Genomic DNA, 57,671 nt, shown 5'->3' on the forward strand with positions numbered 1-57,671 from the left:
TTGAGCGCGCGGACGCTCACCAGCGGCTCGCCGGCCGCCTGGCGCGCAGCACCGGCGCCTCGGCGCGGCAGCGCGTCGACCAATTGCCGAGTGTAGGCCTCGCGCGGCGCCGACAGGATCTGCGACGCGCTGCCGGTTTCCACCATCCTGCCCTGCCGCAATACCACGGCACGCTGCGCATAGCGCGACACCAGACCGAGATTATGGGTGATCAGCATCACCGATGTGCCGTGATCGCGCGCCAGTGCGACCATCAGGTCCAGCACCTCGCGTTGCGTCAGCGTGTCGAGGGCCGTGGTCGGTTCGTCCGCGATCAGGAGTTTCGGTCTCAGCAGCATCACCGACGCCAGCATGATGCGCTGACGCATGCCGCCGGAGAATTCGTGCGGAAAGGCATTAAAGGTAGTCTCGGGATCGCGGATCTGCACACGCGCGAGCATATCGAGACAACGACGGTGGATTTCGCTCCTTGAAATCCGCTCGTGCAGCGCGAGGCCTTCCGCCATCTGCGCGCCGATGCTGATCGCCGGATTGAGCGATACCATGGGCTCCTGGAACACCATGCCGATCGATGGCCCGCGCACGGCGCGCATCCGCTTCGGCGATGCAGTGGTCAAGTCCTCCCCGTCGAGCGCGATCTGCCCGCCGGTCCTGACAAGCCCGGTTGGAAGCAGGCCGAGCACCGCCCGCGCCGCCGCGGTCTTGCCGCTGCCGGATTCGCCGACCACGGCCAGAAACTCGCCGCGCTCGATCGCGAAGGAGACGCCGTCGACCACCTTCGCACCGGTCCGAGCGGCCTCGATGCGCAGATTTTCGACCGTAAGCAGCGAAACCGTCATCCGTGCGCCATCCTGGGGTCGAGGCGATCACGCAAGGAGTCGCCGAGCAGGTTGATGCCAAGCAGCGTCAGCGCGATGCACAAGCCGGGCGCCATGCCGAGCCAGACCGCGCTTTCCATGTAGGGCCGGCTCGCCGCCAGCATGTTGCCCCAGGTCGGCGCCGGCGGCGGCACGCCGAGGCCGAGGAAGCTCAGCGCGCTCTCCGCCAGCAGCACCCAGCCGAACATGCTGGTCGCCAGCACGGCGACCGGTGCCACGGCATTGGGCAGGACGTGGCGCAGCATGGAATAGACTTCGGAATTGCCGATCACGCGCGAGGCTTCGATGTACTCTTTCTCGCGGATCGACAGCACCGTCCCGCGCACCACGCGCGCAACCGACGGGATGTAGGCAAGCCCGAGCGCCAGCACGAGGCCGAACTTGTTGGCGCCGACCACGATCATGACCGCCAGCGCCAGCAGGATGCCGGGAAAGGCGAGCAGCGCGTCGTTGACCGCCATGATGACGCGATCGGTCCAGCCGCGCAGATAGCCGGTGACAACACCCACCATCACGCCGACCGCGATCGCGAGTGCGACGGTGAGAAGGGCGACCACGACGCTGGTCGCGGCCCCCGCCATCACACGGCTCAGTACGTCGCGGCCGAACTCGTCGGTGCCGAGCCAATACAGCGAGGATGGCGGCTGCAACCGCGCCCGCAGATTGACCCGCAGCGGATCGAACGGTGTCCAGAATGCAGCGGTCACGGCGGCGCCGAGCACGAGTGCCATCAGGGAGCCGCCGATCGCGGTATTGGCACGCACCTTCATGCCAGAGTGACCCTTGGATCGAACAATGGATAGCAGAGGTCGACAATGAGATTGACGACGACATAGATGACCGCGGTGAACAGGAGGCAGCCCTGCACCACCGGATAGTCGCGGGCGAAGATCGAATCCACCAGCAGCCGCCCGAGGCCCGGCAGCGTGAACACGGTCTCGATGACGGCGATGCCGCCGAGCAGATGCCCGAGCACGAGCCCGATCAGCGTCCAGGTCGGCGCAAAGGCGTTCGGCAGCACGTGCCGGCCGAGCACCAGCCATTCCGGCACGCCCTTGGCGCGCGCATGCGTGACATATTCGAGCCGCAACACCTCGATCGAGGCGGCGCGCGCCATGCGCGTGAGCACGCCGATCTCGATCATGGTCAGCGTTGCGATCGGCAGCACCATGAACACCATCGCCTGCCAGAAATTTTCCGAGAACGGCACATAGCCGATCACCGGCAGCCATTTCAGCTTCAGGCCGAACAGCAGCAACAACAGCAAGCCGAGCCAGAAACTCGGGATCGAGAGCAACAGCGTGGCGCTGCCGACTACCGCGAGGTCGAGCGCGCTGTTCTGCCGCCACGCCGCGACCAGGCCGGCCGGCACCGCGACGCAGGCCGCAAGCCCGACCGCGACGAGCACGATGATTGCGCTGACCTGAAAACGCTCCAGGATCAACGGCAACACGGCCAGATTGTCGGTAATGGAATGACCGAAATCGCCGGTCAAAAGCTTGGCGAGCCAGTGCACGAATTGCAGCGGGATCGGCTGATCGAGCCCGAGTTGCGCGCGCATCTGCGCGACCTGCGCCGGCTCCGCGGCATCGCCCAGCATCACCTGCACGGGATCGCCGGGGATCAGCCGCACCAGCGTGAACACCGCGATCGCCACCAGAAGCAGCGTCGGAACCGTCATCGCCAGCCGTCTTGCAAGGTAACCCAACATCGCCGTGGTCCGTGTCTACTGAACGCTCACGCCCCAGAAGCGCGGCTGCGGATAGAGCCAGCCGGCATATCCCTTGATATTCTTGCGCAGCGCCGCGAGTTCGGCGCCGTTGAACAGCACGATCATCGGCACGTCCTTGATGAAGCGGCGGTGCATCTCGTCGAACAGCGCCTGCCGTTTGGCGGTGTCGTCGGTCATCATCGACTGACGCAGCATCTCCTGCACTTCCGGATTGTCCCAGACCTTGCGCGGCTGTGTCGCTTTCGGTCCTGTCAGCATCTCGAAGCTCAGCGATGGATCGAGCCGCGCCGAATAAACGAAGGCCATCGCCTGGTAATCGCCGCGATTGTAGCGGTCGAGCTGGGTGGCCCAGTCCAGCACCTCGATCTCGATATTGATGCCGAGGGCTTGCGCCATCGCCTGCACCAGAACGGCGGAATCGAAGACGAACCCGTAGCGCTTGTTGGCGATCATCTTGATCGGCTGGCCGCGATAGCCGGCCTCGACCAAGAGCTTCTTCGCTTCCGCGATGTTCTGCGTGTAACCGTGCGCCTGCACTTCACCGTAGAATGGACTGCCGATCGGCAGCGCCGAATTGTTGGCGCGCGCGGTGCCCTGCATCACGACATCGGCGATCTGCGCGGTATCGAGGCAGAGCGCGATGGCGCGGCGGATGCGGACGTCCTTGAGCAGCGGATCCCTGGTCTGGAACAGGATGCCGGTCAGCCCGAGTGCCGGCGTAACGCTGATCTGCACCTCCGGCCGCGACTTGAGGTCTTCCAGATCAGGGACTCCCAGCGCGCTGATCGCATCCAGCGAGCCGCTGAGCAGGCCGGCCTTGGCGGCGGAACTGTCGGGAATGACGTTGAAGCGCACCCGATCAACTTCAGCGGTCTTGGCGCCGGCGTAACCGCTGCGCGGCCCGTTGCGTGACGCATAATTATCGAAGCGGGCCACATCGATATACTGGCCGCGCTTCCATTCGCCGAGCTTGAACGGCCCGGTGCCGACCGGCGCGATCCATTTGCCGTCCGGCCCGACGGAGTCACGATGGATGATTGCGGTTTGCCCGCAATCCGGCCGCGCCAGCGTGGGCAGGAACAGAGCGGTCGGCTGGTCGAGCGTTACGGCAACCGTTTGCGGATCGGGCGCCTCGATTCTCTCGATCCGGGCGATGCCGCTTGGTCCAAATTCAGAAAGACAGCGCCATTGCGTTGCGGGATCGAGCCAGCGCTTGAGCGACCAGACGACGTCCTCCGCCGTCATGGTCGCGCCATTGTGGAATTTGACGCCCTTGCGCAGATGGAAAGTGTAGGTCTTGCCGTCGTTCGAGACATTCCAGCTTTCAGCCAGCATCGGGCCGATCGAGGTGTCTTCACGGAAGGCAACTAAGCCCTCGACCATGTGCGCCACCACCCCGTCGGTATTGGCATCGCGGTTGGTGCCGGGATCGGTCGAGCGGATGTCGGCGTTGAGGCGTGTGCGCAGCACCGTCTCCGCGGTGGCGCACGTCGGCATCACAGCAAGACAGGCCAGAGTCAGGCCGACCACCACTGCACCGGATGGCCGACGCATCAGCATCAGGACGCCCTCGCAACGGTCGGCGGATCTGCCTGTGTTCGCCCTGGCGACACGTCGAGCCGATAGGTAGTGAACTGCCGGTTCAGCGCCGGCAACGGCGCGGCTTCCATCACCCCGCTCGCCGGCTCCATCAGGATCATCGCGACGGTGGCGCTGAGATTGTTGCTGAGATTTTGGCGCGGCGGGCGGCACACCGACCACGGATGCGCAAAATCATCGAACAGCGCCGCCTTGACGGTGTCAAAGGTGATGGCGCCGATATGCGGCTGCAGCAGCTCGCGGACGCGGATGTCGCGGTAGAGGCTATCGGGAGTATTGAAGATGCCGGTATCCCGGAGCTTGCCGAGCGCGACCGGACTGACAAAGTGGTTGGCGTGGACCAGCAACCCGCGCTCCGGATGCACCTGGAAGGTCTCGTCGGGCGCGCATTCGAAGTCGATCGCAACGCCGTCGCGATGGCTGACAATCATGTTGTTGGCCGCGGACTTTTTGCTGCAATAAACGGTGCGCATCGCGAGTGCCACATGCTCGTTCTCCAGCACCTTGCGGCGGATCAGGGCCAGCGGCACGCCGACATCCCGGTAGTCGCGATCGGATTCCAGGTAGTTCGCCGTGATGGCGATGCCGACCGCATTGAAGCCGCAGCGCCCGAGCGCGCCGGCCTCGGTGAACGTCATGAGGTCGGGCCCATCGTCGCGGCGCACCTTCAACACGACGGCGGTCTCGGCGCATTCACGCTTCCAGTCCCAGTTCTGGGCATGAATGAGACGGCCGGAGCCGGCTGCCTGCGGCAGCACGACGACGCCGGTGCAGCCATCGGGCTCGTCCGGCGTCTTCAGCCGCGCGCGCACCTCGGGTTTGGCGAGCTTGAGAATCTCGGTGCGGGCGTTGAGCAGCGCCACGTCCTCGAACGGCACGCGCGCGCCTTCGGCAATGCCGCGCATCTCCTCGATATAGGCCGGCTCGAATGCCTCGATGACCGGCAGATAGTCGCGCACCAGCGCGGACACGCCGGCCGCATCGAGCGACAGATCCTTGAGCTGCGCATGATAATGCGACACGCCCTTGCGGATCCGGTCGGCGGCCTTGGCGCCATATTGCCGGCCGCGCTCCTGCGGCGGGCCGGAAATCTCGATCAGCGGAAACGGTTCGACCATCGACACAGGCTCAACTTCCCTTTGCAATTGATCGAAGCCTAATGTATTTTGTAATGACATGAAACAAAAATCTTCAACCCGCGAAAAACCGGCCCCGAGCCGCCTGCAGCGCGAGCTGTCGGCGGGGATTCTGGACTTCATCCGGGCGGAAAAACTCGTGCCCGGAACGCGACTTGCGGAAGTGGCGCTGGCGGAACGGCTGCAGGTTTCACGCACGCCCGTGCGCGCGGCGCTGAAACTTTTGGCGCGGCGCCGGCTGGTGCGACCGGGCGCACGGCGCGGCTATTTCGTCGCCGATGCGGTTCCGCCAGACCACAAGGTGCCCGCCCCTCCTGCTCCTGACGACACCGGCCGCCTGTTCCTCGCCATCGCGCGCGATTGCCGCGCCGGCCGATTGCCGGTCGACGTCTCCGAGCGCGACCTGATGCAGCGATACGACGCGACGCGCCCGATCGTGCAGCGCGTGCTGACGAAGCTTGCGGAGGTGGCGGCCGTGCAGCGCAAGCCTGGACATGGCTGGCGCTTCCAGCCGATCATTGCCGACGCACAGGCCCGCGACGAGAGCTATCGCTACCGGTTGCTGATCGAGCCTGCCGGACTACTGGAGCCGGGCTTCCGGCTCGATCCGCACTGGGCCGCCGAAATGCGCCGCCGCCACCAGGAGATGATGGCAATGCCGTGGAACGAGACCGCCAGCATCGCGCTCTACGAAATGAACGCCGCGTTCCATGAAGGCCTGGCTGCGGCCTCCGGCAACCGCTTCCTGCTGGTTGGGGTGCAGCAGCAAAACCGGCTCCGGCGCTTCGCCAATTACGATTGGACGTTCGGCTACCAGCGCGTGGTGACGAACTGCCGCGAACATCTCGCCATCCTCGACCGGCTCGAAGCCGGCGAGCAGGTGGAGGCCGCCGCCTTGTTGCGCCGGCATCTGGAAGACGCGGCAAAGCTCAAGCGCAACACAGACGCCGCCGTGCCGGCAACCGGCTAGCGCATTCGAAAATTTCAGGAGCCATCCATGCCTGTATCGCAAGCCGCGTCTTCCAATACTCCCCTCACCCGCGAGGCCATGGAGGCGTTCTGGCTGCCGATGACGCCCAACCGGCAGTTCAAGTCGAAGCCGCGCCTGTTCGTCGGCGCCGAAGGCATGCACTACGTCGCGCAGGACGGGCAGCGCATTCTCGATGGCATGGCGGGACTGTGGTGCGTGAATGCCGGACACGGCCAACGGCGCATTGTCGATGCGATCCAGACCCAGGCCGCCAAGCTCGACTTCGTCTCCTCATTCCAGATGAGCCATCCGGCCGCGTTCGAGCTGGCCGGCCGCATCGCCCAGATCGCGCCGTCCGGGCTCGACCATGTCTTTTTCACCAACTCCGGCTCGGAATCCGTCGATACCGCGCTGAAGATTGCGCGCGGCTACCACCGCGCCCGCGGCGAAGCCAGCCGCATCCGCTTCATCTCCCGCGCCAAGGCCTATCACGGCATGGGCTGGGGTGGACTGTCCGTGAGCGGCATCGTTCGCCATCGCCGGGATTTCGGCCCGCTGTTGCCCGAGGTCGACCATCTCTCGCACACGCACAATCCCGAGCAAATGGCATTCTCGCGAGGACAACCAAGTTGGGGCGCGCATCTCGCCGATGAGCTCGAAAAACTGCTCGCGATTCACGATCCCTCGACAGTCGCCGCCGTGATCGTCGAACCCGTGACCGGCTCCGGCGGCGTCTTCCCCCCGCCCGTCGGCTATCTGGAGCGCTTGCGCGAAATCTGTGACCGGAATGGCATCCTCTTGATCTTCGACGAAGTGATCACGGGATTCGGGCGCGTCGGCGCGGCCTTTGCCGCGAATGCCTTCGGCGTCACGCCCGACCTCATCACCTGCGCCAAGGGCATGACCAATGCCGCCGTGCCGATGGGCGGCGTCATCGTCAGCGGCAAGGTCTACGATGCGCTGATGGCGGGACCGGAAAACACCATCGAGCTGTTTCACGGCTACACCTATTCAGCCCATCCACTCGCCTGCGCCGCGGCGCTCGCCGCGCTCGACGTCTACCAGGACCTGGCTCTGTTCGAGCAGGCGCGACGCATCGCGCCGCTCTGGGAAGCCGCCGCGCATGCGCTGAAGGACGCGCCGCACATCATCGACATCCGCAACATCGGCCTGCTGGCGGCCATCGACCTCAGGCCCCGCGACGGCGCCCCAGGCGCACGAGGGGCCGAATGCGCCAGCCGCTGCTATGACGACGGCTTCCTGATCCGCGCCAGCGGCGATACGCTGCTGCTGTCGCCGCCGCTGATCATCGAGGAGGAACAGATCGCGGCCCTCTTCGCCGCTATCCGCCGCGCCCTCGCCGCCGTGGGATGACGCGCGAATAGGCCGGGAAAGTTCCTGACGGGACCGCCTCGCCATGCCTCCCCACGGCCGGTCCAAGATACTATGTTAAGGCCATGAGGAATCACGGCCAGCCCCAAGCCATTGGTTCAATAGCCACGCCGGAGCCCTTCCCGCGGCAAAGCTTCGACGACGCACGGGAGGCGGTCGCGGCCTTGCGATCGCTTTATGCGAGAAATACCTCGTTCCTGCGTGACTCCTTCGCGGCGCTCGCGGCTGGCGGCGACAGCAACCGGCGCTACCGGGCCTTCTATCCGGAAGTCAGCGTCACCACGAACTCCTATACGCAGATCGATTCCCGCCAGGCCTATGGCCATATGCCGACGCCCGGGCACTTCTCGACCACGATCACCCAGCCCGACCTGTTCGAAACCTACCTCGTCGAGCAGCTTGATCTGATCATGCACAATCATGGCGTTCCGGTCGTCGTATCGGAATCGGATACGCCGATCCCGCTGCATTTTGCTTTTCTCGAAGGCACCTATGTTGACGGCAGCGCCGCCAAGCACATCAAGCGTCCGCTCCGGGACCTGTTCGACGTTCCCGACCTTGATGGAACTGACGATCAGATCGCCAACGGCACATATGAGGCGCCGGTCGGCCGGCCGCGGCCGCTGGCGCAATTCACCGCGCAGCGCGTCGACTATTCGCTGCATCGCCTGACGCACTACACCGCCACCAACCCGCTGCACTTCCAGAATTTCGTACTTTTCACCAACTACCAATTCTACATCGACGAATTCTGCGCGCGCGCCAGGGAGCTGATGGCGAAAGGCGGCGGTGGCTATACCGAATTCGTCGAGCCGGGCAACGTCATCACCTACCCCGGCGAACAGCGGCTTGACGCCGGCGCACCGGCACAACGTCTGCCGCAGATGCCGGCGTATCATTTGAAGAAGCCGAACTATGGCGGCATCAGCATGGTCAACATCGGCGTCGGGCCGGCGAACGCCAAGACGATCACCGACCATATCGCCGTGCTCAGACCGCATGCTTGGTTGATGCTCGGGCACTGCGCCGGATTGCGTGACACCCAGGCGCTGGGCGACTACGTGCTGGCCCACGCTTACGTGCGCGAAGACCATGTTCTCGACGACGATCTCCCGTTGTGGGTGCCGATTCCCGCGCTCGCCGAAATCCAGGTGGCGCTCGAGGAAGCCGTGGCGGAAGTGACGGGACTTTCCGGATACGACCTGAAGCGCATCATGCGCACCGGCACCGTCGCCTCCATCGACAATCGCAACTGGGAACTGCGCGACCGGCGCGGTCCGGTGCAGCGGCTATCGCAGTCGCGGGCGATCGCGCTGGACATGGAATCGGCGACCATCGCAGCCAACGGGTTTCGCTTTCGCGTGCCCTACGGCACCTTGCTATGCGTATCTGACAAGCCATTGCACGGAGAGCTGAAGCTGCCCGGCATGGCCACCGAGTTCTATAAGCGCCAGGTGAGCCAGCATTTGACGATCGGCATCAGGGCGCTGGAAAAGCTGGCGGAGATGCCATTGGAGCGATTGCACTCGCGCAAGCTCCGAAACTTCTCGGAAACGGCTTTCCAGTAAAGCGCAACCTGGCAGCTATCGCGTCCCGTAAGCGCGATCCCCGGCATCGCCGAGGCCGGGCAGGATAAAGGCGTTCGCATCCAGCCCCTCGTCGATCCCGGCCGTCCACACCCGCACGTCGGGATGCAGGCCCCGGAAACGCTCCACACCTTCCGGCGCAGCGAGAAGGCATACCAACCGGATATCCTTCGCGCCGCGCTCCTTCAGCCTGTCCACCGCCGCTACCGCCGTGTTCGCGGTCGCAAGAACCGGCGACACCACGATTGCCAACCGCTCGTGAAGATCGGACGGCGATTTGAAAAAATATTCGACCGCCACGAATGTCTGCGGTTCGCGGTAGAGCCCGATATGCGCGACGCGGGCGGTCGGAACGAGATCCAGCATTCCGTCGACAAACGTCACCCCTGCCCGCAATACCGGCACGAAAACCAGTTTCTTTCCCGCGATCTTGGCGGAGTGCATGCGTGCAAGCGGCGTCTCGACCTCCACATCGGTCAACGGCAGATCGCGCGTTACCTCGTAACACAGCAGCATGCCGATCTCCTTGAGGAGCTCGCGAAACGACTTGGTCGAAATCGTCTTGTCCCGGATCAGCGTAAGCTTGTGCTGGACCAGCGGGTGATCCACGATCGTAACGCCTTCCATGCTCTTGCCCTCTTGCGAATAGTCGCTCAAAAAACTGTGCCGTCACTGACGACCTTGACGGGCGGAGAGCCGTCGGGCCGGCGTTCGAACGCCATCGCCCTGCCCGCCGCCCAGGTGCCACCTTCCAGAATTTTCGCCAGTGGAAGCGAGACGGCATCAAGACCCACGCACTGCCGCAGCAGATCCGCCAGCCTGTCCAGCAGCGCAACGGTCAGCGCTCTCCACTCGACCACGAGTGCAGACGCGACATCGTGCTCGCGTTGCGCGTCCGCGGGATCGCGGAACTCCAGCACCCCGGCGTCGACAAACAATCCGCCATTGCGGTATTCCGCAAGGCCCGTGAGGCCGTCGATATCGGTCACCTGCAGCCCCGCCCGCTGCATCGGCTCGATCAGCGAATATGACAGCCACTGCGACAGCTTGTGCAGCGGCACCAGCTCGCTGGTCGCATCTTCGGTCTTGAGCGCCGGATGACGCCAGCAATCCCCCAACGGAATGCCGCCCAGCGTGATGCGTGAGGGCCAGATCGGCCCCAACTGGCGCAAAAGCTCTGACAGAATCGTCGGGGCCTCGATCAACCCCTGCTCGGCCGCCCCCGCGAGATGATCGAACAATCCTCCGGGCCGCGCTGTGTCCTCGCGGGCGAAAACCTGCGGCGCCGCTGATACCTGTTCGCCCAGCCGACGAAGAAGACCGACACGTCCCTCGAGGCCAACCAGCGGATTGTCGTCGGCGATCTGAAAGCCAGTCCGCAGATCGGCAACGGTCAATCGCCCAAGCGCAGTGGCATCGGCTCGCAGCGGTTCGTCAGCCTTCGCTGAGAACACGCCGCGCGCAAACATGTCCAGACTGGCGAGCGCCAGGCCTTCCGAACGGCCGATCCTTGCGCCCGTCGAGGGATCGCGATAGCGCCACGACGGACCTGCGCCGGCGTCGAGAAGCACGCTGACGATGGCGAGGTCGAATTCGGCACGGGCGCGCTCTTTGCCGCCGCGCCATTCCTTCACATCGGCAAGCGCCGCCCAGCGATCGACGCCACCAACGACGAAATGGCGCCAGCGCGAATGAAAAGGCACGTCGAATGCCGGATAGGCCCTGCGCGTTGTCGCAAGCACGAGATCAACCGCCGCGTCGAGCCGGCCAAGGTTTACCCGGAAATGTCGAAGCTGGCCGTTCAAGCCGATTTCCAGCAGCCGGTGGGCACGAGTGCGCACCGCTTTCGCAGTCAAAAGAGAAAGGGCATCTGCGCTCGTGTCTGCGGTCACGATCAATGGTCCGGCCCGCCCTAATATTTTTCGAGCGGCCGACCGGAGGCGATCAGGTCTTCGGGCTTCTGGCCGGGCGAAAAATATCCCGCGGCTTTCTTGGCGGCGATCTCCACATGGGCGTCGGCCGGAATCATGTCGTCGGGAATGGCGACGCGCTCGACAATCTCGATACCCTGCCCCGTTAGCGCATCGTACTTCATGTCGCTCATCGAGATGAAGCGGTCGATCCGCTTCAATCCCAGCCAGTGAATGACGTCAGGCATCAATTGCTGGAAGCGTGCATCCTGAACCCCGGCAACGCATTCCGTTCGCTCGAAATAGGCGGCCGCATCGTCGCCTGCTTCCTGACGCTTGCGCGCATTGTAGACCAGAAACTTCGTGACCTCGCCGAGCGCCCGGCCTTCCTTGCGGTTGTAGACGATGACGCCCAGACCGCCGGCTTGTCCGGCGCGCGCGCATTCCTCGATGCCATGGATGAGATAAGGACGGCAGGTGCAGATATCCGAGCCGAAGACGTCGGAGCCGTTGCACTCGTCATGGACGCGGCAGGTGATCTTGGTCCGATGATCCGGAAGCTTCGTGACATCGCCGAACAGATAGACGGTCGTCCCGCCGATCGGCGGAAGAAAGACTTGCAGATCGGGGCGCGTGACAAGCTCGGGAAACATGCCGGCCGTCTGCTCGAACAGTGCACGCCGTAGGTTGGTCACGCTGGTGCCGAAGCGCTGTGCGATGCCGGGCAGATACCAAACCGGATCGATCGCGATCTTGACGACGGAGACGGAGCCGCTGGCATGAACGAACTCGCCATCGGCCTCCAGCCGCTTGGCCGCCAGGGCCGCCTGAATTTCCGGAAGATCGAGACGGGCGCGCGTGATCGCGATGCTCGGCCTGATATCGATACCCTCGGCGATTTCGGCGCGAAAATTCTCCGCGACGAGATGTCCCCATGGATCGAGCGCAACAATCCGCTCCGGATCCATCCATTGCGCAAACGGTCCAACGGTCGCGGCCGGGTGCGTGTTGGTGAGATCGGGGCGACGGATCGGGTCCAGTGCGCCCGAAGATACGGCAAGCGCGCGGTAGACCGCATAGGAGCCGCCGTGAGTGCCAATCACGTTACGATCCTGTGGACGTGATACCGTTCCGATGATCGGACCACGTTCGCGCGCGGTCGGCGCACCCCAGCGGATCGGGAATTCATGCGTCGCACCGGGCACCGGATGCGATGTCAGGCGGATATGATCGGTACGATTGGACTGGCTCATCTTTCGGTAGTCCCAAAACGGCAACGGCCCGCCTGAATGACGGGCCTGACCGGAAAACCAATTGAATTTGCGCGGGTCACCGACCCATACAGCATTATATAGGGAAGTTGCGCGAATACACAACAATCAAGAGAGGTATTCCCACGCCGGACGAGGTCCGTCGGCTGACCGGAATCCATGGCCCAACGGCGCCCCCAATGGTAAATCACCGGTATCACGTTTGATCACTTTTTAGGGTAACCAAACGACGCCGGCGAAGCGCGTGCCCAAGCCGGTGCGCTACAAGGTCAGGCTCGGCAGATCCAACCCATTGGCGCGGGCACATGCCACAGCACTTTCATAGCCCGCATCGGCATGGCGCATGACGCCTGTCGCCGGGTCGTTCCACAGCACACGTTCGAGACGGCGCGCAGCCTCCGGAGTCCCATCGGCAACGATGACCATCCCGGCGTGCTGCGAATAACCGATCCCCACGCCTCCGCCATGGTGCAGCGAAACCCAGGTGGCACCGCTGGCACAATTGAGCAGCGCGTTGAGCAGCGGCCAGTCGGACACGGCATCCGAACCGTCGCGCATCGCTTCGGTTTCGCGGTTCGGACTCGCAACCGAGCCGCTATCGAGATGATCGCGGCCGATGACGATCGGCGCCTTCAACTCGCCCTTCGCCACCATTTCATTGAAAGCCATGCCGAGCCGGTGACGATCGCCAAGACCGACCCAGCAAATCCGCGCCGGCAGTCCCTGGAACTTGATCCGCGCTTTGGCCATGTCGAGCCAGTTGTGAAGATGCTTGTCGTCAGGCATCAGCTCCTTCACCTTGGCGTCGGTGCGGAAGATGTCCTCGGGATCACCTGATAGCGCCGCCCAGCGGAACGGGCCAACACCGCGGCAGAACAGGGGACGGATGTAAGCCGGAACGAAACCGGGAAAGTCGAACGCGTTGTTCAGTCCCATGTCCTTGGCCATCTGGCGAATGTTGTTGCCGTAGTCAAGCGTGGGAATGCCCTGCGCGTGGAAATCCAGCATGGCCTGGACGTGGCCGACCATGGAGGTCTTGGCCGCCGCTTCAACCGCTTTCGGATCGGCCTCGCGTTTCGACTCCCACTCGGCGAGCGTCCATCCTTTCGGCAAATAGCCGTTGATTGGATCGTGCGCGCTGGTCTGATCGGTGACGATGTCGGGCCTGACGCCGCGGCGCACCAGCTCGGGAAAGATATCGGCAGCATTGCCGAGCAGGCCGACCGAAATTGCCTTCTTGCTCTGAGCCGCCTCCACCATGATCGCGAGGGCCTCGTCAAGCGAGCCTGCCTGCCGGTCGAGGTAACCCGTGCGCAACCGCATCTCGATGCGGCTCGGCTGGCATTCGATCGCGAGCATCGACGCCCCGGCCATGGTGGCGGCAAGCGGCTGCGCGCCGCCCATCCCGCCAAGACCTGCCGTCAAGATCCACTTGCCCGCGAGGTTGCCGCCGTAGTGACGCCGTCCGACCTCGACAAAGGTTTCATACGTCCCCTGCACGATGCCCTGGCTGCCGATGTAAATCCACGAGCCGGCGGTCATCTGACCGAACATCATCAACCCAGCCTTGTCGAGCTCATTGAAATGATCGAGCGTCGCCCAATGCGGCACCAGATTCGAGTTCGCGATCAGGACGCGCGGCGCATCGGCATGGGTGCGGAAAATTCCGACCGGCTTGCCCGACTGCACCACCAGCGTCTGGTCGCCTTCGAGCTTGCGCAGCGAGGCCACGATGCGGTCGAAACTTTCCCAGTCGCGGGCGGCACGGCCTATTCCGCCGTAGACGACGAGCTCGCTCGGTCGTTCGGCAACATCGGGATCTAGATTGTTCATCAGCATTCGGAGCGGCGCTTCCGTCAGCCAGCTCCTGGCGCTGATCTCAGAGCCGTGGGGCGCCCGGATCGTGCGGTCGTTGTCCCGTCGGCGGTTCATGACGAATGACCTCTCTCGGCAAGGATTGGAAACGGGTTCTGTTCGAGCACCGACATCGCGGCGGCCGGCAATACGCCGGCTTCGACCAGCGCCGCGGCCTTCTTCAGATCGTCCGCCATATATCGATCGTGACCGAGCGCCGGCACCTGCTCACGCAACACGGCAATGACCGCGGCAAGCGCAGCGCTGGTCGTATGCGGAGCACGCAGGCCTATGCCTTGCGCCGCAACCAGGAGCTCGATGCCCAATATGGTGGCGAGATTGTCCGCCATATCAGACAATCGGCGCGCCGCATGCGCGGCCATCGACACGTGATCTTCCTGGTTGGCGCTGGTCGGCGTCGAATCGATCGAACAGGCCGCGGCACGCTGCTTGTTTTCGGCGAAAAGCGCGGCTGCCGTCACTTCGGCGATCATGAAGCCGGAGTTGACGCCGGGATCGGGGGTCAGGAACGGCGGCAGGCCGAAGTTCAGCGCGGGATCGACCAGCGTGGCGATGCGCCGCTCGCTGATCGCGCCGATCTCGGACAAGGCCAGCGCAATCTGATCGGCGACAAAGGCGACCGGCTCCGCGTGAAAATTTCCACCCGAGACGATCTCTCTGGTCTCAACCAGCACCAGCGGGTTGTCGGTGACGGCGTTGGCCTCGATCGTCAACGTGCGGGCGGCCTGGGTCAAAATGTCGAGCGCGGCCCCGGCTACCTGCGGCTGGCAGCGCAGGCAATAGGGATCCTGCACGCGCTCGTCGCCTTCGAGATGCGACATGCGGATATCGCTGCCCTCGAGCAATGCCATCAGGGCGGCGGCTGCCGCGATTTGTCCAGCATGCCCCCGTAGCTGCTGAATCTGCGGGCGAAACGGGGCCGTCGACGCCATGGCCGCATCGACCGACAGCGCACCCGTCACCAGCGCTGCACAGGCCAGATCATGCGCGCGCAGCAATCCGGAAATGGCATAGGCCGTCGAAAACTGCGTGCCATTGATCAGGGCAAGGCCTTCCTTCGGCCCAAGCTTAATCGGCGCGAGATCGGCGGCGGCCAGCGCATCGCGACCCGGCACAATGTTACCGCCGACGAACGCCTGCCCCTCACCGATCATGACGGCGGTCATATGCGCCAGCGGCGCCAGGTCGCCTGATGCTCCGACCGATCCCTGCTGCGGCACCAGCGGACAAATGCCCCGCGCCAGCATGGCCTGAAGTTGCTCGATGATTTCGCGGCGCACGCCAGACGCGCCTCGTCCCAGCGAGACGACCTTGAGCGCCATCATCAGGCGGACGATCGGTTCGGGCGTGGGCTGCCCTACTCCGCAGCAATGCGACACGATGAGATTGCGTTGCAGCAGCGCCGTCTGATCCGGCGGAATACGCTTCGACGCCAGTTTTCCGAAGCCCGTGTTGATGCCGTAAGCGGGAACGTCCGAGCGCGCGGCTTCCGCAACAATGGCCGATGCCGCCTCGACGCGCGGCCAGAATGACGGATCGAGCACCACCGACGCGCCTGCAAGCACTTGCTGCAGATCGCCGAGGCTGACCCTTCCGGGTAAAACGACAATGGAAGCGTTCCGCTCGCTCATTGTCCCCTCCACACCCGGCGGTGCAGCGGATTGAAGCCGATCCGGTAAACGAGCTCCGCCGGCCGGTCGATCTCCCAGATCGCGAGATCGCAATACTTGCCGGCCTCGAGCGTACCGGTCTCACCGAGAATGCCGAGCGCACGTGCCCCTTCCCGCGTGACGCCGGCAAGGCATTCGGCAACGGTCATCCGGAACAGCGTTGCGCCCATATTCATGGCCAGCAGGAGCGACGTCAGCGGCGAACTGCCGGGGTTGCAGTCGGTGGCAAGCGCCATGTTCACACCATGCGTGCGGAACAGTTCGACCGGCGGCTTCGTGGTCTCACGAATGAAATAGAATGCGCCCGGCAGCAGCACGGCCACCGTCCCTGCCCGCGCCATCGCCGCGGCGCCGGCCTCATCCGTGTGCTCCAGATGATCGGCCGACAACGCCGAGAATTCCGCGGCAAGCGCGGCACCGCCGAGGTTCGACAATTGATCCGCATGCAGCTTGACCGGCAATCCGAGCGCCCTGGCTGCGCGGAATACCCGCGCCGTTTGCTCTCCCAAGAACGCAATGCCTTCCATGAAGCCGTCGACGGCGTCGGCCAGTCCCGCCTGCGCCACTGCCGGCAACATCTCGCGGCAGACAAGATCGATATATCGGTCTTTGTCGCCGTCTGCTTCCGGCGGTAGCGCGTGCGCGCCAAGAAACGAGGTCTTGATCGCGACCGGCCGCTTGCCCTCCAGCGCACGCGCCGCCGATAGCTGGCGCATCTCGGTTTCGGTATTGAGCCCGTAGCCGGATTTGATCTCCAGCGTCGTCACGCCCTCGCCGATCAGGGCGTCGAGCCTTGGCAGCGCGCCGGCCACAAGCTCGGCCTCGCTGGACGCCCGCGTTGCCGCGACCGTCGAGACAATACCGCCGCCGGCGCGCGCGATCTCTTCGTAGCTTGCGCCCTGCAGCCGCAGCTCGAACTCATGCGCGCGGTTTCCGCCGAACACCAGATGGGTATGACAATCCACCAATCCCGGCGTGATCCAGCGCCCGGCGCAATCGATACGCTCGGCCGCGTCGGCATCCGATGGAAACTCGGCACGGCTGCCGGCGAAGGCGATGCGGCCGTCGCGCGCGGCGACCAGGCCGTCCTCGATCACGCCGAGCCCGGGCATATCCTCCCGGACCGTGGCGAGCCGGGCGTTGAGCCAGATTCGATCGAAGCGCTCGGCCATGCAGTTCTCCTCCGCGGCAGGAGCTTGACGTATCGATATGTCTATACATAAAATCGTCCGGGTGTTCTGTCCAGCCGGTTTTGAACCATGTCGACACTGCATTTCGCATCAGCGCTGCTCCCCTCGGGGTGGGCCGACGACGTGCAAATGGAGGTGACGGATCAGACCATCACCAAGGTTACGGCCGGCGTTCCGCCGGGCCCGCACGACGAACGCCACAAGCTCGCCATTCCCGGGATCGCGAGCCTGCACAGCCACGCGTTCCAGCGCGGAATGGCGGGGCTCGCCGAAACGCGCGGCGATTCCGCGGATACGTTCTGGACATGGCGCGAGACCATGTATCGCTTCGCGCTCGAAATGACGCCGGAAGACGCCGAAGCCGTCGCGACGTTGCTCTATGTCGAAATGCTCGAGCAAGGCTTTACCCGCGTCGGCGAGTTCCATTACCTGCATCACGACCACGACGGCGCGCCATACGCCAACCTCGCCGAGATGGCGACGCGAATTGCGCGGGCCGCCGAAATCGCCGGTATCGGGCTGACACTGCTGCCGAGTTTCTACGCACACGGCTCGTTTGGTGGCGCGGCCCCGCATGCCGGCCAGCGCCGGTTCATCTGCTCGGTCGACCAGTTCGCCAAGCTGATCGACGCGACACGGTCAGCCGTTCGCGCATTGCCCGGCGCCAATGTCGGCATCGCGCCGCACAGCCTGCGCGCCGTGATGCCGGACGAATTCGCGGCCCTCGCGCCACTGGCCGAAGGCGGACCGGTGCATATCCATGCCGCTGAACAGACAAAAGAAGTCGAGGACTGCATCGCCTGGTCGGGCCGACGGCCGGTTGAGTGGTTGCTCGAACATGCGCCCGTCGATCAGCGTTGGTGCCTCATCCATGCGACCCATATGACAGAGGCGGAAACCACCGCGCTTGCAGGAAGCGGCGCGGTCGCCGGACTCTGCCCGGTCACCGAAGCGAGCCTTGGCGACGGTATCTTTCCTGCCCGCGAGTTCCTTGGCGCCGGCGGACGGTTCGGCATCGGTACCGACTCCAATGTGCTGGTCGGCGTCACCGACGAACTGCGTCAGCTCGAATATGGCCAGCGCTTGAAACACCGCGAGCGCAATGTGCTGTCTGGCGGTCCCGGCCTGTCGACCGGTCGCGCGCTGTTCGAAACTGCGCTCACCGGCGGCGTCCAGGCGCTCGCACTGCCAACCGCCGGACTCCAGGCAGGCGCGCGCGCCGACATCGTGACGCTCGACACCGCCCATCCCTCACTCGCCGGACGCCGCGGCGACGCCGTCCTCGACGGTTGGATTTTTGCGACGAGCGCGGGCGCCGTCGACACCGTCTGGGCAGGCGGCGCCAAGGTCGTCGAGAATGGACGGCATGTACTGCGTCAGAAGGCGCGCTTCGCATTCAACGCAGCAGTGCGGAGGCTTGTGGCATGAGCCTCGCCACCGATCGCGGCAAGCCCCAGTCGGCCGACAAGCCGACGCTGTACAAGCAGATCCGGATCGATATCGAGCGCCGCATCCTGACTGGAGAATGGCCGCCCGGTCATCGCATCCCATACGAGCACGAGCTGATGTCGCTCTACGGCTGCTCGCGCATGACGGTGAGCAAGGCGCTGTCGGAGCTCGCGCAAGCCGATCTTATCGAGCGGCGGCGCAAGGCCGGCAGCTTCGTCCGCCGTCCCACATTTCTGTCGGCGGTGCTCAAGATCGCCGACATCCGCGCGGAGATCGGCGCGCTCGGCCGCAGTTACGGCTATGAGTTGCTCCAGTGCTCGCGGCGCACCGCAAACGCCGCCGACCGCGACCGCCTTGGCGCACGCAAAACCGGCAAGGTGATCGCGATTGCGTGCCGTCACAGCGCCGACGACGTGCCGTTCGCCATCGAGGACAGACTGATCGATCTCGACGCCGTGCCCGAAGCGGCCACGGCGGATTTTGCGACCGAGCCGCCCGGCACGTGGCTGCTTCACCATGTGCCATGGACGGAAGCCGAGCATTCGATCAGTGCCATCGTGGCTGACGAGCAGGCAGCGGCGGCGCTCGACATCGCGATTGGCGCGCCCTGCCTCGTGATCGACCGGCACACCTGGCGCAGCGCCCGGCCGCTGACCGCCGTGCGCCTGCTCTATCCGGGCGATTCCCATAAACTGGTTGCCCGCTTCAAAGGCGGCTGAGGGGGACAATGATGCACGCAAGATCTGGCACAGACCATGCAGCATTTCTGTACATCAGTTCGATGAAACGTGAACAGACCAAGACACAGTCCATGAACCAGCAAAAGGGATATAGCCATGCGTAGTTTTGGATTTTTCGCGGCAGCCGCCGCTCTCTTAGTAGCCGCACCGGCCGCCGCTCAGGACGTAAAGGTCGGTATCGGCATCTCCGGATGGACTGGTTTTGCGCCGCTCACGCTCGCAAACCAGGCAGGCATCTTCAAGAAGAACGGTCTCGATGTAACGATCAAGAAGATCCCGCAGAAGGATCGGCACCTGGCCATCGCCTCGGGTGACATCCAGTGCGCGGCGACCACGGTCGAGACCTGGATATCCTGGAATGCCAATGGCGTCGCCACCAAGCAGATCTTCCAGCTCGACAAGAGCTACGGCGCCGACGGCATGGTAACGCGGAACGATATCGCGGCGATCAAGGATCTGAAGGGCAAGACGGTCGCCGCGTCCGCCCCCGGCACCGCTCCGTATTTCACCCTCGCATGGATGCTCAAGAAGAATGGCCTTACGGTCAAGGACGTCACGGTGGTAAACTTGGAGCCAGCCGCAGCGGCGCAGGCATTCGTGTCCGGCCAAAACGATGCAGCCATGACCTATGAGCCCTATTTGTCGACCGTGCGCGCCGCGCCCGACAAGGGCAAGATCATCGCGACCACGCTCGACTACCCGATGATCATGGACACGTTCGGCTGCACGCCGAAATTCCTGACCGAGAATCCGAAAGCCGCGAAAGCACTGGCCGACAGCTATTTCGAGGCTGTCGCCATGATCGACAAGGATCAGGCCAAGTCCTACGAAATCATGGGGTCGGACGTGAAGCAAACCGGTGAACAGTTCGGCAATTCGGCAAAGTATCTGCGTTGGCAGGACAAGGCCGCGAACCAGAAATTCTTCGCGGGCGAGTGGCAGGCGTTCACAAAGGAAGCCGCAGACCTGCTGCTCGAGATCGGCATCATCAAATCGGTTCCGAAGATCGACGACCTCGTTGATACGAGCTTCATCAAGTAGGTTCGGTCGACACCGCACTGGTCCTGCTTCCACAGATGGAAGCAGGACGTTCCGCGATCAGCGTACCGCTTTGAGGAACATGCCCTGTGATACGTCCTCTTGATCCTGTGACGTCGAAGCAACGCGCGGCCTATGGTCTGGCGTTCTTCGTCCTGTTCGTTGCCGTATGGGCATGGGCAACGTTTGGCGGCTACGTGTCCAAAACGTTTCTCGCCAACCCGCTGACCATGCTGCAGGAGGGTTGGGAGCTCCTGACCAAGCACGGCTTCCTGTTCGACATCGGCATGACGATCTGGCGGGTGGTCGGCGGCTTCGTGCTGGCGGCCATCATCGCCGTGCCGCTCGGCGTCCTGATGGGCGCCTACAAGCCGATCGAAGCCTTCCTGGAGCCGTTCGTCTCGTTCGCCCGTTATTTGCCCGCCTCGGCCTTCATCCCGCTGTTGATCCTGTGGGCCGGCATCGGCGAGTTGCAGAAGCTGCTGGTCATCTTCATCGGCTCGGTGTTCCAGATCATCCTGATGGTCACCGTGACGGTCGGAAACACCCGGCGCGACCTCGTCGAAGCCGCCTACACGCTCGGCGCCAGCGACCGCGGCATCATCAACCGGGTGCTGCTGCCCTCCTCCGCCCCCGAGGTCGCGGAAATCCTTCGGCTCGTTCTCGGCTGGGCGTGGACCTATGTCATCGTCGCCGAGCTGATCGGATCATCCTCGGGCATCGGCCACATGATCACCGACAGCCAGGCCCTGCTCAACACCGGCCAGATCATCTTCGGCATCATCGTCATCGGGCTGATCGGCCTGGTGTCGGACTTTCTTTTCAAGGCGTTCAACGCCTGGCTGTTCCCGTGGAAGCTGGCATGACCAAGCTCAGAATCGATCAGGTCGCCCGCACCTTCCCCGCGCGCCAGGGCCATGCGCCGACGCGCGCGCTGGAGCCAATCGACCTCGACGTCGGCAACAATGACTTCGTCACCATCCTCGGCCCGTCGGGCTGCGGAAAATCGACGTTGCTGCGCATCATCGCCGGGCTCGACCGTCCGACCAGCGGCCGCGTCATTCTGGACGGACAGGAGGTAACGGGACCGGGCGCCGATCGCGGCATGGTGTTTCAGTCCTACACGCTGTTTCCATGGCTGACCGTGCGCGAAAACATCGCGTTCGGCCTGCGCGAGCGCGGGGTTTCGGAAGCAGACCGCGAAAAGATCGCCGACGGTTTCATCCAGCGCGTCGGCCTGCAGGGCTTCGAAAATCATTGGCCGAAGCAACTCTCCGGCGGCATGCAGCAACGCACGGCGATTGCGCGGGCCCTGGCCAACGATCCAAAGATCCTGCTGCTCGACGAACCGTTCGGCGCGCTGGATAATCAAACCCGCGTGCTAATGCAGGAAATGCTGCTCGGCATCTGGGAACGCGACCAGAAGACCGTGCTGTTCGTCACGCATGATATCGAGGAAGCGATCTTCCTCGGCAGCCGCGTCATCGTCATGAGCGCCCGTCCCGGCCGCATCAAGGCCGAGATCGCGGTCGATCTGCCGCACCCGCGATCCTACAAGATCAAGACCACGCCTGAATTCGTCAGCCTGAAGGAACGGCTCGTCGAAGAGATCCGTGCCGAGGCCTTGAAGGTTGCGGTTCACGCCTGACCATCGCGCGCTGTGAAATACGCCCCCGAACGCGGTGAAATCAGTCCCGGATTTTGCTACGCTGATCCCCGCTTGCACTGGACTCGTTGGATGCCGTCGCATCCATCGCTCCTGATTGCCTCGCCATTGCGAACTTCCAACGCAGTGCGACGCTCCGCATCCCGACAGGGAGACAGCCATGGTGAAACCGTTTCCGTCGAAGACCCACATCGGCAACCACATGCTGCATCCGGAAACGCTGATGCTGAATTACGGCTACGATCCGCAACTGTCGGAGGGCGCCGTCAAGCCACCGGTCTTCCTGACCTCGACCTTCGTCTTCCGCACTGCCGAAGACGGACAGGATTTTTTCGATTTCGTCTCGGGCCGGCGCGAGCCCCCGGAGGGGATGGGCGCGGGGCTGGTTTATTCGCGCTTCAATCACCCCAACAGCGAGATCGTCGAAGACAGGCTCGCTGTCTACGAGCGAGCCGAGAATTGCGCGCTGTTCTCTTCGGGCATGGCTGCGATTTCGACCACGATCCTGGCTTTCGTCCGCCCCGGCGACGTCATTCTGCACTCTCAGCCGCTCTATGGCGGAACGGAGACCCTGCTTGCGAAGACGCTTGCGAATCTCTCGATCGGCGCCGTGGGCTTTGCCGACGGCCTCGATGAAACTGCAGTGAGGCTGGCGGCGGAGAACGCCATGCAGAAAGGCCGGGTCGCGATGATTTTCATCGAAACGCCGGCAAACCCCACCAATGGACTGGTCGATGTCGCGATGATCCGACGCGTTGCCGACATGATCGGGCAGACCCAGCGGCACACGCCGATCATTGCGTGCGACAATACCTTGCTCGGGCCGGTGTTTCAGCGGCCGATCGAACATGGCGCTGATCTATCGGTGTACTCGCTGACCAAATATGTCGGTGGTCATTCCGACCTGATCGCGGGCGCGGCGATCGGCTCAAAAGCCATCTTGAAGGATATCAAGGCATTGCGAAGCGCCATCGGCACCCAGCTCGATCCGCACTCCTGCTGGATGATCGGCCGATCGCTCGAGACGCTGAGCCTGCGCATGGAAAAAGCAGACCGAAACGCGCGGCTCGTGGCGGACTACCTGCGCGACCACGACAAGGTGGCGAAGGTCCATTACCTCGCTCACCACGAACCGGAGTCCGTCGCCGGCCGTCTGTTCGCGCGCCAATGCAGCGGCGCAGGCTCCACATTCTCGTTCGACATTGTCGGCGGCCAGGCGGCCGCTTCAAAGTTCCTCAACGCGTTGCAGATCTTCAAGCTGGCGGTGAGCCTGGGCGGCACCGAATCGCTTGCCAGCCTGCCCGCAAGCATGACCCACTCCGGCGTGCCGGCCGACATCCGCCAGAAAATCGGCGTTCTGGACTGCACGATCCGGCTGTCGATCGGCATCGAGCATCCCTCCGACCTGATCGCGGATCTCGCGCAAGCCTTGAACGAGGCATAGCCGTCCGCCACGCATGAGAGGACTGGATCGCGCCAGCGCCTCGCTGCTGCCGCCGCAGCAGCCAGACGACCGACGCGACCGCTCACCGTCACTTCTTGACAGCGAACACCCAGACGACGCCGCCTTGCGGCACGTTGTTCTCCAGGCCGGGGACCTTGCCCACCAATGCGTCCTGAATGCGCTGCGCGTCGACGCCCCAGCCAGACTGGACGGCAATATACTGCGTGCCGTCCACCTCATACGCGATCGGCATGCCCACGATCCCGGAGTTGGTTTTTTGCTCCCAAAGCAGTTCACCGGTCTTGGCATGGAAGGCACGGAACATCCGGTCATTGGTGCCGCCGACAAAGATGAGGTCGCCAGCGGTAGCGGTCACCGAACCGAACAGTTGTGACTTCGGAAAATTATGCGACCAGACCTTCTTGCCCGTGGCCGGATCCCACGCTTGCAGTTCACCAAAGTGTGTAGCGCCGGGACGGGGCGTCAAACCGATATCCTCGGGCTTGGTCCCGAGCCAAAGCTTGCCGGGAACCAGCGGCAGTTTTTCCCCCGTAAAGCCGCCGCAGAAATTCTCGTTGGCGGGAACGTAGACCAATCCGGTTTTCTGACTATATGCCGCCGACGGCCAATCCTTGCCGCCCCACAATGACGGACAGAATTCAACCCGCTTGCCAACTCCCGGCTTGTGGGCCGGATCGGCAATCGGCTTGCCGTTGGCATCGATGCTCTTCCAGACATTGGTATAAACGAAAGGCCAGCCGGCGACGTATTTGATGCCCTCCGGCTTGCGCTCAAGCACCCAGAAGATCGCGTTGCGGCCTGGATGAATCAGGCTCTTGATGGTGCGACCGTCCCTTTGCAGGTCGATCAGCATTGGAGCGTCCACCTCGTCCCAGTCCCAGGAATCATTTTGATGGTACTGGAAATATGATTTCATCTTGCCGCTGTCGGGATCGAGCGCGAGCACCGACGTCGAGTAGAGATTGTCGCCGGGATGGGTTTCACCCGGCCAGGGCGCGGCATTGCCGGTGCCCCAGTAGACCGTTCTGGCGTCCACATCGTACGTGCCTGTCATCCACGCCGGCGCGCCTCCGGTTTTCCAGTCGTCGCCGCTCCACGTATCATGGCCGGGCTCGCCCGGGCCGGGAATGGTGAAGGTTCGCCACAGTTCCTTGCCCGTGTTGGCATCGTAGGCAACGATATAACCGCGGATGCCGAATTCGCCGCCGGAGCCGCCGACGATCACCTTGCCGTCCACGACCAGCGGCATCAGGGTCAAATACTGCCCCTTCTTGTAGTCCTGAACCTTGGTGTCCCAGACCACTTTGCCGGTCTTGGCATCGAGCGCGACCAGATGGTCGTCCGTCGTGGCGAGATACAGCTTGTCCTCCCACAACCCGACGCCGCGGTTGGTGGGATGCAACTGGAAGAGATCTTCGGGAAGCTGGCGTTTGTATCGCCAGTACTCATCGCCGGTCTTGGCGTTGAGCGCGATCACCTGCCCCTCCGGCGTTGAGACGAACATCACGCCATTGTTGATGATCGGCGGCGCCTGGTGTCCCTCGACCACGCCGGTCGAGAACGTCCACACCGGCACCAGATTTTTCACGTTCGAAGTGTTGATCTGGTCGAGCGTGCTGTAGCCCTGCCCGTCATAGGTCCGGCGATAATGCATCCAGTTGCCGGGCTCGGGATTCTTGAGCCGTTCGGTGGTTACCGGGCTGTAGTTCTCGATCGGGCCGGCGGCAGCGATCGAAACGAGGCATGTGGACGCGAGCAAACCGGACAAAAGCCATTGCTTCAAGACCATAGCGCAACCTCCCCTTTTTGTTTTCATCTCACGAATTCTGCTTTTTCTTCGTCGTGGATCGAGACGGCCGCCCACCGTCACCTCGACTGCTGCGCGCCCACCTTTCCAATGAATGCCGCAGCCACCGTCAGTGGACCGGCGTCCGTTGCCAACGGAAGTGCCGGCAGGCGCCGCGGCGCCGGTCCAAACACGACCTGTGCGCTTTGCCTGGGGTCAAACTCCGAATTATGGCAAACGCATTTGAACACGTCCTTGTCGCCGCCTGCCGCCTTTACCCACGCAGTGACCGGACAACCGGTATGGACGCAGATTGCCGAATAGGCCACGACGCCGCCGGCGGCGCGCGAACGCGTCTCTTCATCCAGCTCGGCGGGTTCCAGTTTGACGACGAGTATCTCGTTCAGGCGCGAGCCCTTGCGCACGACCGATGTCTTGGGATCCCTTGGCCAGGCCCGAACCGGCGGGCCGCCAGTCTGCAGATCCTGCGGCTTGATCACCTCGCCCGCACGATCCCCTTCGGCGAAAACCAGAACGTCGCCCTTCTGAGGCCGCTCGTTGCTTCCAGGTAAATCTTCCTGCGCAATGGAGGGCCTTACCGACGCCAGGCAGGCCCCGGTGGCGAGTGCGGTCAAGATGAGTGCGCGCCGCGTCGGATCCTGACACATCGCCGTCACGAGCTCCGCGTCTGTGCGTGTGATCGACGTTGTTGCCTGATCTGATTTGCACATCACTCAACCTGAAGGAGAGAGTCGGTCAAAAAAATGGCGACAGGAAAATTGTGTTTTGAGCAATCCTTGCGTTCGTCAGGTGTCAACGATTGCAACAAGTGCCCGTAACAGTAAGCGTCCTTCGCATTTCCTGAGGCTGCCATTGCAGCTCGACGCCTCATGCGTATTTTGCAGAACAGCTCAGCCTTTGGTGATGTGCAGTGCGTTACGGGCATGCGAGCGGCGCCACGCCAGCGTCCAATGCGCGCACGATGCAAGTCCATGCTGGCAACACGACGTTGAAGAGACGATCTTCCATTTTGTCCCGACGGAAACGCGTTAAGTTTGACGCGAATTGCCCATTCCCGCTCTCACTGCGTCAGCGTCGCTTACCAAATTCAATTCTTTGGCAACGCCCCGCTTTCGCCAAACATGCGGAAGCAAAATGTAGACGCCTTGTGGTAGTGATCGAAAAGCGCGGCCTACTGAACAACAGCCAACAATAACGATCAGGAGGATGGCTCACAGAAATCCCAGCCAGACAGCAAGGAATTTCGAAGCAGCGGCGTCGTGCGGTCAGCAGGAGTGTTGTCGCTCACGTCGTAGCAACCATCAGCAGCTTACGAAGTGCGAGGCTCGATCATGATTACTTTGAAGATTAACGGCCAGCAAAAGAACTGGGATGGCGATCCCGATCTTCCGCTGCTCTGGTTCCTCCGCGATGAAGCCGGACTGACGGGCACGAAATACGGCTGCGGACAGGCGCTTTGCGGCGCTTGTACCGTGATCGTCGACAAGCAGGCGGTACGCGCCTGCATCACGTCGGTTTCCGACGTGGTCGGTCGGGAGGTCACGACGATCGAAGGTCTTCATCCGACGGGCGACCACGCGGTTCAGAAAGCGTGGCGCCAGCTCAATGTTCCGCAATGCGGCTTCTGCCAGGTCGGCCAGATCATGCAGGCGGCTGCGCTACTGCTGGAGAATCCAAAACCCAGCCACGACCAGATACGCGAGGCGATGGCGGGCAACATTTGCCGCTGCGGCTGCTATCAGCGCATCGAAAACGCGGTTCACCTCGCTTCGACGGGGGTCTGATCATGAACATCATCACCAACCCCAAAAAGCTCCGTGGCTTTGAGCGATATGTCAAAGTCGACAACGTTTCACGTCGTAGCATCCTGAAGGGCCTCGGGCTCGCCGGAGGCTTCGTTCTGGCTGCTCCCGTGATGTCCCGCCCCGGCCTTGCCGCGTATAAGACCGGCGCAGGCGAGATGCCGCACGGCACCGTGGTGGATCCGCGCGTGTTCGTCGCCATCGCACCTGATGGCATCGTCACGATCGTCGCGCACCGCGCCGAGATGGGAACCGGTGTCCGCACCAGCCTGCCCATGATCGTTGCCGAAGAGATGGAGGCCGACTGGTCGCGCGTTCGCGTCCAGCAGGCCCATGGCGACGAGGTCAAATTCGGCAACCAGGACACCGACGGATCGCGCAGCACGCGGCACTACCTGATGCCGATGCGCCAGATCGGCGCTTCCGCCCGCACGATGCTCGAAACCGCAGCAGCAAACCGCTGGGGCGTGCCGGCGACCGAAGTGAAGGCGGTAAATCACGAGGTCGTCCACAGCGCCAGCGGACGGCGCATCGGCTTCGGCGATCTGGCAGCCGATGCCGCCAAGCAGTCGGTACCGAGTGTCGAAGGCCTGAAGCTGAAAGACCCGAAGGATTTCCGCTATCTGGGCAAAGGCCAGATCAGCATGGTCGACCTTCGTGACATCACGGTAGGCACCGCGCGTTACGGCGCCGACGTCCGCCTGCCCGGGATGAAATACGCCGTCATTGCCCGGCCGCCGGTGACCGGCGGCAAGGTCGCCTCGTTTGACGGGGCGGCGGCGATGAAGGTGTCCGGCGTCGAGAAGGTCATGGAAGTCAAGGGCTGGCCGTGGCCTTCAAAATTCCAGCCGCTCGGCGGCGTCGCCGTGATCGCGCGCAACACCGGCGCGGCGATCAAGGGCCGCGATGCCTTGAAGATCGTCTGGGACGACGGCGCCAACGGCAAATACGAGTCGGTCGCCTACCGGGCCCAACTGGAGGAAGCCGCACGCAAGCCGGGCCTGGTGGTACGCAAGGAGGGAGACGTGGAAGCCGCCTTGAAGGGCGCCGACAAGGTGATCGTAGGTGAGTATTACCTGCCGCATCTCGCCCACGTCGCCATGGAGCCGCCGGCTGCAGTCGCCGACGTCAAGGGCGATAAGGCCGAGATCTGGGGACCGGTGCAAAGCGCCGGCGGAACGCGGGAGGACGTCGCCAAGACGCTGGGCATTCCCCAGGAGAATGTCACCGTCAACGTCACCCTGCTCGGAGGCGGTTTCGGGCGCAAGTCGAAGTGCGATTTCGCCATCGAGGCCGCCCTGCTTTCAAAGGAACTCGGCGCCCCCGTCAAAGTGCAGTGGACGCGGGAAGACGACGTTCGCAACGGCTTCCTGCACACCGTGTCGGTGGAACGCATCGAGGCCGGCCTCGACAAGAACGGCAAGGTGACGGCCTGGCGGCATCGCAGCGTCGCGCCGAGCATCGCCTCGACGTTTGCCGCTGGTGCAGTGCATCAGGCGCCGTTCGAACTCGGCATGGGGCTGGTCGACATGCCCTTCGAGATCGCCAACGTGCAGTGCGAGAATCCGGAAGCGGCCGCGCATACCCGTATCGGCTGGTTCCGCTCGGTGTCGAATATCCCGCGCGCCTTCGCGGTGCAGTCGATGGTGGCCGAACTCGCGCTCGCCACCAAGCGCGATCCAAAGGACATGCTGCTGGAACTGATCGGCTCTCCGCGGATCGTCAAACTCGATTCGGTGAAAGACCTCTGGAACTACGGCGAGCCCTATGAGAGCTATCCGATCGACACCGCGCGTCTTCGCAAGGTCGTCGAACTGGTCGCGGAAAAGGGCGGTTGGGGACGATCCGTTCCCAAGGGGCACGGGCTCGGCATAGCCGCGCATCGCAGCTTCGTCAGCTATATAGCGACCATCGTCGAGGTCGCCGTTGACGACAAGGGCAAGCTCACCGTGCCCCGGGTCGATACCGCCATCGATTGCGGAACTTTCGTCAATCCGGAGCGGATCCAGTCGCAGATCGAGGGGACCGCGATCATGGGCCTGAGCCTCGCCAAGCATGGCGCGATCACCTTCAAGGACGGCAAGGTGCAGCAGGGCAATTTCGACGATTTCCCGGTGATCCGGATGGACGAGTCCCCTGCCGTGACGAACGTCTACATCGTGCCTCCCGGTCCCGATACGCCACCCAGCGGCGTCGGCGAGCCGGGTGTGCCGCCGTTTGCGCCGGCGCTGATCAACGCGATCTTCGCCGCGACCGGCAAGCGTATCCGCGCCCTGCCGATCGGCAAGCAATTGGAGGCGTAAGAGGAACGTTAGATCGAACGGGCCGTTTTCATTGGTCTGAGAGGAGTTCAGGCCGATGAAACCCAACTCAACGGCGCTCGCGGTATGCTTGCTGTCGGGCGCGCTTCTACTGAATGCTCAGGCGGTGATCGCTCAAACGACGTCGCCGCCGAGCGCCACCGCCACGCGGCCGGCGACGACACCGCCGGGGCAAACCTCCCTGCCGAACGAGAGCCCGCCGGCTACAACAACCCAGACCACCGGCGAAGCCAGCCGCGATCCCGTGGTGAAGAAAATGAACGAGGACGAAAAGTACAAGGTCGACACCAAGGGCAAGTAGCGCAGCCTGTTTGACGTGGTCGTCCCTATCGCAACGTCTGTCTTCGCTGACACTGAATCGTCAGGTCACCCGACAAGTCCGATTGCAGAAGCGGCCGCCGGCCTCAGGGCTCGCAAATCCATGTGCCGGTTCACGTCCTTGTAGAGCAGGTAACGGAACCGCCCGGGCCCGCCGGCGTAACACGCCTGGGGGCAAAAGGCGCGGAGCCACATATAGTCCCCGGCCTCGACCTCGACCCAGTCTTGATTGAGCCGGTAAACGGCCTTGCCCTCAAGAACGTAAAGACCGTGCTCCATGACGTGGGTCTCAGCAAACGGAATCGACGCGCCCGGCTCGAAAGTGACGATGGTGATGTGCATGTCGTGCCGGATGTCTGATGGATCGACGAAGCGTGTCGTGGCCCATCTTCCATCCGTATGAGGCATTGGTGTTGGCGTGATGGAATCTTCGTTTGTCACAATGGATTCCGGCGCCGCGATCCCGGACACGCGCTGATACAGCTTCCGGATCCAGTGAAATTGCGCCGCTTCGGGGCTGCGGTTCTGCACGCTCCAGCGGCACCCGGGCGGAAGATACGCAAAGCCGCCGGGCCGCAACACGTGTTCCGTCCCGTTGAGCCTCAAGGCCAACTTGCCGCCAACCACGAACAGCGCCCCCTGCGCTTCCGTATCGGGCTCCGGCGCTTCGCTTCCGCCGCCCGGCGCTACGTCGACAAGATAGTGGGAGAACGTTTCGGCGAAACCGGATAGCGGTCGGGCGAGCACCCAAACGCGCGTATCGTTCCAGTGCGGAAGATAGCTTGTAACAATGTCACGTATGACGCCCCTGGGTATCACCGCGTATGCGTCCGTAAAAACCGCGCGACCGGTCAGGAGCTCCGTCTGGGCTGGGTGCCCGCCGGTTGGGACGTGATAGGTTCGAGATGGCATTTCGTGGCCTCTTAAAGACGGTTCTTGTTCATCGAAAGACTAGCCCGGCTTCGCCGTGATGCCCGGGTGCGTTGCTGAAGCACCATCGAACGCGATGCGTAGCCAGTCTGGTTCTTCAAGCCACTTTTCCTCGAGGTTGCTGCCCGCACCCTTTCGATCGACGACAACGAACGGACTGGCGTCCGCAGTGACAAGCAGCGGATGATGCCAGCAGTTTCGCGCGTAGTTCACGCCCTGCTGTCCTGACGCAGCAAACGCCCGGTAGGTCGACGGGATACCCGGATCTGCGCAAACGACCACCAGCCAGGGCATTTCGTTCAACGGGACGAAAAGCTGACTCCCGAGCGGATGGCGCTCCATCATCTTGATGACGATTGGTGCCGGTCTCACCGTGCCAATGAACAGACTGATATTGACCTCTCCGCCTGCCGAGGCGACGTCAATTTTCGCCAGGTCGTCGTAGCGTCTGGCAAACCCTTCGTTGATCAGTTTCGGCGTCGCATCTTCCGTCTCGACGACCTCACCGAAAGGCGCGAACCCCGCCTTTGTCAAAGGTGCCACCGAAAGCGTCAGCATCGTTCAAACTCCGATCAACTTCGAGCATGGCGAGACGTCCGGATCGGCCGCTTGGTCTACCGATACCGGACGCCTTGCGCCTGATATCAGATCGCCTGCGGCTGCGCTCCCGGTGTGTCCAGCCCCACCGGATCGATCGCTGCTTCCGCACTCACAGGATCAACCTGCCCGTTCAGGACCCGATGCGCCTTCTCCCGATCGATGTCGCCTTCCCAGGAGGCCACGGCGATCGTGGCAACGCAGTTCCCGATATAGTTGCCCAACGCACGCGCAATGCCGATGAACCAGTCGACCGACAGGATCAGCACCAGTCCGATGGCCGGAATGGTCGGGATGGCCGCGAGGGTGGCGGCAAGCACGACGATGGCCGAGCCGGGAACGCCGTGAGCGCCCTTCGAAGTCAGGAGGGCAACGCCGAGAATTGCCAGAAGATCACCCGTGGCCAGCGGCGTATTGGTCGCCTGCGCAATGAACACCGCGGCCAGCGTCAGGTAGATAGAGAAGGCATCCAGATTGAACGAATATCCCGTCGGGATTACCAATCCGACAGTCGACGGTTTGATGCCAAGAAGCTCGAGCTTGCGCATGGTCTGCGGAAGCACGCTGTCTCCGGCCGCCGTGCCGAGAACGATCGTCATCTCCTCGCGCAAGTAGCGGAGCAGTTTGAACAGGCTGAAGCCGGAAACGCGCATGACCGCGCCCAGCACGACGACGACAAAGACGACCACGGCCACATAGAACAGGGCGACGAGCCCGCCGAGCTGCTTGAGCGAGCCGATGCCGTATTTGCCGACGGTAAATGCGATCGCCCCGAACACGCCGAGCGGCGCCAACCTGACGACGAAATTCATCATCTTGAAGACGATGTCACTCACGCGCCCGATAAAATCCGTCACCGGCTTGGCCCGCTCGCCACACAGTGAGGCCGCACAGCCGAACATGATCGAGACGATCAGCACCTGCAGGATGTCGCCGGTCGTGAAGGCCCCGACCACCGTCGAGGGAATGAGCTTCATCAGGAATTCCGAGACGCCGCCGCCGGCGACCTGGGCCGCCGTCTGACTGAAGCCGCTCAACGCTTTTGCATCCAGCGTCTTCGGATCGATATTCATTCCGGTACCGGGCTGGAAGTAATAGGCGAGCGCAATGCCGAGCACCAACGCAATCGTCGTAATGACCTCAAAGTATATCAGCGCGCGCACCCCGACCCGCCCAACCTTCGACAGATCTCCTGCGGCGGCGATCCCGTGCACGACAACGCAAAACACGATCACCGGGACCAGCATCTTGATGAGCTTAATGAAGCCGTCGCCCAGCGGTTTCATCTGAAGAGCGACATCCGGGTGAGCCATGCCAAGCGCAATACCCAGCGCCAGCGCTATGATGACCTGGAAGAAGAGTGACTTGAATAACCTTGGCACGGCGTTCCCTCGCTCGGTCGGTGTTTCCATTTGATGTGGCTTCGTCGACCTGCGGCCGGCCGCCACTTTTTCTTTAATCGCGACGCTGACGTCGCTTCGAAACGGATGATTGCCCGCCGGACGTTCGTCCCGGTCGCGCACCAAGCCATTCGTTGACCATGCCGTACCAAGTGTCCAATATATAGAACGACACGATCGAGAGGAAAATCCTATGGATCTCCGCCAGCTCCGGTACTTCATTGCGGTGGCCGAGGAGCGCAGTTTCACTGCCGCGGCGCGACGATTGAATCTTTCGCAACCTCCCCTCAGCCAGCACATCCAGTCGCTCGAAGCGGCGTTGGGAACACAGCTCCTCTACAGAACCAGTCGCAAGGTCGAGTTGACCCAGGCCGGAGAAGCGCTCCTGGCGCGGGCGCTCGCCATTCAACAGCAGATCAAACTGGCCGAGGACGAGGTTCATTCTATCGGCGCAGGCCTGGTCGGGACTCTCGACATCGGAGCAACCGGCTCCATCCTGCGCGGACGTTTGGCCGACCTGCTCGCGGCGTATCGAAAGGATGCGCCTTCGGTCAAGATGACGGTGCATGAACAAGCGCCGGCCCTGCAGATCGCGGCTCTCCTCAATCGCACGACAAACATCAGCCTGAATCGCAGCATCCCGACCGAGCATCAGCTCCGCAGCGAGCTTGCGTGGTCGGAAGAGGTTGTGGTTGCGATGCAAAAGACGCATCCACTGGCGCGGCGCAAGCGCATCGCCCTCGGCGACCTTGCGTCGGAGGATCAGATTGTCCTGCAGCCCGAAAGCTCTCAGTTTGCGCGCTACATCCAGAAATGCTGTGTCGACGCCGGCTTCCTGCCGCGGGTTTCCCAGCAGGTCATCGATGCACAGTCGGTCCCCAGTTTGATCGCCGCAGGCTTCGGAGTAGCCCTAGTCCCACAATCAATTGCCCGCTTCACGACCGACGAAATAGTATTCCGGCCAATCAGGCCTTCTCCGCCCTCCGCTGATGTCTTTCTCGTGTTCAGAAAAGACGAGACGTCGATGGTCGTACACAACTTCATCAAGCTGGCCCGTCGTTTTCTCGGTCGGAAACGAAATGCAGGCAACGGGGCCACTGCCAGCAGCTGATGGTCGGCCCGGTGGGGACCTCACCTGTCTGCCGGCGAGCTTCACGCCGCGAGAATTTTCTCGGGCGCCGCCGCGGGCAAATTCTGGCTGTCGGCGACCGCACGGTTGGCGATCTGCCCGCGATGCACATTGAGCCCGGCGCGCAGATGCGGATCTTCGATCAGGGCGCGGATACCCTTCCCCGCCAGCGCAAGCCCGAACGGCAGCGTGGCATTGTTGAGCGCGTGGCTCGACGTGACAGGCACGGCGCCAGGCATGTTGGCGACGCAATAATGCACGATCTCGTCGACCAGATAGGTTGGCGCCTGATGGGTTGTCGGCCGCGACGTCTCGAAGCAGCCCCCCTGGTCGATCGCGACATCGACCAGCACGGCGCGGCGCTTCATGCGGGCGAGATGCGCGCGGGAGACGAGTTTCGGCGCGCTGGCGCCCGGCACCAGCACGGCGCCAATGACGACGTCAGCGCCGATCGCCTCCTCCTCGATCGCATCCTGCGTCGCGTAGCGCGTGCGAACGCGACCGAGGAACATCTCGTCAAGGACGCGAAGCCGCGGCAGCGAGCGGTCAAGGATGACGATGTCGGCACCGAGACCTGCGGCCATCCGCGCAGCATGCGTCCCGACCACGCCACCGCCGATCACGGCGATCCTGCTCGGCGCGACGCCGGGTACCCCGCCGATCAGCTTGCCCATGCCATCAGCCGATTTTCGCAAGGCGGCGCCTGCCGCCTCGATCGCCAGCCGTCCCGCCACCTCGCTCATCGGCGCCAGCAGCGGAAGCCCGCCATGGGCATCCGTCACCGTCTCGTAGGCGACCGCAGTGCAGCCCGATGCGAGAAGCCCCTTGGTCTGCGCGGCATCAGGCGCAAGGTGCAGATAGGTGAAGAGGATCTGGTTCTCGCGAAGCTGGCGCCATTCCGTCGGCTGCGGTTCCTTGACCTTGACCACCATGTCGGCGGTCGCGAAGATCTCGGCGGCCGTGTCCACGATCGCTGCGCCGGCCGAACGGTAGATGTCATCGCCGGCGCCAATGCCGAGCCCGGCACCCTGCTCGACGATTACGTCGTGCCCTTGCGCCACATATTCCCGCACCGACGCCGGCGTCAGACCGACGCGATATTCCTCGACCTTGATTTCCCTGGGCACACCGATCCGCATCGCCTTGCTCCTGCACTGGAGGCTATTGTCCGATACCAGAAAGCTACGCTTGAACACGCAACGGTTCTCTGCGAATGGCGGCTTGCCGCGAACGTATTACGCAGATATTCTGCGCCCAGACGATAATTATTGGCGAATAGCGGCGTGAACGGGCTGGATCGCATTGACCTTCGGATTTTGGCTGAATTGCTCTCCGATGCCAGGGCGAGCCAGATCGAACTCGCCGAAAAGGTCGGGCTGTCGCCGACCGCCTGTGCGCGTCGCATTCGTCAGCTCGAGGAAACCGGGATCATTCGCGGCTATCGGGCCGACCTCGAACCGACTGCGCTCGGACTCGTCACGACGGTGGTCGTCACCATCACGCTGGAAAAACAGAGCGAGGAATATCTCGCCGCATTCGAAGCAGCGATTGCCCGTTGTCCCGACGTGGTGTCCTGCCACCTGATGTCGGGCAGCGATGACTATCATCTGCAGGTGATCGCGCGCGACATTGCGGACTTCGAGCGGATCCACAAGCAGCATCTTTCGCGAATGCCCGGCGTCGCACGCATCCATTCGAGCTTTGCGATGCGCGAAGTGGTTCGCAGGGCAATCCCTGAAACGGCGTTACAGCGTTAGCTTCATTGATCGTAGTCGTCTATCAGGCGCACGCTAATTCGCTTCGGCGGATTTTCCTCCCTTCCCGAACACGCGACTCGCCAGCACGTCCGCGGCCTCAATCGACCTGATGTCGTCCACCGTCAGGACATGGTCGAGATCGGCGATGAGACGATTGGCCTGGCGGAGCCGCAGGCGATCCAGGGCGTTGCGGATCGAGCGCGCGTTGGAGAACAACGGCTGGTTCTTGCGCAATGCAATGTAGCGAACGAACTCCGTCCGCGCCTCCGGCGTGAACGTGTAGTTCATCTCCCGCAGCATCAGTTCCGCGATGTCGATCAGCTCATCGTCGGAGTAATCGGGAAAGTCGATGTGGTGTGCGATGCGTGACCGGAAGCCGGGATTGCTGGCGAAGAACTTGTCCATACGGTCGCCGTAGCCGGCGAGGATCACCACCAGATCGTCACGCTGCGATTCCATCACCTGCAGCAGGATCTCGATCGCTTCCTGGCCGTAGTCGCGCTCGTTGTCCGGCCGATACAGATAATAGGCCTCGTCGATGAAAAGCACACCGCCCATCGCCTTCTTCAGGATCTCCTTGGTCTTCGGCGCTGTGTGGCCGATATATTGCCCGACCAGTTCGTCACGCGTCACCGACACCACCTGGCCGCGGCGGACATAGCCGAGCCGGTGCAGGATATCGGCGATCCGCAGCGCCACCGTGGTCTTTCCCGTGCCGGGATTCCCGGTGAACGACATGTGCAGCGTCGGTGCTTCCGAGGTCAGCCCCATGCGCTTGCGGATGCGCTCGATCAGCAACAGCGACGCGATTTCGCGGATGCGCGTCTTGACCGGCTTCAGGCCGATCAGCTCGCGATCGAGCTGCGTCAGGATCTCCTCGATGCCGACAGCGGCGAGTTCCTCGCGAAGGTTTACCCTGTCCGTGATTGTTGGCACATCCATATCCATCTGCCGAACCTCAACGCGCCTCGCGCGTATTCGGGGAAACAAAAAACTCCGTCGCCGCTTGCCCAGCGACGGAGCAGTTAGCCGGGCGAACGCAGCAACGATCAGGGAGAACTCGTTCGCCGGCCCGAGGAGTTGTTCAACCGTAGCGCCGGCCCTCCGGACGATCGGCAGCATAGGATGTCGTCGTGTAGCGGATGTTGCGGCCGGCTACTTCATGGCGCTCAAGGCGGAAGCCAGGTTCATCCTTCGGCCGGTTGACGATGAACGACAGCCGCAGCGACTCCCAGCCATGGGTGGAATCGTATGCCGACATCCGGATATAGCGGTCGCCATAGACCTTCCGGCATTCGTTGAGCTCCATCAGCACACCCGCGGCATCCGGCAGGTCGAACATCGGCAGGCCCCACATCTCCCAAAAGTTGTTGCGCGGGTGCGGATCGTCGGTGAACTCGATGTTCACCGCCCATCCCTTGCCGAGGCAATACTGCACCTGCCGCGTGATCTGCTCGTCGGTGAGATCAGGCAGAAACGAAAAGCAGCCTTGAGTGATACGCATGATCTTTTCTCCTTACATCGCGACGCTGGCGGTCGGCACATAGTCCGGCATGTCTGTCGATTCGTAGTTGAAGGTAACGTCCTTCCAGACCTCGAGTGCCGCCTTCAGCGGCGTACAGGTCGCCGCCGCCTTGGCGAGAATCTCGGGCCCCTCGTGCACGTAGTCCCGGCCCTCGTTGCGGGCGAGGATCATCGCTTCCAGCGCCACCCGGTTGGCAGTAGCGCCCGCCTGGATGCCCATCGGGTGGCCGATGGTGCCGCCGCCGAACTGCAACACCACGTCCTCGCCGAGATGGTCGAGCAACTGGTGCATCTGGCCGGCATGAATGCCGCCCGACGCCACTGGCATCATCTTGTTGAGACTTGCCCAATGCTGGTCGAAGAACACGCCATGTTCGAGCCGCGTCGGGTTGTAGTCCTCGCGGCAGATGTCGTAGTAGCCGCGCGTGGTCGCTGGATCGCCTTCCAGCTTGCCGACCACCGTGCCGGCATGAATGTGATCGACACCCGCAAGCCGCATCCATTTCGCGATGACACGGAACGAGACGCCGTGGCTGCGCTGCCGCGTATAGGTGGAATGCCCTGCCCGGTGCAGATGCAGGATCATGTCGTTGCGGCGCGCCCATTTCGCCATCGACTGGATCGCGGTGTAGCCGATCACGAGATCGATCATGATGATGACCGATCCGAGCTCCTTGGCGAACTCGGCGCGCTCGTACATGTCCTCCATGGTGCCGGCGGTGACGTTGAGATAAGTGCCCTTGATCTCGCCGGACGCGGCCTGCGCCTTGTTGACGGCCTCCATGCAATATAGGAACCGCTCGCGCCAATGCATGAAGGGCTGCGAGTTGATGTTCTCGTCATCCTTGGTGAAGTCGAGCCCGCCCTTCAGCGCCTCGTAGACCACGCGTCCATAGTTGCGGCCCGAGAGGCCGAGTTTCGGCTTCACCGTGGCGCCCAGCAGCGGACGGCCGAACTTGTCCATGCGCTCGCGCTCGACGACGATGCCGGTCGCCGGCCCCTGAAATGTCTTGACGTAGGCCACCGGCAGCCGCATGTCCTCCAGCCGCAGCGCCTTGAGCGGCTTAAAGCCGAACACGTTGCCGATGATCGAGGCCGACAGATTGGCGATCGATCCGGGCTCGAACAGGTCGAGGTCGTAGGCGATGTAGGCAAAATACTGCCCCGGCGCATTCGGCACGGGATCGACGCGGTAGCACTTTGCGCGATACTTCTCCGCTGCGGTCAGGCGGTCGGTCCACACCACCGTCCAGGTCGCGGTCGAGGATTCACCGGCCACCGCCGCCGATGCCTCGATCGGATCAACCCCGTCCTGCGGCGTGACGCGGAACAGCGCGATGATGTCGGTGTCCTTCGGCTCGTAGTCGGGCTCCCAATAGCCCATCTTCTTGTATTCGAGGACGCCGGACTTGTAGCGATCCTTGCCGCGAATAGTCATCGAGTGCATGTTCATATCGGCCTCCTTGGCTGGTGTGCGGCAACTGGTCGGGATGGAACGCGTCGTCAGGTCATTCTGCGGCATCGGCCATCCCTCCGATCCGTGGATCGAGCACGCCCGAGCGATAGCGCCGGGCCATCTCGGCCAGTGGAATGACCTTGATTTGCGAGGCGTGGCCTGCCGTGCCGAATTGTTCGAACCGATCGCGGCAAAGGTCGCGCAGCGCATCCATCGCTGGCTTGAGGAATTTTCGCGGATCGAATTCGCTTTTGCTTTGCGTTGCGACCTTGCGGAACGCCGCCGTCATCGCCAGCCGGCAGTCGGTATCGATATTGACCTTGCGCACGCCGTGCCTGATGCCGCGGACGATCTCTTCGACCGGCACGCCCCAGGTCTGTGGCATCTCGCCTCCGAAGGCGTTGAATGCGTCCTGCAGCGGCTGCGGCACCGAGGACGAACCATGCATCACCAGATGCGTGTTGGGCAGCCGCCGATGGATCTCCTCCACCACCCGCATGGCAAGAATGTCGCCGTCCGGCTTGCGCGAGAACTTGTACGCGCCGTGCGAGGTGCCCATCGCGATCGCCAGCGCATCGACCTTGGTGGCGCGAACGAAATCGACCGCCTGATCCGGATCGGTCAGCAATTGATCGTGGCTGACCTCGCCTTCGACGCCGTGGCCATCCTCCTGCTCGCCGCCGCCATGTTCGAGCGATCCGAGCACGCCAAGCTCACCCTCCACCGAGGCGCCGATCCAGTGCGCCAGTTCGACGACGCGGCGGGTGATGTCGACATTGTAGTCGTAATCCGCCGCGGTCTTGGCGTCCGCTTTCAGCGAACCGTCCATCATCACGGAGGTGAAGCCGTGCTGAAGCGCGGTGGCGCAGGTCGACTCCTCGTTGCCATGGTCCTGATGCAGGCAGATCGGGATCTGCGGATGCATCTCCTCCAGCGCGTCGATCATCCTCGACAGCATGATGTCATTGGCATAGGAGCGTGCGCCGCGCGAGGCCTGGATGATCACGGGCGCATCGGCGGCCGCCGCCGCTTCCATGATCGCGAGCCCCTGCTCCATATTGTTGATGTTGAACGCCGGCACGCCGTAGCCATGCTCGGCGGCATGATCCAGCAATTGCCTCAATGTGATTCTGGCCATCGGCGGCTCCTTCTCTGGTTCGGCGTTACGTTCAGCGTCATGCGTAGGTCGCCGTCATTCGGGTTCGCGCCAGGCAACGCATGGCGGCGGTTGCAACCGCCTCCGGCGTGATGCCGAACTCGCGGTAGAGCGTCTCGGCCGGCGCGGATGCTCCAAAGCCGGTCATGCCGACGAATTCGCCGCCATCGCCAAGCCATCGCGCCCAGTCGCCTTCGACCGCGGCCTCGAGACCGACCCGGGGAACGCGACCCAGAACGGCGGTCCGATATTCGCGGGACTGCTTGCGAAACAGCTCGAAGCACGGCGCCGAGACCACCGCGGCGCGGACATTGTCTTTCTCGAGCAACCGTGCCGCCTCGAGCGCGATCGATACTTCGGAGCCCGTTGCGATCAACGTGACATCGCGGCCGGCCTCCGGTTCAACGACGACGTAAGCGCCGAACGCGACCAGATTGGTTTCGCCAGCTTCTTCCCGGAACGTCGGGACCGCTTGCCGCGACAGGCACAGCACGGACGGCGCGCTGAGCTGCCGCAGCGCGCAATCCCACGCCTCTGCGGTCTCGACGGCGTCGCCGGGGCGAAACACCAGCAAGTTCGGAATGGCCCGCAGCGACGCCAGATGCTCGACCGGCTGATGCGTCGGACCGTCCTCGCCCAGGCCGATCGAGTCGTGCGTCATGACGTGGATGACGCGGATGCCCATCAGCGCCGCCAGCCTGATCGCCGGGCGGCTGTAATCGGCGAAGCTGAGAAACGTGCCGCCATAAGGGATAAAGCCGCCATGCAGCGCAATGCCGTTCATCGCAGCGGCCATCGCATGCTCGCGGATGCCGTAATGGATATAGCTGCCTTCGAGCGCGTCAGACCGTACCGGCCGCTGCGTCTTGGCCCGCGTCAGGTTCGAATGGGTGAGATCGGCCGAGCCACCGAGGAGATTCGGCAGCGCTTCAGCGATCACGTCGATCACCAGTTGTGAGGCTTGCCGGGTGGCGATGTCAGGCCGTTCGCTGCCGAACTGTTCCCGTAACTGCGCCATGAGCAAGGCATAGCTGCAGGGCAAATTCCGGTTCAGCGCATCGTGAAACGGCGAGCGTCCCGCCGAATTGACGCGCCTGCTCCGCTCGACCCAGGCGCGCCGGGAGGCATGTCCCTGCGCCCCGATTTCGCGCCAGGCATCGAGGACGGCTTCCGGCACCTCAAATGGCGCATGCGGCCAGTTCAACGCGCTGCGGGTCTTCCCGACTTCATCGGCTCCGAGCGGCGCGCCATGCGCCTTCTCGGTGCCCTGCCGGTTCGGCGCGCCGAAACCGATCACGGTGCGGCAAGCGATCAGGGATGGCCGGTCGCTCCGCCGCGCGCGGCGGATCGCGGCCGCAATCGCCTCGGGGTCATGGCCATCGATCCGGACCGCCGACCAGCCGGACGCCTTGAAGCGCGCAAGCTGGTCATCCGAGCATGACAACGACGTGGAGCCGTCGATCGAAATCTCGTTGTCGTCGTAGAGCACGATCAAGCGGCTGAGCCTGAGATGCCCCGCCAGCGAAATCGCTTCGTGGCTGAGGCCCTCCATCAGACAGCCGTCACCGGCGATCACGTAAGTATAGTGATCGACGAGATCATCGCCGAAGCGTGCGTTCATAAGGCGCTCCGCCAGCGCCATGCCGACCGCCGTAGCAATCCCCTGCCCCAGCGGGCCCGTGGTGGTCTCGACGCCGGGCGTATGTCCGTACTCGGGATGGCCCGGGGTTTTCGATCCCCATTGCCTGAACGCCTTCAGTTCGTCCGCCGTCACCCCCTCATAGCCGGTCAGATGCAGCAGCGCATACAAGAGCATCGAGCCATGACCGGCCGACAGCACGAACCGGTCGCGATCCGGCCACGCCGGATCGGCGGCATCGAATTTGAGGAAGCGCGAGAACAGCACGGTGGCGACGTCAGCCATGCCCATCGGCATACCCGGATGACCCGACTTCGCCTGCTCGACGGCGTCGATGGCCAGGAAGCGGATCGCGTTCGCCATTTCCGCATGCGAAACAGTCGCATCGTTGGCAATGCGGGATAGAGCTAGATCGGTCATATCATGCGCCTCTTACGTTCCATCAGTTGCAGGATCAGCGGGGTGAGGATGAGCTGCATGGCGAGATCGAGTTTCGAGCCATGGATCACGATCGAGTTGGCGCGCGACATGAAGCTGTTTGGGATCATCGACAGCAGATAGGGGAAATCGATGCCGCGCGGATTCTTCAGGCGGATCACCACCATCGATTCGTCCGGCGTCGGTATCCAGCGCGCGATGAAGGGATTCGACGTATCGACCGTCGGCACCCGCTGGAAATTGATGTCGGTCTCGGTGAACTGCGGACAGATGTAGTTCACGTAATCAGGCATCCGCCGCAGGATGGTGTCGGTGACCGCTTCCGCCGTGTAGCCGCGGTCGCGGCGGTCGCGATGCAGCTTCTGGATCCATTCCAGATTGATGACGGGAACGACGCCGATCTTGAGGTCGGCATGTTGCGCGATGTTGACCTTGTCGGTCACGACAGCGCCATGCAGGCCTTCGTAGAACAACAGATCGGAATTTTCCGGTAGCGCCGTCCATTCGGTGAACGTGCCAGGCTTGGCGCCGTACAGTCGTGCTTCCTCGTCATCATGGACATAGTGCCGCGTGGTGCCGGTCCCGGACTCGCCGTAGTCGCGGAACAGCTTCTCCAGTTCCTCGAACAGGTTGGTTTCCGGGCTGAAATGGCTGAAATGCTTGTTGCCGCGCTCGGCCTCCTCGGCCATTTTCGTGCGCATCTCATAGCGGTTGTAGCGGTGGAAGGCGTCGCCCTCGACATAGGCAGCGGCGACGTTCTCGCGGCGGAAGATGTTTTCGAACGTCTTCTTCACCGAGGTTGTACCGGCGCCGGATGATCCTGTGATCGATATGATGGGATAGCTGCGCGACATCTGTTTTTCCCAATCAGCGAAACAGGCCACGCCGTGCGAATAGCGGCGCATCGCTGTTGTCAAACATCGGTTGGGTGCCTTCATGAATGGCGGTGATGTCGCGAACGCCGCGCATCGATCCCATGATCAGCGGCACCCGCTGGTGCGGCGTTTTCGCCGACAATTCGAGGATGCGCCGGCGGCCGGTGGTCGCGGCGCCGCCCGCCCACTCCATCACCAGCGCCATCGGATGCGCCTCGTAAAGCAGGCGGAGACGTCCCTCGCGGTAGGCCGGGCGCGCATCCGCCGGGTACAGGAACACGCCGCCGCGAACGAGAATGCGAAGCGACTCCGCGACCAGCGAGCCGATCCAGCGCATGTTGAAATCGGCAGCACGGCCGCCATTGGTGCCGGCCAGGCACTCGTCGATGTAGGTGCGCACCGGTCCGTACCAGTGCCGGCGGTTCGAGGCGTTGATGGCGAATTCGGGCGTGTCGGGCGCGATCCTGACGCGGCGCGCGATCAGCAGGAATTCCCTCGCACGCCGGTCCAGAATGAAGATGTCGACGCGCTCGTCGAACGCCAGCACCAGCGTCGTTTGCGGGCCGTAGACCACGAAGCCGGCCGCGCACTGCGCCGTGCCGGGTTCGAAGAAGGTGGAGACGATGTCGTTGCCGCGCGAGCGGATCGAGAAGATGGTTCCGACGGAGATGTTGTTTTCGAGGTTGGCAGAGCCGTCGAGCGGATCGATCGCGACGCAGAGCGACGCCCCGGCATCGAACACTTCCGGCAGTTCCGATTCCTCTGACAGGACGGCGGCGACCGGCGACTTGCGCAATGCCGCGCGCATCATCGCGTCGGCGGCGAGATCGATATCCTTCTGAACGTCGCCGTCGGAATTGACGCCGTCGGTCCTGCCGGTAATGCCCGCCAGTGGTCCATCGGCAATGAGATCGGCAAGGCCGATCGCTGCAGCGGCGATCGCTTCAATCACGGTGGACACGGCCGGCCCGGCCGGCGTCTCCGACCCCGTCTGATCAAGATGTGAGCACAAGGTCACGCGTGCGCCCATGGCCGTTCCCCGTTTGGCGCCCGCTTTCGGGGCGATTGCAAAGCGTCGTGCCCATCCGCACCCCGCGCACTAACAACAACCCAGTTTGCAAAATTAGTGAAATTTTCTTATCTTTGGCTTTGCCAAAGTTTTTCTTATGTTGGACGGACCCATGGCAAACAGGTTTCCGCGGGAATTGACCATTCGCCAGTTGCGCGCGCTGGCGGCCGTTCACAGCGATCGATCGGTTACCGCGGCGGCCAAGCGGCTGCACCTGACGCAGCCGGCGGTCACGCTGCAGATCCGCAATTTGCAGGAGATTGCAGGCGTGCCGCTGATCCAGCGCACCAATGACGGCATGCTGCTGACCGACGCTGGACGCGAGGTGCTCGCTCTCTCGGAGCGCATCGAAGCGGCGATTGCGGATTGCGCGACCTCGCTGGAGATGATCGCAGGCAAAACGGCGGGGCGGATCTCGATAGGCGCGGTCAGCACCGCGAAATATTTCGTGCCGTTCATGATCTCCGGATTCTCGAAACGGCATCCGAACATCGATGTCACGCTCTCGATCGGAAACCGCCAGGAAATCGGCACGGCGTTACGCGGCTACGATCTCGATTTCGCGATCATGGGCCGGCCTCCGGCCGACATCGAGATGGACGTCCATCCGATTGGCGATCATCCGCATGTCATCATCGCGCCGACCAGCCATCGCCTGGCGAGAAAGTCTCGCATCGCGCCGAGCGATCTCGCCAATGAGACGTTCCTGACGCGCGAGCCCGGCTCGGGCACGCGCGGCCTGATGGAGCAATTGTTCGAGACGGCAGGCATTCGCCCGAACATCGGCATGGCGATGAGCAGCAATGAGACGATCAAGCAGGCGGTGATCGCCGGGCTGGGCATTGCGTTTATTTCCGCGCATACGGTCGCCACCGAACTCGACGAGCGACGGCTGGTCACGCTGGATGTGGTCGGCCTTCCCATTGTCCGGCAATGGTTCGCTTTGTCCCGCAAGGACAAGATCCTGCTGCCGCCGGCGCGCGCCATGCTGGAATTCCTCAGTGCCCGCGGCGCGCAATTCCTGCCACGAACCCAGGGCCGGATCAGGCTGACCCGGACATCGGCGCGCGGGAAACGCCGGTGACGATGGTGCGATGCATCCCGAATGATGAGACGAAAGTCTGAGTGCCGCCATCCCGGCACGCCACCAGATCAAGGAGCAATCGCCGACAGGTTGACATCCTGCCCTCTTCTCCAAATACTTGGCCAAACAGCGCAGACAAGCTGACCCGGCGACGGATAAAACAGATAAAAAGGGAGGACACGATGCCGACTTCACGCAGAACACTGCTGAAGACTTCTGCGGCTGCCGCCGCCGCCTTCACCTTCGATTGGACCCGCGCACAAGCGCAAGCCGAAACGGTACGCATCGGCCTGATCTACGACCTGACCGGTCCCTTTGCCGCGGGCGGCTCGGTCGCCTCCTCGATCGGCGCGCAGATCGCCATCGACCTCGTCAACGAAAAGGGCGGCATCGGCGGCAAGTACAAGGTCGCCCCTATCGCTGCCGACTCCCAGAGCAAGCCCGATGTCGCGATCAATGAGGCCAATCGCCTGATCGACCAGGAAAAGATCGACATCATCAACGGCGTCTACGCGAGTTCGCACGCGGTGCCGCTCGCGGCCAAGGTCGAACAGCAGAAAAAGATCCTCTGGATCACCACCGCGGTGTCGACCGCCGTGTTCAAGGACAAGAACCTGCAATACGTCTTCCGCGCGCAGATTCATTCCGACCAGTATGGCCAGGCCTTTGCGGGCTTCATCACCGAGCACGCCAAGGCGAAGCTCGGCATGGAGCCCAAGGACGTCAAGGTCGCGCTGATCCACGAGGATGGTCCTTATGGGGTCGGCGTCGCCGCCGCCGATGAGGCCTATGCGAAGGAAGCCGGCCTGCAGGTCGTGCTCAAGGAAGGCTATTCCGCCTCCGCCCCTGACCTCTCGGTGCTGGTGACCAAGATCAAGCGCGCCAGGGCCGACGTCATCTCCCACGCGGGATACAACCCTGATATCACCCTGTTCCTGCGCCAGGCGCGCGAGAACGGCCTCAAGTTCAAGATGCTGTTCGGCGCCGGCGCGGGCTACAGCCAGCTCGACAAGTTGCGGGCCACGTTCGGCGCCGACATCGACAATTTCTGCAATATCGATCCGGTGCCGGCACAATTGCTCGACGCCTCGAAACTCGCTCCAGGGATCGGCGATCTCACCAAGGTGATGATCGCGCGCTACAAGGAGAAGACCAACGCGACCGATGTTCCGCCGCACTGCTCGATGGGCTTCAACCAGACCTGGATCCTGCTCAATAGCGTCCTGCCCATCGCCAAGGAGAAGTATGGCGGCTTCGATCCCGAAGCCATTCGCAAGGCGGCGCTCGATGTCGATATCCCGCCGGGCGGTACCATCCAGGGCTATGGTGTGAAGTTCTTTCGCCCCGGCACGCCGCTCTCCGGCCAAAACGAGCGCTCGACCCCGGTCGTGATGCAAAATGCCGGCGAGCATATTTCAGTGGTCTGGCCGACCAATATCAGGACGCAGGACCCGGTATTCCCGCTGCCGAAATCGTCGGTGTATGCGGCATAGGGCGATCTTTCACCCTCTCCCCTTGTGGGAGAGGGTGGCTTCGATGCTTCGCATCGAAGCCGGGTGAGGGGTTCTCTCCGCGGACGAATCTCCTCGCAGTTGAGCCCGCGGATAGAACCCCTCATCCGGCGCGCTACGCGCGCCACCTTCTCCCACAAGGGGAGAAGGGAGATTGCCGTTAAAGCGTCACGCGCCGCCCCTCCTCCGCCGCCCAATAGCCGGCGTAGTTGACCTTGATGGTCTCGAAGGCCAGCGTCAGATCCGAGAGCGGCTGGCGGCCGGTGGCGACGCATTCCATGAAATCCTGGATTTCCTGCGTATAGCCGCGCGTCCATTCCTCTTCAAGGCAAATGTTTTGCCAGCCGGTCTTCCGGTCGACCTTCTCGGTAATATAGACGTTGGCGAGCTTCTCCTCGCTGGTCTGATAGCTCATCATGTGCGTATTCGGCGTGATGTTGGCAAACAGCGAGCCGCTGCTGGTGTAGGTCTCGATCAGGTTGCGGACGCCACCGAGGATCATGTCGCCGGAAAACACCGTGGCCTTGGTGCCGTCCGAGAAGGTGGCCGTGAGCACGCCCCAGTCCTCGACATCGACGGGGTTGGCCTTGAGCACGGAACGTTCGTCCGGGCGCAGGCACGCCGTCACATTGCCGACATCACAGGTCACGCTGGCAACGCCGATCGTCTCGCCGCGCGCCTTCGCCTCGACCTGCTTGAGATAGAGCACCGCCGACAGCGGATGGCATCCCATGCGGATCAGCGAGCCGCCGCCGGTCATCGCCCATTGCGCGGCGTGCGCGGCATGCGAGCCGGAATGGCTCTCCTCCCCCTTCATGAACAGGATCTTGTCTTTGGTGGCTTTCAGGATCTCCACGGTCTTGGCCACCGCCGGCGCGTAGATCCAGTCCTCGGCATACATGAAGAGCTTGCCGGTCTTGTTGATCGCCGCACGGGTCTTTTCCATTTCCTCCAGCACGCGCTCATACATCGACGCCTTCGGCACATGCTTGCCGATCGGCGCCTTGTCGCCATCCCGGCCGAAATAGCCGGCGAACGGCTTTTCACAGATGACATGCTTGCCGGCCTGCATCGCGTCCACGATCATCGAGGTGTGCAGATTGGGCGGCGTGCAGATGTCGATGACGTCGAGATCAGCATCGGCGATCAGGTCGCGAAAGCTGCGATAAACCGCCGGAATCTGGTGACGATGGGCAAACTCGACGACGTGATCGCCCCTCGCCGCAACGGCCCGGACTTCGACATTCACGCCGTAAACGCGGCGGTAGGCATGCATGTGCAACTCGGACACGAAACCGCAGCCGGCCAGGCCGATCCTGATTTTCGCCATCTGCGGAATGCCTCCGGGTACGGCTTGAGGTTAGTTGCTTCGGCTGGTCTTCCGGCGCATCAACGCAGCGAAGAGCTCGGTCAGGCCGAAACGCCAGGGTTCGCAATCACCGCTGTGGCGCATCCGGTTGGTCAGCCGGCCGAGTTTCGGCGTGGCGACCGTCACCAGATCGCCTTCCACGTGGGTGAACCCCTGCCCCTTCGCAAACCGATCCTGGATCGGCGCGAACATGGTGCCGAGGAAAAGCACAAAACCGTCGGGATATTGATGGTTCTCGTTGATGGTCTGCCCGACGATATCCGCCGGGTCGCGGCTGATCTTTGTCAGCGAGGATGCACCATGCAGGACAAAACCTTCCGGCCCCTTCACTTCCAGCGAGATATCCATCTTCCTGACGTCGTCGAGCGTGAAGCCCGCGTCGAAGAACCGCACGAACGGCCCGATGGCGCAGGATGCGTTGTTGTCCTTGGCCTTGGACAGCAGCAGCGCCGAGCGTCCCTCGAAGTCGCGCAGATTGACATCGTTGCCGAGCGTGGCGCCGACGATGCGGCCGTCGTTCGCCACCACCAGCACGACCTCCGGCTCCGGATTGTTCCAGGTCGATTTCGGATGCAGGCCCGCATCCACGCAAGTGCCCACCGCCGACAGCACGGGCGACTTGGTGAACACCTCGGCGTCCGGCCCGATGCCGACTTCGAGATATTGGCTCCAGGCATTTTGGGAAACCAGGACGTCCTTCACGTGCTGCGCTTCGGCCGAACCCGGCTTCAATTGCGACAGATCGGTGCCGACGATCCGCGTCACCTCGGCCCGAATCGCCTCCGCCGAATCCGGATTGCCGCGCGCCCGCTCCTCGATCACCCGCTCCAGCATCGAGACGGCGAAGGTGACGCCGGCGGCCTTGATCACCTGCAGGTCGATCGGGGCCAGCAGCCATGGCCTGGCTGGGTCGCGGGTATCCGGCGGCGTATTGTTCAGGAGATCCTGTAGCGAGCCGATCCGCTCGCCGCGCGCGGTACGCAGCGCCCCGGCCGGATCGGCAGCGGCGGCAAGCTGGCTGGCGGTGGGAAATTCGTCGGTGATGTCGAACACGCCATCCTGACGAATCGCGACCACCGATGGCCCGGCAAGGTCGGGACGCCAGATCCGCCCCATCAGCGCGGCGCCGGCAAAATCGTCGGGCAGAATGAAAGCGGCGTCGGTGGCGATAGTCATCGTGGGAGGTCCTCGTAAGGGGCGTCTGTGCGGTCAGAGCAGCACCGTCCATAGAAGGGAAACCGCTCGATGGGTCAACACCTTCAGGGAGGGGTTGACGTCAGCACCGCGGCCTCGGGGACAGGCTCATCGCGCGGCAGCATGCAAAATCAGACGATTGGTCAAATGCGGCCGATTGCACGCATGGTCAATCTGCCCTGGCGCATGATGGTTGAATAACGACGGCAAGGAGATTCGATGTCGGGGAATTACATGCGGCTCGGTCGCGCCGGAACGCCGCGGGCCCGGGATGGCTGCATGACCTCTCCGGCCGGCAGGCCTTCACTCCGCGGCCTCAACCAGGGTGCGGCACCACAACGTGGCGGTGATCTGCGCTGACGGCGATCGCCATCAGCGCAAGGTCGGTATCTCGCAAGATCGGGCCAGTGCCCGCTTCGCCTTGTCTAGGCCGCCTTGGCCTTGGACTTTGCCACATGGCTCGCGATCGCATCCATCAAAGGCGGCGACAGGCAGTCATAGGGCTCCAGTCCGAGCTCCTTCAGCCGGGCCCTGATTCCAGCCATCTCGCCCGGCTGGACACCGGACTCCAGAACGGACGACACGAACGCCGCGAAGCCCGGAGCCGCCGATCCGCTTTCCTGGAACAGCTCAGGATGAATGAAGTCGAGGCCGTAGAAGGGATGCCCCGTATTTTCGATCCGGCCGTACATATGTGTGCCGCAGGCCTTGCAGGCGTAGCGCTGGATCACTGCTGCAGAGTCGACGATTTGCAGCTTGTCGCCATTCTCGGTCACTTTCACATTGTCGCGCGGAACGACGGCGACGACAGAGAAGATCGCGCCTGAGGGCTTCCAGCATTTGGTGCAACCGCAGGCGTGATTGTGGGCGACGTCGCCCTTGATGGCGACCTTGACCGGCTTATCCGAGCACTTGCAGACAAGGGTGCCCCCGGCAAAACTGCCGGTCCCCTGTTTTACGCCGCCGTCTACCGATGGGTGGATATGAACAGTCATGGGCCTATCCTCCTTGTGTTTGAAGTTCCGCTATTCAGAACACGACAACCGAACGGATCGACTTGCCCTGGTGCATGAGATCGAATCCCTGGTTGATCTCCTCCAGCTTGAGTACGTGCGTAATCATCGGATCGATTTCGATCTTTCCGTTCATGTACCAGTCGACAATCTTCGGCACGTCCGTGCGGCCACGCGCGCCGCCAAAGGCCGTTCCCTTCCAGACACGGCCAGTCACGAGCTGGAACGGCCGGGTAGCGATTTCCTTGCCGGACTCCGCAACACCGATCACGACCGAGACGCCCCAACCGCGATGGCATGCTTCGAGCGCCTGCCGCATCACGTTGGTGTTGCCGGTGCAATCGAAGGTGTAATCGGCGCCGCCATCGGTGAGCCCGACCAGATGCTGGACGATGTCGCTGACCTTGGTCGGATTGACGAAATGCGTCATGCCGAAGCGGCGGCCCCAATCCTCCTTGGCATCGTTGATGTCGACGCCGACGATCTTGTCGGCACCCACCATCTTCGCGCCCTGGATAACATTGAGGCCGATGCCGCCGAGTCCGAAAACGACGACGTTGGCGCCCGGCGTGACCTTGGCGGTGTTCACCACGGCACCAACGCCCGTCGTCACCCCGCAACCGATGTAGCAACTCTTGTCGAACGGCGCGTCCTCGCGGATCTTCGCCACTGCGATTTCCGGCAGTACGGTAAAGTTCGAGAACGTCGAGCAGCCCATGTAATGGAAGATCGGTTTGCCCTTATGGCTGAAGCGCGAGGTGCCATCCGGCATCAGCCCCTTGCCCTGGGTAGCGCGGATGGCGGTGCAAAGATTGGTCTTGCCGCTCAGGCAGCTTTTGCACTGGCGGCATTCCGGCGTGTAAAGCGGGATCACGTGATCGCCGGCCTTGACCGATGTTACGCCCGGTCCGACTTCGCGGACGATGCCGGCGCCCTCATGACCGAGGATCGAAGGAAAGATTCCTTCGCTGTCGAATCCATCGAGCGTGTAGGCATCGGTGTGGCAGATTCCAGTCGCCTTGATCTCGACGAGAACTTCACCGGCCTTCGGGCCTTCAAGGTCGACTTCGACGATTTCAAGCGGCTTCTTGGCTTCGAATGCGACAGCAGCGCGGGTCTTCATTCTAAACTCCACATTGGTTCTTCAAGTCGCTGCACGGAGTATCAGGACATATTCCTCGCACGCTCGGCATGATCATTTGCCTCCCATGCAGGACTTTTCCGTCTCGGTGTACGCCTCGGGCTTGTCTTCCTTCTTGGCGGGCCGGACGCGCCCGACAGCGTCATGGGCACGGGCACGCAGATACACATAGAGATCGTCCATGTAGCAGGCGACATTCGGATTGTCGCCGAGCGCCGGCATGACGGAGTTGCCGTTCTTGCGGCCACTCGCGACGACGCTGACGAAGTCGCCGTAGTTCATCGTCCTCAGCGAATCCTGCAACGCCGGCGCGTAGGTCGATCCCATTCCGTCGGGGCCATGGCAGACATGGCATTCGGAATGATAACGACGGTATCCGGAGTAGGTGTACCAATCGACCGTGCCGTCGGCGCCGACTTTGTAGGTCGGGTTTCCATCCTTGTCGTAGTACTTACCGTCCTCAGACTTGACCGCGGTGGCATCGTCCGCAGCGAAGGCAGTCGTTCCCTGCGCCACCAGCATGACAGTGGCCGCAATCAACCAGATTTTACGCAAGAGCTCATCCTCGATATCAGATGCAGACCAGCCGGCGCGTGGAGCGAACCACGCGCCGGAGGAGATGGTTCTGCTTTACTGCGGCAGCGCGAACACCGTGAGCGTGCCGCCGAGTGCGGTGTAGTTGCTCAGCGCGGCATAGCCACCGACCGCACCGAGGCCCGCAGTCGGATCGGTCAGACCTGCAGCAAGGCCGATACCCGCCCAGCCGCCGACGCCGGACAGCACGGCCACATACTGCCTGCCGCCCTGCTCATAGGTGTTGACGTTGCCGATGATGCCGGACGGGGTCTTGAACTTGTAAAGTTCCTTGCCGGTCTTGGCATCGACTGCCTTCAGATAGCCTTCGAGCGTTCCGTAGAACACCACGCCGCCGGCCGTCGCGAGCGCTCCCGACCACACCGAGAACTGCTCCTTGTTCGACCAGACGATCTTGCCGGTCTTGTTGTCCCAGGCGATGAAGTTGCCCATATGGCTTTCGCCCTGGGGCGGATACATCGAGAGCGTCGCGCCGACATAGGGCTGGCCCGCGGTGTAGCTCACCTTGAACGGCTCATAGTCCATGCAGACGTGGTTGGTCGGGACATAGAACAGCTGCGTATCGGGCGAATAGGCTGCCGGCTGCTGGTCCTTGGTGCCGAGCGCTGCCGGACAGATGCCCTTCGTGTTCTTGTCCTCGCCGCCCTTCTCCGTCGAATACTGATCGACGACCTTGGGACGACCATAAGTCGGCGAGCTCTTGTTCATGTCGACGCCGGTGGTCCAGTTCACCTTGGGATCGTACTTCTCGGCGACAAGCAGTTCGCCGGTTGCACGGTCCATGGTGTAGGCCAAGCCGTTGCGGTCGAAATGCGTCAGCAGCTTGCGCTCCTGGCCGTTAATGCTCTGGTCGCTGAGGATCATTTCGTTGACGCCGTCATAGTCCCACTCGTCATGGGGCGTCATCTGATAGACCCAGCGCGCCATGCCCGTATCTGCGTTGCGGGCGAACACGGTCATCGACCACTTGTTGTCGCCCGGACGCTGTTTGGGATTCCAGGTCGAGGGATTGCCCGAGCCGTAATAGACGAGGTTCAGACTGGGATCATAGGACAGCCAGCCCCATGTGCAGCCGCCGCCGATCTTCCATTGATCGCCCTGCCAGGTCTTGATGCTCGAATCCTTTCCGACCGGCTTTCCAAGGTCCGTCGTCTTCTCGGGATCGACCAGGATCTGATCATCCGGTCCCTCCGAGAAGGCGCGCCATACCTGCTTGCCGCTCTTGAGGTCGTAGGCCGTGACGTGACACTGCACGCCAAATTCGCCGCCGGAAATGCCGATCAGGACCTTGTCCTTGACGACCAGCGGCGAGGACGTGCCGGTGGCGCCCTTGCCGGGATCGCCATTCTTCACGCTCCACGCGACCTGTCCGGTCTTGGCATCGAGTGCGACCAGAGTAGTGTCGGCCTGATGCAGGAAGATCTTGCCGTCGCCATAGGCCACGCCGCGATTGACGGTGTCGCAGCAAATCACCGGGATGACGTTCGGATCCTGCTTCGGTTCGTACTTCCAGACGATCTTGTTGTCCTGCGATAGGTCAAGAGCATAGACCTTGTTCGGGAACGGCGTATGGACGTACATGATGTTGCCGATAACAAGCGGCCCGCCTTCGTGGCCGCGCAGCACGCCGGTCGAGAAGGTCCAGGCGACCTGGAGCTTGCCGACATTGGATGCGTTGATCTGGTTGAGTTTCGAGTAGCGTGTATTGGCGTAGTCGCCGGCCGGCTGCACCCAGTCCTTTGGGTTCTGCGACATCTTGATTAGTTCATCGTTGGCGTAAGCGCCGCCGACGGCGAATGCCGTCATGGCGCCAAGACAAGTCGCGGATAGCACCTTGCGCATAGTTGATTCCTCCCAGATACGAGTTTTTGGGTTCCGCCGAAGCGGCCCATTTCTTCCATCTTGGTCCCCATTCGTATCCCGTCCTGAAATAGGAAACTTGCCCAAGAGCGAAACGCGTTTGCTCAATAGCGAAAACTCGAAAACTTTTTAGTTTTGGTCCGATGCGATGGTCCGGCTCCGTCGAAAATGCTGCGAAGCATCATTTGCGTGGGCATGTTCCCACGTTCGCCTCGCGCCACGCCGCGCCGATGTTTTCCTTGACGCCGCCGAAACTAAGTTGGAGGATTGTCAAAGGGATATTGGGAAGAATCTGCGCGCCTTCCCGGACGACTGCCTAAATTGGGTCCAAATGTCACGACCATCTGACCGACGCCTAGGCGGAGGTAGCAGCCTGTTCTCAAATCGGTGGCTGGGCAATGTCTGATACAGTTCGTTCACTCAGCACTTCCGGGTTAGCGCCGAAAAAGCAGATCCAAACCTGGTCAGATGCGCTGACGGATCTCTGCGGTCAATTCGATGTCGATCCGCTGGAAGGTTCCTCGCTGGAGGGGCGGATAAACTACACGACCGTTTCGCAGTTAAAGCTGTGCCAGATCGAGGCAAGCCAGCATCGTATCGCGCACACGGTCTCAGGCACCAAGCTGAGCGAACATCCCTACGTCAAGATCCTGTTCCAGACCTACGGCATCTCGCATTTCGAACAGGCCGGTCGGCGCATGGACATCATGCCCGGCGATTGCCTCGCCTATGACGTCTCCTGCCCGCACACGATCGTCAGCCCCTCGCTGACCCGGCACGAGGTCGTGATCGTACCGAAGGAACTGCTCCACGAACGCGGCTTCCGCACGGCGAAGATGTTGCCGTGCAAGCTTTCCGCGCGCAACGGCACCGGCCGTATTGCCTACGACTTCGTGCACACCGCGTTCGATGAAGCGAACAGGCTGTCGCCCTACAACGCAATCGGCGTTGCCGATTCGCTGATCGATTTGCTGCTGCTGCCGCTGCGCGAAGCCGACACGATGTTCGATCGCGTCGGCCCCGAGGCAATGTACATCCGCGCGCAAGCCTTCATCCGCGAACATTTGCGCGACCCGGAGCTTTGCATCGACCAGATCTCCGCCGCGCTGGGCTGCACCAAGCGCTATCTGCACATGCTGTTCAGCGACAAGGGCATGACCGTCAGCGATTACATCTGGCGGGCGCGGCTGCTGCACTGCCGGCAGGAGCTGGAGACCCAGCACGGAAAGACAATCACGGACGTCGCGTTTTCGTGGGGCTTTTCCAGTTCGTCGCATTTCAGCCGCGTGTTCCGGAAGCATTTCGGGTTCGTCCCCTCCGCCATCCACAAGGCCTCCCACAACGGTCCTGTCTCGGACGCCTCCTGAAGACGAGCGTCAGGCACTGAACCTCTCCCCTCGCCAGCGGTAGCCGCTGTCGCTCCCGCACCGATCAGAAGGTCGCTTTCAGCCCTGCATAGAAGGCGCGCGGCCGCGCCGGGGTGACCGTGCGAGGGTCGGTGAACTCCGCGCCGCCATTGGCGAAGTTCGGTATGTCGTCTCTCTCGAAGAATGTCCCGTATGTCGCATAGCGATTGTCGAAGATATTATCGATGCGACCGTAGAGCTGATATGTCTTGTTGATCTGGTACGAGGCGTGAACGTTGAAGACCGAATACCCGGGCAGCCTCGCCGCCTGGTTGGATTCATCTCCTGCAAAATACTGGCTGGCAACGAACAACGCGTCGCCACCGACCTTAAAGGCATCAGTGACCGAATAATCGAGGCCAACCTTGACCCGATTGCGAGGTATCGCCGGAATTCGATTGCCTGGCAGCACCTGGATTACGTCGTCGACGGCGAACGGGCTACGAGAGTCGAGCGTCAACGGATCGAGGAAGCGCGCATCGACAAGGGCCCAGTTGGCGTAGAGTTGCAGCGCCTTCGACGTCAAATTCACCTGCGCCTCGATGCCCTGCCGCCGCGTCCTGCCCACGTTCTGGAAGTAGCCAAAACCCTGCACCTGCGGGCTTGGAATCGCCATGATGTCATCGGCGTTGGTCGCGCGGAACCCGCCAATTTTCCAGCCGAGCGTGCCGATATTCAGCTCCTTGGTGCCGCGGAAGCCTGCTTCGACGGTACGCGATACGACCTGCTTCAGCGGCGGATCCGCGATCAGGAAGGCCGCGACGATACAGGGACGCGCAGGGTCGGCGCACGCGAGTTCGAGCGGGGTCGGCGCACGATTGGCTTCGGAGTACCCGGCATAGGCTGTCACTTCCGGCGTAATCTTGTAGGTGCCGCCGATCATTGGGTTGAAGCGGCTGAACGTGTGACTGCCGTTGAGCTCGGTGCCGATCTGATCTTGAAGCACGATGCTGGCATAGTTGAACCGGCCGCCGCCTGAAAGTGAAAACCGGTCCGTCACGTCGAACGTGTCGAGCGCATAAAGCCCGGTGTAGCGGTTGGTGGCCCGAAGCGAGACCGGGCCGATCGAAATCGGACTGCCTGATGGCCCGAGGAATATGCCGCTGCCGTTGACGACGTAATTTGAACCGATGGTGCCCAGCTCCGCGCTGGCCCCGAAGCTGGTGACGCCGGAGTCGAAGCTCGTGCCGACCATGAATTGGTTGTTGTGTCCGAACAACTGGTCGGTATTGGTGGCCTGCAGGGTCGCACCGGTCGTCGTCGAACGGGTCGTTGTCCGGTCGATCTGCCCCAGCACGGCGTCGGCTGGGAAGGGATTTACGATCGGAACTCCGTTGACGCCATTTGCAAAGTTGGTGTCGTCATTGAAGCAAAGAAACGCGTCGTTGGGGGCTGCACATGGCTCGGTCTCGGTCGGATTTCCGTCCACCGTCTTCTGCTGGAACCTGCGAACGCGCACCGAGCCATCGAGCGTCCAGGTCGGTGTCACCTCGACCTTTCCGGTCAGATTGGCGTACGCCACGCGGTTGTCGGTGGTCTGCGGCGTCGTGTAGGTCGCGCCCCAATATTTATTGAGAAGTTCGACTGGAACGGCCGCCGAGGCGCCGAAATTGTTCTTGGCGACGCCGAAGTTGAGGTGAAACTCACTGCTGTCCGTCCGGTATCCTACGTCTCCGTAGAAGCGGCGGATTTCCGATTGCGAGAAGTTGCGATAGCCGTTGTCTCGCAGGCCTTCGAGCGCGCCGTAGACCGACCAATTGCCGTACTGCTGGCCATACTGCGCCGAGCTCTGGATGCGCCCGAATGAGCCGCCCATCGTGTTGATTTCAGCGCCCTTGTAGTTGAAGCCGTCCTTCATCAGAACGTTGACGGCTCCACCGAGTGCGTTGAGGCCGAACGCGGGGTTGTTGGTTACGACCGTGACCGACCTGATCGCGGCGGTCGGAATCAGGTCCCAATTCACGGTGTCGCCGAACGCCTCATTGATGCGCATGCCGTTCTGGTAAACAGCCAATCCCTGAGGTGTACCGGCGACCGGAGACGCGACAAAGCCGCGGAACTGTACGTCGGGCATAAATGGATTTCCGGTCGTATCACTGAGGATGACGCCCGGCACCCGTTGCTGCAATGCAACCGCGATGTTCAGCGAGTCCGTGCGCGCAATCTGCGCGGCACCAACGGCGTTGATGGCCGCAGGCACCTTGTCGACATCGACCCCCAAGCGGGCTTGCGGCGTTGGCGCGGTCGGATAGACAAGAACCCTGCGCACGTTACGGGCGACGCGAGGTGCGGTAGTGCCGCGTGCTGGCCTGGTCGCTGGTCTAGCTGATGTCGACGGCGGAGCAACGACCTCAATGGCCGGCAACACCTCGCTGTCGCTGGACGCGGTCTGTGCCTGGGCACAATCCACCGCGTGAACAAGGCAGATCGAGATCGTCCCGATCGACAATACGCGTACGCCCATATGCCACCCCATACATACCGGCGTGTCCCCAGCCGGTTTGCTGTGATCAATACTAGTGACAAGCCAACGATACGCGCTAGCCGCAAAAGGTCGGGTTTCCGACCTTGCATTCATCCCGAGGCGGAGCGGGACAAATTCCCGAAGGGAGCGCAGTCATCCATGAGGCGATCCGTGCGGAACGACCGCCTCTACCGTGACACCGCCATCGCCGGAGACCACATTCAGAGTTCCACCCAACGCCAGAATTCTC

The 57,671-nt window shown here is 62.8% G+C and carries 49 protein-coding genes (1 of these 49 running past the window's edge); 17 read left to right on the plus strand and 32 right to left on the minus strand.

The genetic code is table 11. From position 1 onward, the window contains the following. The 5 genes from CQ12_RS19540 to CQ12_RS19560 all read right to left on the minus strand — a co-directional run. Window positions 1–839 (minus strand): ATP-binding cassette domain-containing protein (locus CQ12_RS19540; protein WP_157088339.1); only part of this gene is annotated, 839 nt, incomplete at its 3' end. Next, complete coding sequence (locus CQ12_RS19545; protein ID WP_057836937.1) at window positions 836–1,648, minus strand: ABC transporter permease; 813 nt, start codon at window positions 1,646–1,648, stop codon at window positions 836–838. The genes CQ12_RS19545 and CQ12_RS19540, both read right to left, overlap by 4 nt. Next, on the minus strand, window positions 1,645–2,589 hold the full coding sequence (locus tag CQ12_RS19550; RefSeq protein ID WP_057836938.1) for an ABC transporter permease: 945 nt from the start codon (window positions 2,587–2,589) through the stop codon (window positions 1,645–1,647). The genes CQ12_RS19545 and CQ12_RS19550 overlap by 4 nt, the downstream gene beginning before the upstream one ends. A gap of 15 nt (window positions 2,590–2,604) precedes the next feature. Next, window positions 2,605–4,170, minus strand: coding sequence for an ABC transporter substrate-binding protein (locus CQ12_RS19555; protein WP_083519378.1), 1,566 nt, complete (start codon window positions 4,168–4,170; stop codon window positions 2,605–2,607). Further along, window positions 4,170–5,327: a C45 family autoproteolytic acyltransferase/hydrolase gene (locus CQ12_RS19560; RefSeq protein WP_057836939.1), complete on the minus strand. Its 1,158-nt coding sequence runs from the start codon at window positions 5,325–5,327 to the stop codon at window positions 4,170–4,172. The genes CQ12_RS19555 and CQ12_RS19560 overlap by 1 nt, the downstream gene beginning before the upstream one ends. 58 nt (window positions 5,328–5,385) lie before the next feature. Between CQ12_RS19560 and CQ12_RS19565 the strand changes: the two genes are divergently transcribed. From CQ12_RS19565 to CQ12_RS19575, 3 genes are all read left to right on the plus strand, one after another. Beyond that, window positions 5,386–6,315: a GntR family transcriptional regulator gene (locus tag CQ12_RS19565; RefSeq protein WP_057836940.1), complete on the plus strand. Its 930-nt coding sequence runs from the start codon at window positions 5,386–5,388 to the stop codon at window positions 6,313–6,315. A 27-nt stretch (window positions 6,316–6,342) separates the two neighbouring features. After that, a complete protein-coding gene (gene aptA, locus CQ12_RS19570) occupies window positions 6,343–7,689 on the plus strand; it encodes an omega-aminotransferase AptA (RefSeq protein ID WP_057836941.1) in 1,347 nt (448 codons plus the stop codon). Window positions 7,690–7,772: 83 nt separating this feature from the next. After that, a complete protein-coding gene (locus CQ12_RS19575; protein ID WP_057836942.1) occupies window positions 7,773–9,275 on the plus strand; it encodes an AMP nucleosidase in 1,503 nt (500 codons plus the stop codon). 15 nt (window positions 9,276–9,290) lie between these two features. Here the strand turns inward: CQ12_RS19575 and upp are convergent, their stop codons facing one another. The 6 genes from upp to hutI all read right to left on the minus strand — a co-directional run bounded on the left by upp (window position 9,291) and on the right by hutI (window position 17,191). Then, window positions 9,291–9,920: a uracil phosphoribosyltransferase gene (upp, locus tag CQ12_RS19580; protein ID WP_057837090.1), complete on the minus strand. Its 630-nt coding sequence runs from the start codon at window positions 9,918–9,920 to the stop codon at window positions 9,291–9,293. 26 nt (window positions 9,921–9,946) lie between these two features. Then, entirely contained in the window at window positions 9,947–11,185 is a 1,239-nt protein-coding gene (locus tag CQ12_RS19585; protein WP_057837091.1) for a URC4/urg3 family protein, read from the minus strand. Window positions 11,186–11,205: 20 nt separating this feature from the next. Next, window positions 11,206–12,456 (minus strand): GTP cyclohydrolase II, encoded by a 1,251-nt coding sequence (locus tag CQ12_RS19590; RefSeq protein WP_057836943.1) that lies wholly within the window; start codon window positions 12,454–12,456, stop codon window positions 11,206–11,208. A 279-nt stretch (window positions 12,457–12,735) separates the two neighbouring features. Further along, the gene (hutU, locus tag CQ12_RS19595; RefSeq protein WP_057836944.1) at window positions 12,736–14,406 is read right to left on the minus strand and encodes a urocanate hydratase; all 1,671 of its coding nucleotides are present in this window, start codon (window positions 14,404–14,406) and stop codon (window positions 12,736–12,738) included. Beyond that, window positions 14,403–15,980, minus strand: coding sequence for a histidine ammonia-lyase (gene hutH, locus CQ12_RS19600; RefSeq protein WP_057836945.1), 1,578 nt, complete (start codon window positions 15,978–15,980; stop codon window positions 14,403–14,405). Before hutH ends, hutU begins: the two co-directional genes overlap by 4 nt. Continuing rightward, the gene (gene hutI / locus CQ12_RS19605; protein WP_057836946.1) at window positions 15,977–17,191 is read right to left on the minus strand and encodes an imidazolonepropionase; all 1,215 of its coding nucleotides are present in this window, start codon (window positions 17,189–17,191) and stop codon (window positions 15,977–15,979) included. The genes hutH and hutI overlap by 4 nt, the downstream gene beginning before the upstream one ends. Window positions 17,192–17,278: 87 nt before the next feature. Here hutI and CQ12_RS19610 point away from each other — a divergent pair, with 87 nt between their 5' ends. The 6 genes from CQ12_RS19610 (at window position 17,279) to CQ12_RS19635 (ending at window position 23,546) form a co-directional block, all read left to right on the plus strand. After that, window positions 17,279–18,637, plus strand: coding sequence for a formimidoylglutamate deiminase (locus tag CQ12_RS19610; RefSeq protein ID WP_057836947.1), 1,359 nt, complete (start codon window positions 17,279–17,281; stop codon window positions 18,635–18,637). Beyond that, window positions 18,634–19,377 carry a histidine utilization transcriptional repressor HutC gene (hutC, locus tag CQ12_RS19615; protein ID WP_057836948.1) on the plus strand — a complete coding sequence of 248 codons (744 nt, stop codon included), beginning with the start codon at window positions 18,634–18,636 and terminating at the stop codon, window positions 19,375–19,377. Before CQ12_RS19610 ends, hutC begins: the two co-directional genes overlap by 4 nt. Window positions 19,378–19,494: 117 nt before the next feature. Next, window positions 19,495–20,439, plus strand: a complete 945-nt coding sequence (locus CQ12_RS19620; RefSeq protein WP_057836949.1) for an ABC transporter substrate-binding protein — start codon at window positions 19,495–19,497, stop codon at window positions 20,437–20,439. Window positions 20,440–20,528: 89 nt separating this feature from the next. Continuing rightward, on the plus strand, window positions 20,529–21,302 hold the full coding sequence (locus CQ12_RS19625) for an ABC transporter permease (protein ID WP_057837092.1): 774 nt from the start codon (window positions 20,529–20,531) through the stop codon (window positions 21,300–21,302). Beyond that, entirely contained in the window at window positions 21,299–22,084 is a 786-nt protein-coding gene (locus CQ12_RS19630) for an ABC transporter ATP-binding protein (RefSeq protein ID WP_057837093.1), read from the plus strand. Before CQ12_RS19625 ends, CQ12_RS19630 begins: the two co-directional genes overlap by 4 nt. A 178-nt stretch (window positions 22,085–22,262) precedes the next feature. Beyond that, window positions 22,263–23,546 (plus strand): cystathionine gamma-synthase family protein, encoded by a 1,284-nt coding sequence (locus CQ12_RS19635; protein ID WP_057836950.1) that lies wholly within the window; start codon window positions 22,263–22,265, stop codon window positions 23,544–23,546. Window positions 23,547–23,634: 88 nt separating this feature from the next. Here CQ12_RS19635 and CQ12_RS19640 read toward each other — a convergent pair whose 3' ends face one another. Then, on the minus strand, window positions 23,635–25,356 hold the full coding sequence (locus tag CQ12_RS19640) for a methanol/ethanol family PQQ-dependent dehydrogenase (protein WP_157088341.1): 1,722 nt from the start codon (window positions 25,354–25,356) through the stop codon (window positions 23,635–23,637). Between the two features lie 77 nt (window positions 25,357–25,433). Then, complete coding sequence (locus CQ12_RS19645) at window positions 25,434–26,021, minus strand: QcrA and Rieske domain-containing protein (protein WP_198164209.1); 588 nt, start codon at window positions 26,019–26,021, stop codon at window positions 25,434–25,436. Between the two features lie 684 nt (window positions 26,022–26,705). Here CQ12_RS19645 and CQ12_RS19650 point away from each other — a divergent pair. The 3 genes from CQ12_RS19650 to CQ12_RS19660 are packed head-to-tail and all read left to right on the plus strand — an operon-like array spanning window position 26,706 to window position 29,798. Continuing rightward, the gene (locus CQ12_RS19650) at window positions 26,706–27,158 is read left to right on the plus strand and encodes a (2Fe-2S)-binding protein (protein ID WP_057836953.1); all 453 of its coding nucleotides are present in this window, start codon (window positions 26,706–26,708) and stop codon (window positions 27,156–27,158) included. Between the two features lie 2 nt (window positions 27,159–27,160). Further along, window positions 27,161–29,479, plus strand: coding sequence for a xanthine dehydrogenase family protein molybdopterin-binding subunit (locus CQ12_RS19655; protein WP_057836954.1), 2,319 nt, complete (start codon window positions 27,161–27,163; stop codon window positions 29,477–29,479). A 55-nt stretch (window positions 29,480–29,534) separates the two neighbouring features. Continuing rightward, window positions 29,535–29,798: a hypothetical protein gene (locus tag CQ12_RS19660; protein WP_057836955.1), complete on the plus strand. Its 264-nt coding sequence runs from the start codon at window positions 29,535–29,537 to the stop codon at window positions 29,796–29,798. Between the two features lie 65 nt (window positions 29,799–29,863). On the opposite strand, the gene CQ12_RS19665 is transcribed toward CQ12_RS19660, so the two are convergent. The 3 genes from CQ12_RS19665 to dctA form a co-directional block, all read right to left on the minus strand. After that, entirely contained in the window at window positions 29,864–30,727 is an 864-nt protein-coding gene (locus tag CQ12_RS19665; protein ID WP_057836956.1) for a bifunctional allantoicase/(S)-ureidoglycine aminohydrolase, read from the minus strand. A 39-nt stretch (window positions 30,728–30,766) separates the two neighbouring features. Beyond that, window positions 30,767–31,303, minus strand: coding sequence for an ureidoglycolate lyase (locus CQ12_RS19670; protein ID WP_057836957.1), 537 nt, complete (start codon window positions 31,301–31,303; stop codon window positions 30,767–30,769). 86 nt (window positions 31,304–31,389) lie between these two features. Next, the gene (gene dctA, locus CQ12_RS19675; RefSeq protein ID WP_057837094.1) at window positions 31,390–32,724 is read right to left on the minus strand and encodes a C4-dicarboxylate transporter DctA; all 1,335 of its coding nucleotides are present in this window, start codon (window positions 32,722–32,724) and stop codon (window positions 31,390–31,392) included. A 211-nt stretch (window positions 32,725–32,935) separates the two neighbouring features. Between dctA and CQ12_RS19680 the strand changes: the two genes are divergently transcribed. Beyond that, window positions 32,936–33,853: a LysR substrate-binding domain-containing protein gene (locus CQ12_RS19680; RefSeq protein WP_057836958.1), complete on the plus strand. Its 918-nt coding sequence runs from the start codon at window positions 32,936–32,938 to the stop codon at window positions 33,851–33,853. A gap of 41 nt (window positions 33,854–33,894) precedes the next feature. Here the strand turns inward: CQ12_RS19680 and ald are convergent, their stop codons facing one another. Then, on the minus strand, window positions 33,895–35,010 hold the full coding sequence (gene ald, locus CQ12_RS19685) for an alanine dehydrogenase (RefSeq protein WP_057837095.1): 1,116 nt from the start codon (window positions 35,008–35,010) through the stop codon (window positions 33,895–33,897). Window positions 35,011–35,154: 144 nt separating this feature from the next. Here ald and CQ12_RS19690 point away from each other — a divergent pair, with 144 nt between their 5' ends. Then, window positions 35,155–35,628: an Lrp/AsnC family transcriptional regulator gene (locus CQ12_RS19690; protein ID WP_057837096.1), complete on the plus strand. Its 474-nt coding sequence runs from the start codon at window positions 35,155–35,157 to the stop codon at window positions 35,626–35,628. 33 nt (window positions 35,629–35,661) lie between these two features. Here the strand turns inward: CQ12_RS19690 and cbbX are convergent, their stop codons facing one another. The 7 genes from cbbX to CQ12_RS19725 form a co-directional block, all read right to left on the minus strand. After that, on the minus strand, window positions 35,662–36,570 hold the full coding sequence (gene cbbX, locus CQ12_RS19695) for a CbbX protein (protein ID WP_430642246.1): 909 nt from the start codon (window positions 36,568–36,570) through the stop codon (window positions 35,662–35,664). A 142-nt stretch (window positions 36,571–36,712) separates the two neighbouring features. Continuing rightward, window positions 36,713–37,132, minus strand: a complete 420-nt coding sequence (locus CQ12_RS19700) for a ribulose bisphosphate carboxylase small subunit (protein ID WP_057836960.1) — start codon at window positions 37,130–37,132, stop codon at window positions 36,713–36,715. Between the two features lie 12 nt (window positions 37,133–37,144). After that, complete coding sequence (locus CQ12_RS19705) at window positions 37,145–38,605, minus strand: form I ribulose bisphosphate carboxylase large subunit (protein ID WP_057837097.1); 1,461 nt, start codon at window positions 38,603–38,605, stop codon at window positions 37,145–37,147. Window positions 38,606–38,660: 55 nt separating this feature from the next. Next, complete coding sequence (gene fba, locus CQ12_RS19710; protein WP_057836961.1) at window positions 38,661–39,746, minus strand: class II fructose-bisphosphate aldolase; 1,086 nt, start codon at window positions 39,744–39,746, stop codon at window positions 38,661–38,663. A gap of 37 nt (window positions 39,747–39,783) precedes the next feature. Further along, window positions 39,784–41,823: a transketolase gene (gene tkt / locus CQ12_RS19715; RefSeq protein ID WP_057836962.1), complete on the minus strand. Its 2,040-nt coding sequence runs from the start codon at window positions 41,821–41,823 to the stop codon at window positions 39,784–39,786. Continuing rightward, window positions 41,820–42,695, minus strand: a complete 876-nt coding sequence (locus tag CQ12_RS19720; protein WP_057837098.1) for a phosphoribulokinase — start codon at window positions 42,693–42,695, stop codon at window positions 41,820–41,822. The genes tkt and CQ12_RS19720 overlap by 4 nt, the downstream gene beginning before the upstream one ends. A gap of 13 nt (window positions 42,696–42,708) precedes the next feature. Further along, window positions 42,709–43,746: a class 1 fructose-bisphosphatase gene (locus CQ12_RS19725; RefSeq protein WP_057836963.1), complete on the minus strand. Its 1,038-nt coding sequence runs from the start codon at window positions 43,744–43,746 to the stop codon at window positions 42,709–42,711. Between the two features lie 151 nt (window positions 43,747–43,897). Here CQ12_RS19725 and CQ12_RS19730 point away from each other — a divergent pair, with 151 nt between their 5' ends. Further along, on the plus strand, window positions 43,898–44,869 hold the full coding sequence (locus CQ12_RS19730; RefSeq protein WP_057837099.1) for a LysR family transcriptional regulator: 972 nt from the start codon (window positions 43,898–43,900) through the stop codon (window positions 44,867–44,869). A gap of 182 nt (window positions 44,870–45,051) precedes the next feature. Further along, window positions 45,052–46,362, plus strand: a complete 1,311-nt coding sequence (locus tag CQ12_RS19735; protein ID WP_057836964.1) for an ABC transporter substrate-binding protein — start codon at window positions 45,052–45,054, stop codon at window positions 46,360–46,362. A gap of 178 nt (window positions 46,363–46,540) precedes the next feature. Here CQ12_RS19735 and CQ12_RS19740 read toward each other — a convergent pair whose 3' ends face one another. From CQ12_RS19740 to xoxF5, 6 genes are all read right to left on the minus strand, one after another. Beyond that, window positions 46,541–47,710 (minus strand): Gfo/Idh/MocA family protein, encoded by a 1,170-nt coding sequence (locus CQ12_RS19740; protein ID WP_057836965.1) that lies wholly within the window; start codon window positions 47,708–47,710, stop codon window positions 46,541–46,543. A 30-nt stretch (window positions 47,711–47,740) separates the two neighbouring features. Continuing rightward, window positions 47,741–48,925: a fumarylacetoacetate hydrolase family protein gene (locus CQ12_RS19745; protein WP_057836966.1), complete on the minus strand. Its 1,185-nt coding sequence runs from the start codon at window positions 48,923–48,925 to the stop codon at window positions 47,741–47,743. A gap of 443 nt (window positions 48,926–49,368) precedes the next feature. Continuing rightward, the gene (gfa, locus tag CQ12_RS19750) at window positions 49,369–49,938 is read right to left on the minus strand and encodes an S-(hydroxymethyl)glutathione synthase (RefSeq protein WP_057836967.1); all 570 of its coding nucleotides are present in this window, start codon (window positions 49,936–49,938) and stop codon (window positions 49,369–49,371) included. Between the two features lie 34 nt (window positions 49,939–49,972). Further along, window positions 49,973–51,079 carry an S-(hydroxymethyl)glutathione dehydrogenase/class III alcohol dehydrogenase gene (locus CQ12_RS19755; protein ID WP_057836968.1) on the minus strand — a complete coding sequence of 369 codons (1,107 nt, stop codon included), beginning with the start codon at window positions 51,077–51,079 and terminating at the stop codon, window positions 49,973–49,975. 72 nt (window positions 51,080–51,151) lie between these two features. Then, window positions 51,152–51,619 (minus strand): c-type cytochrome, methanol metabolism-related, encoded by a 468-nt coding sequence (locus CQ12_RS19760; protein WP_057836969.1) that lies wholly within the window; start codon window positions 51,617–51,619, stop codon window positions 51,152–51,154. A 108-nt stretch (window positions 51,620–51,727) separates the two neighbouring features. Continuing rightward, window positions 51,728–53,533 carry a lanthanide-dependent methanol dehydrogenase XoxF5 gene (gene xoxF5 / locus CQ12_RS19765; protein ID WP_057836970.1) on the minus strand — a complete coding sequence of 602 codons (1,806 nt, stop codon included), beginning with the start codon at window positions 53,531–53,533 and terminating at the stop codon, window positions 51,728–51,730. 416 nt (window positions 53,534–53,949) lie between these two features. Between xoxF5 and CQ12_RS19770 the strand changes: the two genes are divergently transcribed. Beyond that, window positions 53,950–54,918: a helix-turn-helix domain-containing protein gene (locus CQ12_RS19770; protein WP_057836971.1), complete on the plus strand. Its 969-nt coding sequence runs from the start codon at window positions 53,950–53,952 to the stop codon at window positions 54,916–54,918. Window positions 54,919–54,982: 64 nt separating this feature from the next. Here the strand turns inward: CQ12_RS19770 and CQ12_RS19775 are convergent, their stop codons facing one another. After that, complete coding sequence (locus CQ12_RS19775) at window positions 54,983–57,421, minus strand: TonB-dependent receptor (protein ID WP_245310018.1); 2,439 nt, start codon at window positions 57,419–57,421, stop codon at window positions 54,983–54,985. Window positions 57,422–57,574: 153 nt separating this feature from the next. Next, window positions 57,575–57,671 carry the 3' end of a histidine kinase gene (locus CQ12_RS19780; RefSeq protein WP_057836973.1) on the minus strand. 1,259 nt of this gene lie beyond the right edge of the window, so the window shows 97 of its 1,356 coding nt (coding positions 1,260–1,356); its start codon lies off the right edge, out of view — the gene reads right to left on this strand; it ends in the stop codon at window positions 57,575–57,577.

The organism is Bradyrhizobium jicamae, from assembly GCF_001440395.1.
Lineage (GTDB): Bacteria > Pseudomonadota > Alphaproteobacteria > Rhizobiales > Xanthobacteraceae > Bradyrhizobium > Bradyrhizobium jicamae.

What these genes read in the sequence shown, in the direction of transcription:
- CQ12_RS19630 (WP_057837093.1), top strand. Translation starts at nt 21,299, where the DNA reads ATGACCAAGCTCAGAATCGATCAGGTCGCCCGCACCTTCCCCGCGCGC.
- CQ12_RS19590 (WP_057836943.1), bottom strand. Translation starts at nt 12,456, where the DNA reads ATGAGCCAGTCCAATCGTACCGATCATATCCGCCTGACATCGCATCCG.
- CQ12_RS19775 (WP_245310018.1), bottom strand. Translation starts at nt 57,421, where the DNA reads ATGGGCGTACGCGTATTGTCGATCGGGACGATCTCGATCTGCCTTGTT.
- CQ12_RS19650 (WP_057836953.1), top strand. Translation starts at nt 26,706, where the DNA reads ATGATTACTTTGAAGATTAACGGCCAGCAAAAGAACTGGGATGGCGAT.
- hutH (WP_057836945.1), bottom strand. Translation starts at nt 15,980, where the DNA reads ATGAGCGAGCGGAACGCTTCCATTGTCGTTTTACCCGGAAGGGTCAGC.
- hutI (WP_057836946.1), bottom strand. Translation starts at nt 17,191, where the DNA reads ATGGCCGAGCGCTTCGATCGAATCTGGCTCAACGCCCGGCTCGCCACG.
- fba (WP_057836961.1), bottom strand. Translation starts at nt 39,746, where the DNA reads ATGGCCAGAATCACATTGAGGCAATTGCTGGATCATGCCGCCGAGCAT.
- CQ12_RS19560 (WP_057836939.1), bottom strand. Translation starts at nt 5,327, where the DNA reads ATGGTCGAACCGTTTCCGCTGATCGAGATTTCCGGCCCGCCGCAGGAG.
- CQ12_RS19670 (WP_057836957.1), bottom strand. Translation starts at nt 31,303, where the DNA reads ATGCTGACGCTTTCGGTGGCACCTTTGACAAAGGCGGGGTTCGCGCCT.
- CQ12_RS19740 (WP_057836965.1), bottom strand. Translation starts at nt 47,710, where the DNA reads ATGGCGAAAATCAGGATCGGCCTGGCCGGCTGCGGTTTCGTGTCCGAG.
- CQ12_RS19655 (WP_057836954.1), top strand. Translation starts at nt 27,161, where the DNA reads ATGAACATCATCACCAACCCCAAAAAGCTCCGTGGCTTTGAGCGATAT.
- CQ12_RS19725 (WP_057836963.1), bottom strand. Translation starts at nt 43,746, where the DNA reads ATGGGCGCACGCGTGACCTTGTGCTCACATCTTGATCAGACGGGGTCG.
- CQ12_RS19700 (WP_057836960.1), bottom strand. Translation starts at nt 37,132, where the DNA reads ATGCGTATCACTCAAGGCTGCTTTTCGTTTCTGCCTGATCTCACCGAC.
- xoxF5 (WP_057836970.1), bottom strand. Translation starts at nt 53,533, where the DNA reads ATGCGCAAGGTGCTATCCGCGACTTGTCTTGGCGCCATGACGGCATTC.
- CQ12_RS19745 (WP_057836966.1), bottom strand. Translation starts at nt 48,925, where the DNA reads ATGACTATCGCCACCGACGCCGCTTTCATTCTGCCCGACGATTTTGCC.
- tkt (WP_057836962.1), bottom strand. Translation starts at nt 41,823, where the DNA reads ATGACCGATCTAGCTCTATCCCGCATTGCCAACGATGCGACTGTTTCG.
- CQ12_RS19610 (WP_057836947.1), top strand. Translation starts at nt 17,279, where the DNA reads ATGTCGACACTGCATTTCGCATCAGCGCTGCTCCCCTCGGGGTGGGCC.
- cbbX (WP_430642246.1), bottom strand. Translation starts at nt 36,570, where the DNA reads ATGGATGTGCCAACAATCACGGACAGGGTAAACCTTCGCGAGGAACTC.
- aptA (WP_057836941.1), top strand. Translation starts at nt 6,343, where the DNA reads ATGCCTGTATCGCAAGCCGCGTCTTCCAATACTCCCCTCACCCGCGAG.
- CQ12_RS19680 (WP_057836958.1), top strand. Translation starts at nt 32,936, where the DNA reads ATGGATCTCCGCCAGCTCCGGTACTTCATTGCGGTGGCCGAGGAGCGC.
- hutU (WP_057836944.1), bottom strand. Translation starts at nt 14,406, where the DNA reads ATGAACCGCCGACGGGACAACGACCGCACGATCCGGGCGCCCCACGGC.
- CQ12_RS19760 (WP_057836969.1), bottom strand. Translation starts at nt 51,619, where the DNA reads ATGCTGGTGGCGCAGGGAACGACTGCCTTCGCTGCGGACGATGCCACC.
- CQ12_RS19735 (WP_057836964.1), top strand. Translation starts at nt 45,052, where the DNA reads ATGCCGACTTCACGCAGAACACTGCTGAAGACTTCTGCGGCTGCCGCC.
- CQ12_RS19620 (WP_057836949.1), top strand. Translation starts at nt 19,495, where the DNA reads ATGCGTAGTTTTGGATTTTTCGCGGCAGCCGCCGCTCTCTTAGTAGCC.
- upp (WP_057837090.1), bottom strand. Translation starts at nt 9,920, where the DNA reads ATGGAAGGCGTTACGATCGTGGATCACCCGCTGGTCCAGCACAAGCTT.
- CQ12_RS19545 (WP_057836937.1), bottom strand. Translation starts at nt 1,648, where the DNA reads ATGAAGGTGCGTGCCAATACCGCGATCGGCGGCTCCCTGATGGCACTC.
- CQ12_RS19645 (WP_198164209.1), bottom strand. Translation starts at nt 26,021, where the DNA reads ATGTGTCAGGATCCGACGCGGCGCGCACTCATCTTGACCGCACTCGCC.
- CQ12_RS19770 (WP_057836971.1), top strand. Translation starts at nt 53,950, where the DNA reads ATGTCTGATACAGTTCGTTCACTCAGCACTTCCGGGTTAGCGCCGAAA.
- ald (WP_057837095.1), bottom strand. Translation starts at nt 35,010, where the DNA reads ATGCGGATCGGTGTGCCCAGGGAAATCAAGGTCGAGGAATATCGCGTC.
- CQ12_RS19565 (WP_057836940.1), top strand. Translation starts at nt 5,386, where the DNA reads ATGAAACAAAAATCTTCAACCCGCGAAAAACCGGCCCCGAGCCGCCTG.
- CQ12_RS19755 (WP_057836968.1), bottom strand. Translation starts at nt 51,079, where the DNA reads ATGAAGACCCGCGCTGCTGTCGCATTCGAAGCCAAGAAGCCGCTTGAA.
- CQ12_RS19550 (WP_057836938.1), bottom strand. Translation starts at nt 2,589, where the DNA reads ATGTTGGGTTACCTTGCAAGACGGCTGGCGATGACGGTTCCGACGCTG.
- CQ12_RS19555 (WP_083519378.1), bottom strand. Translation starts at nt 4,170, where the DNA reads ATGCTGATGCGTCGGCCATCCGGTGCAGTGGTGGTCGGCCTGACTCTG.
- CQ12_RS19730 (WP_057837099.1), top strand. Translation starts at nt 43,898, where the DNA reads ATGGCAAACAGGTTTCCGCGGGAATTGACCATTCGCCAGTTGCGCGCG.
- CQ12_RS19705 (WP_057837097.1), bottom strand. Translation starts at nt 38,605, where the DNA reads ATGAACATGCACTCGATGACTATTCGCGGCAAGGATCGCTACAAGTCC.
- CQ12_RS19640 (WP_157088341.1), bottom strand. Translation starts at nt 25,356, where the DNA reads ATGGTCTTGAAGCAATGGCTTTTGTCCGGTTTGCTCGCGTCCACATGC.
- gfa (WP_057836967.1), bottom strand. Translation starts at nt 49,938, where the DNA reads ATGACTGTTCATATCCACCCATCGGTAGACGGCGGCGTAAAACAGGGG.
- CQ12_RS19575 (WP_057836942.1), top strand. Translation starts at nt 7,773, where the DNA reads ATGAGGAATCACGGCCAGCCCCAAGCCATTGGTTCAATAGCCACGCCG.
- CQ12_RS19720 (WP_057837098.1), bottom strand. Translation starts at nt 42,695, where the DNA reads ATGTCGCGCAGCTATCCCATCATATCGATCACAGGATCATCCGGCGCC.
- CQ12_RS19660 (WP_057836955.1), top strand. Translation starts at nt 29,535, where the DNA reads ATGAAACCCAACTCAACGGCGCTCGCGGTATGCTTGCTGTCGGGCGCG.
- CQ12_RS19665 (WP_057836956.1), bottom strand. Translation starts at nt 30,727, where the DNA reads ATGCCATCTCGAACCTATCACGTCCCAACCGGCGGGCACCCAGCCCAG.
- hutC (WP_057836948.1), top strand. Translation starts at nt 18,634, where the DNA reads ATGAGCCTCGCCACCGATCGCGGCAAGCCCCAGTCGGCCGACAAGCCG.
- CQ12_RS19635 (WP_057836950.1), top strand. Translation starts at nt 22,263, where the DNA reads ATGGTGAAACCGTTTCCGTCGAAGACCCACATCGGCAACCACATGCTG.